Source organism: Occallatibacter gabretensis, from assembly GCF_001449115.1.
GTDB lineage: Bacteria > Acidobacteriota > Terriglobia > Terriglobales > Acidobacteriaceae > Telmatobacter > Telmatobacter gabretensis.
The window spans coordinates 1,037,328-1,077,750 of sequence record NZ_LAIJ01000009.1; the positions used below are offsets into that span (position 1 = coordinate 1,037,328).

Here is a 40,423-nt window from a genome sequence, read left to right on the forward strand (position 1 = left end):
GGAAAGTATGCTGCTTTCAACGGGCGGCGGCCTGTTGGGCGTGATGCTTGCGGCAGCAGCTCTGCGATGGCTGGAGCATGTTCGGCCCGATATGCGCCGCGTCGAGGGAATTCATCTGGATTGGACGGCTGTGGCGTTCACTGCTGCCGTTGTGATTCTATGCGCAGTGTTTTCCGGGCTTATCTCTGCTTTCAGTGTTGATAGCCACAGAATCCTGGCTGCTCTGCAGGATGGATCGCGTACGCAGGCCGGGACGCGAGGCCGCGCCGGTTTGCGGCAAGGCCTGCTGTTTTTTGAAATCAGCCTGACTGTCGTACTTCTGATTGGCGCTGGACTACTGCTGAAGAGCTACAGGCACCTGCGCGCCACCAACCTTGGTGTTCCTGTTCACAACGTACTCATGATGCAGGTTGGACTTCCGGATGAACGATACAAAACGGCTGTGGAACAGGTGAGCTTCAAGGAGCGGCTCATCGAGCGGGTGCGTGCGATTCCCGGCGTGGAGTCTGCCGCTCTGGTGAGCACGGCACCGGGACAAGGCTGGGGCGGAGACCGCATCGTTGTTGTGGTCGAGCATCCTCGGTTGGTCAAAGACGCCGAGATCGACATGATGGTGCGCGGCGCCGATCCGGGATACTTCGCTGCGATGAACATTCCTATCATCAAAGGCCGCACATTCGCAGGCGATGAAAAACTTTCTAAAGACCATGTCATTCTTATCGGCCAGCAGGCGGCGAGGATATGTTTTCCGGGTGAAGACCCGATCGGCAAACATCTGAAGATCACACTGACCGGAGATATCTACGAGATCATTGGCGTTGTGGGCGATACACTCTACTCCATCTCAGATCCCGTATTGCCCATGATGTACATGCCGATCTTCGGGAACGGATTCTCGGGCGTGACGATCGTTCTGCGGTCTGCGCATGATGTGGATGTGCTGGCGATACCGGTGGAGAAACTTGTGAGTCAACTCGATCGCGATCTGCCTGTCTCTGGTGTTATGACGCTCGAAGAGTCCCTGGCTAAGGCTACCCTGGGCTCGCAATTTGATTCCATGCTTGTGCTGGGCTTTGCGGTTATTGCATTGGTGCTGGCTGCCGTGGGCCACTATGGCGTGCTGGCTTATCTTGTTACGCAGCAAACCAGCGAGATCGGCATACGCATTGCATTGGGCGCGCAGCGAGGGCAGATTCTACGCAACATTCTATTCGATGGAATTCGTCCAGCGCTGGCGGGAATTGCCGCAGGGCTGCTGGTGAGTGCGGCGGCGGTGCGTTTGATTGGATCGATGCTGTATGAAACAGAGCCGCTTGATCCAGGAATTTTTGCCGCCGTTGCCGGAGTGTTTTTGCTCGTTGCGGTAGTGGCGTGTCTTATGCCTGCGTGGCGCGCAGCGCGGCTGGACCCTGTGCAGGCGCTGCGAAGCGAATAAGAGAGCAGCTCAGATTTTCTGGAGAACCTGATGGATTGGATTCGTGTTCTGTTGAGCCGTTTTGTGTCGCTGTTTCGCCGCAAGGAGCTGGATACGCGGCTGGATGAGGAGCTTTGCGCGCATATTGATCTTGCGATTGCGGAGCATGTGCGGCGCGGGGTCGCGGAAGATGAAGCGCGCACGGCAGCGCTGCGCGAATTTGGCGGCGTGACGCAGACGCGGGAGAGATATCGGATGCAGCGGGGGGTGCCATGGATGGAACAGATTGTGCGCGATGTGCGCTTTGCCGCGCGGCAGTTGCGGAAGTCGCCGGGGTTTACGTTGACGGCGATTTTGACGCTGGCGCTTGGACTGGGCGCGAATACGGCGGTCTTTTCGTTGATCAATGCGCTGCTGCTGAGGCCGCTGCCGGTGCCTCATGCGGATAAGCTGGTGGTGCTGCGCGCGGACAGCGATGACGACGGAAAATATGGACCGAACTATAGCTCTGCTGCGCCGCTGGCGCGTGCGCTGGAGAAACGGCACGATGTGTTTGATTCCGTTGCTGCCAATACGGGAATGTCGCGGTTCCAGGTGCGCGGCGCTTCCGGCAGTGTGAATGTTCCGGGATCGATTGTCAGCGGTTAATATTTCCAAGTAATGGAGACGCAGCCGCTGATGGGCCGCTACCTGACGCCGCAGGATGATCAGCCGGGCGGCGGTCCAGGCGGATATGCGGTTGTCATCGGCGAGGATTTCTGGCGCACATGGTTCAGCGGCGCGCCAGATGTGCTCGGACGCAAGCTGACGATTGCGAATACACCGTTCACAGTTGTGGGCGTGATGCCGAAGAAATTTATCGGTGCTGCTCCAACGTCACGGCCCCAGATTTATGCGCCGATGTGGGCCGAGCCGGTCATCGACGCGCCTTCGAACAGCATTGCCGGTGGAATGCACTCGTGGTGGCTCACTGTGATTGCGCGGCACAAGCCAGGTGTTTCACTTGAGCAGACGAACGCCGCGCTGAGCGCTATATCCGGCTCGATTGTGGATGAAGTAGGCGCGGATACGACCGGAGGCGAGTGGGCGGCGGACGCGCGCAAGCATCATCTTCATTTTGTTGCCGAGCCGGGAGCAAAGGGTTACACGTATCTGCGCGCGATGTTTGTGAAGCCGCTGGTGGCCGTGTTCTGCCTGTGCGGAGCGATGCTGCTGCTGGCCTGCCTGAACCTGGCGAGCCTGCTGATGGCGCGAGCGGCAGCGCGTGAGCGCGAGCTGGCGACACGGCTGGCAATGGGCGCTACACGTAGGCGGCTTGTTCAGCAGCTTATGGTGGAGAGCCTGCTGATTGCGCTGCTGGGAACGGCGGCGGGGGTTGGCGCGGCTCCGTTTGTGAGCAGCTTGCTGGCAAGGATGATTCTGCCGCGCTATCCAGGCATGTCACTTGTGCTGGATACGACGCTCGATCTGCGTGTGCTGTTTTTTGTGGCGTTGATCGCGATTGTGACGACTGCGCTGATTGGGCTAGTTCCAGCGCTGCGCGCCACGTCGAAGAGTTTAAATGAGCAGATCAAATCGGGGTCGAATGCAACGATGACGCGGGAGCGTACGCGGCTGCTGCCGCGGGTTCTGATGGGGCTGGAGGTTGCGCTGGCACTGATTTTGGTAGTTGGTGCAGGCTTGCTGGCTACGAGCCTTACGCGACTTTATTCCACCGGGCTTGGCTTTGAACCGAAGGGCATTGTCAACATCAACTTTGAAATGAATAAGCAATCCCTCGACGGCCAGGCGCTTGTTCGTTGGTACCAGCAATTCGGCGATGCGTTGACGCGGCAGCCGGGGGTCGCGAGCGTGAGCTTTGCCTCAATACCACCCATGAGCGGCGAAACGTGGGACAGCGATCTTCACACCCCATCGAGTAGCGGGGACCGAGACGTCTACATGAACGCCGTCTCGCCCAATTACTTTTTGACCATGCGCATTCCCATTCTGGCCGGGCGCGACTTTCAGTGGAATGAAACGGCAGCTTCTGGACTGAAAATCATCCTGAGCGAGTCGGCGGCAAGGACGCTCTTTCCGAATGGCAGCGCGGTGGGGCAGAGAGTGACGGGATGGAAGGGTAGTACCTATGCAGGCGCTACCTATGAAGTGATTGCGGTTGTGGGCGACATACGCTACCGCTCGATTCAGGAAGATCCGCCCGCAGAGGGCTACGTTGCAATTACACAAAGCGAGGAGCACAAGCCGTCTTATACGGCCGTGATTCGTTCGGTGGGACCGGCTACGCCGCTGGCTGCGGTAGCGCGGGCGCTGGTTGCGCGGATGGCTCCGGATATTCCAGCGCCGGTGATGACGACCCTGAATAGCAGGATTGATGGCTCGATAGGCGCGGAGCGGATGATGGCGACGCTGGCGGTTTTCTTTGCGGTGAGCGCGCTGCTGGTGACGGGGATTGGCTTGTACGGAACGCTCGCGTATGCGACGGCGCGGCGGACGAGCGAGATTGGGATTCGCATTGCACTGGGCGCGCAGCGGCTGCGAGTGGTGGCGATGATCTTTCGCGAGAATGTGTGGGTGGCGGTTTGTGGATCGGCGCTGGGGCTGGGGATTGCGCTGTTTGCTTCGCGTGTGCTGGCTTCGTTTCTCTACAACACTTCGGTGCGCGATCCGTGGATATTGCTGGGCTCGGTTGCCGCGCTTACGTTGATTGCCAGTGCGGCCTCAATGATTCCGGCGATTCGAGCGGCGAGTGTGGATCCCATGAAAGCGCTGCGGGCGGAGTAAGCGGCGTTATTCTGGAGGCGATGCGAGTCTCCGCGCTGTTTTTCCTGAGTGCCGTTTTAGTTTTTACGCCAAGTTTCGCTGTGGCCCAGTCTGCGAGGGTTACGCTGACGCCTGCGATTGTCTATGCGGGTGCGCCGGAGCTGATCCGGGTACATGCCCCGGGTGCGCGGACCGTCGATGGCGAATGGCTGGGGCGGAAGATTGCGTTTTTTGAGAAGGATGGAGAGTGGTTTGCTCTGGCCGGTGTTGACGTTGAAGCGCCGGTGGGGTCTTCGACGCTGCACGTTACGGTGAAGATCGCGGGTGGCAGCGAGGATCTAAGCCGAAGTGTGCTAATTCTCCAGGCGCATTATCGTACGGGGACGCTAACGGTTGCGCCGAAGTTTGTGGAGCCTCCGCCGGAGGAGCTGGTGCGCATCAAGGCGGAGAGCGAGTTCAAGGAGAAGGTGTTTTCTAACAGTGCCGACCGGCCGCTGTGGGAGGGAGACTTTCATGCGCCGGTGGCGGCCGAGGCGACGGACAGCTTTGGCACGCGGCGCATGTTCAATGGGAAGCTGGCGAGCGTGCACAAGGGCGCGGATTTTCGCGCAGGCGTCGGGACGCCGGTACATGCGGGCAACAGCGGCGTGGTGGTGATTGCGCGGCAGCTTTACTTTGAAGGCAACTGCGTGGTGATTGACCACGGGCTTGGGTTGTACACGCTGTACATGCACTTCAGCCGTATTGATATGAAAGAAGGACAACGCGTGAGGACCGGCGACCTGCTGGGGCTGAGCGGCGCGACAGGGCGCGTGACAGGGCCGCATCTGCACTGGGCAGTACGATGGCAAAACGCGTATCTTGACCCGATCAAGCTGCTGAAGATGGATTTGAACGAGATTCCGTAGATTCAAAACGAAATTAGATCCTTCGCCACGCTTTGGATAACGAACGCTTATTCGGGCAGGTACTACTGATGGTGCGCGGGCCGAAGCCGCTGAGGTCAAAGGCTGCTTGAATGATCTGATGGAGAATGGGCAGGCGAAGGATCATGGCGCACCATGCCCAGAAGAGATTGATGTGCTCAAGAGCGCGGGCGAAGGCGAGAAGGCCTTCTTCGGGCGATGTGCCATCGGCGGGATCGTATCGAAGACGTCTGATGGAACCCTGAGGGAGAGTTTCGGCGTCGATGAACTCAATGCCGAGCGGATGTTGGGCCTCAATCCACTGACGCAGAACGGAGCATTGACCGCATGTGGCGGAGATGTAGAGCCGCGCGGGCTGGGTGGCGACGAATGGACGCCAGCGTAGACGCCAGGCTGGGACTGCGGCGCGGTAGGTTTGCCAAAGTGCGCCGAAGCGTGCGGAGAGATCGCGTTCCTCGTCCCAGTGGGCGATGCCGGCGGAGTAAATCGTAGTAACGGCGGCGGCACCGGCGAGCCAGGGATTGCGGAGTAGGAGCGCCCATAGGAACAGTGCGACTGCGCAGGAGAGCTGCATGGGATTGGCGCAGTAACGGTAGATGCCGCTGGTGACCAGGCGCTGGGGCGGATCGTAGGGGATGGGTGTGCCGGAGCCGCGCTGTGCGAATTCCTGCACGGCGCTGATGCCGGGGAGTGCAACGATTGCGATGATTTGCAGAGCGGCGAGGAGAAGTGGGTGCGAGAGGGTGAAAAGGGGCTGCCAGACGGATGTTGCGCCAGGAATGGGTCGAAGAGCGAAGGCGATTTCGGGGAGCAGAAAGAGAAAGAGCAAGCCGGAGAGCGCGACCTGCAGAGCGGCGCGGAGTTTGAGGCGCGTGTCGTCGACGGTCCAGCGTGCGAGGCAATAGGCGGGTGTGAGGACGAGCGCGAGGGCGGCGGCTTCACCGATGAGCCACTGCGGCCACGCTAGCTTGAGGTAGAACAGGGGGCTAAGAAGCCCCATAAGCCAGAGATCGAGCAGACCGAAGATAAGGATGACTTCTGGAAGATCAAGAACGGGAAAAGCGAGGATGGGGACAGCTCCCCAGAGAATGATCCAGCCGATGTAGAGTTCAAGCGGCATTCCGGCGAGAGATGGGCCGGTGGATTGAAAACTCCACCAATGGGCGACAAGACTGATGCGCTGAACCACGACGAGCGAGGCCAGCGCCCAAAGAATGCTGAGGAGTACTGCGGGGAAAGTGCGTTTGGTGCGCCTGTGGACACGCTGCTGGACCATGGCGGCGAAGATCGCTGCAACGAGCGGGAAGTAAAGGACGGCAAGGGAAGCCCAGTTCGTGCGTTTCATAGAGTTAGCTCCCTGGCTGGCCGTGCGGCATGGTGTTGGCCGTGATGAGGTAGCCTGCGGCTTGGTGGACGGCGAGCTGCTCCCAGGGTGCGAAGTACCAATACGGATCAAGCTGGCGGTCAAAGCCGATGCGCCAGGTGATGGCGGTGTGCGTGGAGTCAATGGCTTGCCATGAGACATCGGAGCTGCGCCAGCGGAGCCACTGGGTGAGCTTGCTTGAGTCATTGATGGTCTCGAAGTGGATGTGGCCTGAAGCAGGTTGCAGATCGGATTGGACGACGCGCATGGTGAGGTCGCCGGGAGGGTCACCTTCCGCTCCAGTGAAGTGGATGACGCGAACGCTGCCGATAGCGAGGCCGGAGCCTGTTGCGGACAACGGGCGCGGAAAGCCGATGCGGAGGAAGCGCGGGAGCGGAGCGGCGATTTGGGGACTTTGCGCGAGGGCGGCTACGATTTGAGCAGCGGGAGCGTTGACGATGCGCGTGGCTGTGGCGAACTGTGTGCGATTGAAGCTGAGCTGAGGAGTCGTGCCCTCCAGCGTGAAGGGAAGAAGCACAATAACGCAACTCAGGGTGACGGTGCGTTTATGCTTACGCGAAATGTCAATGATGCCGCCGACGAGGAGTCCAACTCCGAAAAAGAGCGGTGAGGCGAAAAGGATGCAGAGATAGCCTTCTCCGACAAGTGGCGCGACGATGAGGAGCGCGAGCGCGATGCCACGGAGTATGCCGCCTGTGGCGGATTTGGGCCGGGGAGCCATGGCGAGCAGCGCGCCGAGTATGAGCGGGATGCCGAGGAAGATCAGCGAAGTATGCATCATGCCGATGTTCCTGAGAACTCGGTAAATAAAAGCGGCGAGTATCAGGGCGGTGACGAGAAATGCGATGCCAATCGAGCGCGTCGCGCCGCTGCGGGTGAGGGACGGCGTGGATTCAACGGGGCCGAAGCTCTCAATTCTCCCTTCAGCATTCGGTTCCGGATTTGTTTCGGGTGTGGACATCGTTTTCTCCTTTGAATGCGCGCTTATCCAAGCTCAGGGATCAGGTCGGCTTGGCGGAGCAGGTCGAGGACCTTGGCACGGATGGGCTTGAGGACGGGGAGTTTGGCGAGAGAGAGCATTTTGACCGTAAATTCGATGGCGCCGTCGGCGAGGCCTCGGGTGCGCTGCTGGTTGGGCGTTTCATCGTAGAAGAAGAGGACGAGCAGGCCCATCTGGAGCGCCCAGAGGGCGAGGGGTAGAAGCTCTTCGAGATCGCGCGGCAAACGTTCAACGGAGAGCGCGTCACGGAAGATGAGCATGGAGCGGCGGCGCATCTCGTGGTTTGCAGGGCCGAGGCACGAGAGCGGGTGGGCCGGTTCGCCGGTGTAGCGAAAGACGATGCCGAGGAGCTTGCGGTCGTTCTGGGCGAGATCGAACTTGGAGTGTAGCGCGGCATGGAGGCGCTTCTTCAGCTTCTTGGACTGGCCGAATGTGTCTGCACAGAGCTGCTCCTGCGCGGACTGAACGGCTTCATAGTAGGCCTGGATGATGGTTTCTTTGCTCGCGAAGTAGTAGTAGGCGGCGCTTTTGGCGACCTTGGCGCGATCCGCGATCTGCTGCATGGTGGCGGCGTCGAAGCCGTTTTCGCGGAAGAGATCTAGTGCGGCCCGATAAATGACTTCGCGGGTCTGTTCGCCTTTAGTGGTGGATGGCTCATTTTTGACCATGGTCAAATCTTGAACCCATTCAGGCGATGAGTCAAGGGAAAGTTGAACACGGTCAAATAATTAATTTTGAGGGTTGAAATCGAAGCAATTACGGGTTGGCGAACTTTTTTCTCGCGTGTGCGTACTTTCTGCATCCCTGAGCGTGATTCCGTGCGGATAAGAGAGTAGAAGCGGACAGATGGCCAATGCGTGGAAGCCGGATTTTGAACAACTCGTGGAAAAGCACCAGTCGATGGTTTTCTCGCTGGCGCTTCGCATGACCGGCGACCGCGGGCTGGCGGAAGAGATTGCTCAGGATGCTTTTCTCGCTCTGGACAAGAATTTGCGGAGCATCGAGAGCCCCGAGCATGCGCTGTTCTGGCTGCGGCGGGTGACGATGAGCCGGGCGACGGATGCATTACGGCGGCGGCGGGTGCGCGGGATGGATCTGTGGGTGGAGATTGAGGAGCGGCATGGGCTGCCGGCGGAGAGTTCAGGGGCTGGGTCGAGATTGGGTTCGAGGCTCGAAGCGTTGTTGACGACGCTTCCTGAGGCACAAAGGGCGGCGATTCTGCTGAGGTATCAGGAGGAATTGACGCCGGAAGAGATTGCGGCGGCGCTGGACGCGCCGCTAGCCACGGTGAAGAGCCACTTGCAGCGGGGATTGAAGCTGCTGCGAGCGAAGGCTGAGAGTCATTTGAAAGAGTTTGTCCGCGGCATGTGAAGACCGGGAGCATAACGGCATGGACGATTTTGAGAAGGAACTAAGCGAATCGCTGACGCGCAGGCCGGCTCCGCCAGGACTGAAGGGGCGGATTCTGGCTGAGCGGACGCGGCGTGCAGCGGCGGAGCAGAATGGCCGGCATGTGATGTGGATGCGGCTGGCGGCGAGTGTGATGATTGCGGCGGTGCTGGCGGGAGCTGCCGGTTGGCAGTGGCAGCGAGTGGAAGAGCGGCGCAGAGGCGAAGAGGCAAGGCAGCAGGTGATGACGGCGCTGGGAATCACGGCGAAAGCTCTGGATAAGGTGCAGAAGCGGTTGCAGTCAAACGACGGGAAAGAGGATTGAGCGATGAAGATGCGAGTTGCGGCGGTGTTGGTTTTGGCTTTGGCGGTGATGTCGGGTGTGGCGCGGGCGCAGGATCGGCTTCCGGAAGCTTCGGCGATCGAGAAGGACCTGGCCGCGCATGCGTCCGATGTGACGGAGGTGACGCTGAGCAAGCAGATGCTGAGCTTTGCCGCACAGTTCATGGATAAGGACGACAAGGACGACGTCCAGACGAAGAAGCTGATTGAGGGGCTGGATGGCATCTATGTGCGCGAGTACACCTTTGACAAAGAGGGCGAAATAACGCCGGAGATAGTGGAGAAGCTGCGCGCGCATTATGCGACCGGCGAGTGGACGCCGATGGTGCATGAGCGCGAGACGAAGACTCATGAGACCTCTGACGTGATGATGAAGATGGTGAATGGCGAGCCGCGAGGGATCTTTGTGCTGACAGCGGAACCGAAGGAACTGACGATTGTGCTGATCCTGGGGCCGATCCGGATGGAAGACCTGGGTAAGCTGCATGAAATTCATGGGCTGGGATCGCTGAGCGTGGTGGGCAAGAGCACGAAGGCGACTCAGGGCAAGTAGGAATTACTCAGTAAAAAACCGGACGGATGAAAAGGAGCGGTTATGAGAATGTATCTGGTGATTCCTGTATGCGCGGTGGCGCTGATGGTGCCTGTGGTGGTGCTAGCCAGTGGAGGCGGGAGAGGGTTTAACGGCGTAGTGGATGCGATTGAGGCGCAGTATCACGTGCGGTCTACACGGATTCCGTTCATGGGGCTGATCAGCTTCGTGGCGCGCAAGGCCAGTCATGGAGCAGCGGCGAATCTGCATGTGGCGGAGTTCGAGAACTTCACGGCGGATGTGGACGGCCAGGAGCTGGACCGCATGGTGGAGCAGAAGCTGGGCGATGGCTGGGAGCGCGTGGTGCGGGAGACCTCAAAGGCTGGACACGAGCAGTCGCTGATCTTTATGCGGCCGGAAGGCGCGCGGATGGGCCTGTTTGTTGTCGACAAGGACGGCAACGAGATGGATGTGGTGCAGATTTCCGTTGATCCACGGCATGTGGACGACGATATCAAGCACTACACGCATCACCATGAAAGCGATGATGCAAGCCAAAATGATTCGGACCACGACAAGGACAAGAACTAGCAGACAGCGCACATCGAGCGAGTAACTGGTGAGGAATTTGCGGCGCGGAGTGGATTGCTAGAATCGGGCCAGAATGACTGGCCCGATGAGCGCGGCAGGAGTATCGGATTATCGGGGACGGCTTGCGCCTTCGCCGACGGGCTATTTGCATCTGGGGCATGCGCGGACGTTTTATTCGGCGTACATGCGCGCGCGGCAGGCAGGCGGCACGCTGGTGATGCGGATGGAAGACCTGGACACGGCGCGCAGCAAGAAAGAGTATGCCGAGGCAGCATACGAGGACCTGCGCTGGTTGGGGATTCGCTGGCAGGAGGGTCCTAATGCGGGCCTGGGCCGTTCGGATCGAGACAAAGCCGACAAGAAAAACAAAGATGGCGGTCCGTATGGACCGTACGTGCAGAGCAAGCGCGGCGCGGTCTATCTGGATGCGTGGCGAAAGCTGATGCGAGGAGGATTTCTGTTTCCGTGCCAATGTTCGCGGAAGGACCTGGAGATGATTGCGGGTGCACCGCATGAGGGGCTGGAGACAGAGGATGAGCCGTTATACCCAGGGACTTGCAGGGGAAATCCGCGCTCGGATGGCCCGGGAGGTATGAATTGGCGCTTTCGCGTGCGGGATGGCGAAGCGATTGAGTTTGAGGACGGAAATATGGGTCCACAGCGATATGTGGCTGGGGTGGATTTTGGAGACTTTCTTGTGTGGCGGCGCGATGGATTTCCGAGCTACCAACTGGCATGCGTGGCCGATGATGCGGCGATGCGGATTACAGAGGTTGTGCGCGGGGCGGATCTGCTGAAATCTACAGCAAGGCAGATTCTGCTGTATCGCGCACTGGGACTGAAGTCGCCGAAGTGGTATCACTGCCGTCTGGTGGTGGACCATAACGGCCAGCGGTTGGCCAAGCGGCATGACGCGCTTAGTATTCGCTCGCTGCGGAAGCGAGGGCTGACACCGCTGAAGGTGTTGGCGGCGGATGTGCCGATGGAGGGATGGAAGCTATAAGCGGCCAGTCCGAACCCGGACTGACCGCTTTTGTTCTAAGGGTTACCCATGTTTGATGAACTTGCCGTTCTGCAACTCACGCATGGCGGTCTGCAACTCAGCCTGCGTGTTCATTACGATGGGGCCGTGCCAGGCGACCGGCTCTTCGAGCGGCTTGCCTGAGACGAGCAGGAAACGGATGCCCTCCGGACCGGCCTGGACAACGATCTCGTCACCGCGGTCAAAGAGCACGAGCGAGTGATTCTTCGCGTCGTAGACCGGAGCAGCATTGGGATCGCGGCCATCTTCGGTGAGCACGGCGCGTGGATCACTGGCGTCGCGGAAGGTGCCCGCGCCTGCGAAGACATACGCGAAGGCGTTGCGTTCGACTTCCACCTTGATGCGCTTCAACTTGCCGGGCGGGACGGAGATGTCGATGTAGCGCGCGTCTGTGCCGAATTGTCCGGCGGAGGCGCCTTCCACTGGACCGGTTTGGCCCCAGAAGTTGCCCGTGATGATGCGTGCATGCGTGCCGTCGTCCTCGGTGACCTCAGGGATGGCGCTTGCAGGGATGTCCTGATAGCGCGGATCGGTCATTTTGAGGCTTGCGGGCAGGTTGGCCCAAAGCTGAAAGCCGTGCATGCGGCCATGCTCATCGCCCTTGGGCATCTCCTGGTGCAAAATACCGGAGCCTGCGGTCATCCACTGCACATCGCCGGCGGTCATACGGCCTTTATTGCCGAGGCTATCGCCGTGAGCAACCTCGCCCGCAAGGACGTACGTAATGGTCTCAATGCCACGGTGCGGATGCCAGGGGAAGCCGGCGATGTAATCGCGCGGGTTCTCGTTGCGGAAGTCGTCAAAGAGCAGAAACGGATCGAATTCCTTCGTTTTGCCGAAGCCGAAGGCGCGCTCGAGCTTGACGCCGGCGCCTTCCATGGTGGTTTGAGTTTGAAGAATCTCTTTTACGGGCCGCAAAGACATGGTGGCAATCTCCTTTTGCGCTTGTATTTAATAGATGCACGAGAGAGATATTCGTTGCAACGACTATCTTAGACGGCGAGGCTACCACTCCCGGATGGTGGCGTCCAGTGGAATGCAGTGGCTTTGGGATACAGCATCTCAGGATTTGCGCCAGGGCGCGGCCCGGAGCGGGATGCAGAATTACAGATTTACAGAAACTGTGGCCTGTAGAGGGGGGTGGGGGCACATTTCGCCGAAACTGGTACAGAAATACAGAAGTACAACTTCTGTACGTAGAGGTAAAAAATTATGACTTTCTCTTTTTGGAAATGATATAACCTGCTTTGATTCATAATGTTATGCCAATTTTTTGCTTGAAAAAAGGCCTTTTTTGACTTCAACATGAGTTGAGTGTGGCACAGATGAGGGTAATTTTGTGCAAACTATCTGGTGCTGACAAACGGTACGAAAGGACAATCGACGAAAGTAATCTGCGCTTCAGCAGCTCTGGAATCGCTGTAGTCCATCCCAGGCGCAAAAACAACAGCTCCGAAGATGGAGGAACCCGGATCAGGCCTTGTCCGAATCCTGGTCACGCAGGCCGATGAGGTAGAGCAATCCGTCGAGGCCGAGCGAGGTGATGGAATGGTCGGCCTGGGCGCGGACGATGGGCTTGGCGCGGTAGGCGATGCCCATGCCAGCGAGACCCATCATGGGCAGGTCGTTTGCGCCATCGCCCACGGCTACGGCTTCTTCAAGGGGGATGCTTTCGCGTTTAGCGATATCGCGGAGCATGGTGGCTTTACGCGCGCCGTTCATGATGGGCGGGATGACGCGGCCGGTTACTTTGCCGTCGACAATTTCGAGCTCGTTGGCGTGGAATTCATCGATGCCGAGGCGGGCTTGCAGTAACTTGGCGAAAAATGTGAAACCGCCGGAGAGGATGGCGGTGTAGTAGCCGCGCGACTTGAGTGTGCGGAAGAGTCTCTCCGCGCCGGGTGATAGCGGGATGCGCTCGCGCAGGGCGAGAGCCTGCTCGGCGGGCAGGCCTTTGAGCAGGCCGACGCGGCGGGTGAAGCTTTCGTCGAAATTAAGCTCGCCGCGCATGGCGGCCTCGGTGATTTTCGAGACCTCTTCACCGACGCCGGCGAGTTTGGCGAGTTCGTCGATGACTTCGCCCTGGATGAGGGTGGAATCCATATCGAAGACAAAGAGGCGGCGGTTGGTGCGGTGCGGCGTATCGTGCTGGAGAGCAATGTCGAGAGAGAGGTCTGTAGCTGCCGCAAGGAGCTCGGCGCGAAGTTCTTTTTCTTGTTTTGGTTGACCTCTGAGCGACCACGACAAAACTGCGTTGAAGGGTTCCTGCGTGGGCGCGAGGCTTTCGGTGAGCTGATCGGCATGCGCGATCTCGAGGCCGTGAGCGGCGAGAAGGTCGCGGATGCGCTCCTGGTGCAGAGTGGTGATGACGGGGCCAAGAATGGTGAGGATCAACGAATGAGAGGTTTGGGACATACTGATTTTGATTTTACGAGGGGCGCGGGCACTTGTTTAGCGCCCGCTAGTTGCAAAAGGAATGACGGTTTTCGGTAGCCCACTGTTGAAGGGAGATCGGCTTTCTGCCTAGAATGTGCTCGATGCAGTTCGTGGTCGTGGCCAGCCGGCCTTCACGGATTGCGTGCCACAGGGCCACATGCGCTTCCGTTTCTTTTGTTGAGTCGCTGATGCGGGAGTAACGTTCGCGTGCTTCTTCGTCGGAGATGACCTGATACGTGAGAGGCTTGCCGATCGCATGAGCGAGTATCTCTGTTATTTTGCCCCATGTGTGCAATTGCGTTCCGGTGATCGGTAAAACTTCGCCGAGATATTTATCGCTCAAGAGCGCTGCGACCGAAATCGAGGCAATATCTTCTGAGTGGATGAACGATCGGCGACCATTTGCGGTGGATGAGCGCACAATGCCTTCTGTTTTGATGGAGTGCGCCCATGCGAGCAGGTTGGTCATAAAGCCGCTGGGCCGGACAAAGGTAAATTCCACTCCCGCGGCGCGAATCGCGGCTTCACCCTTCTCATGCCAGGCTCCGATGGCAAGGCCCTGCTCGACGTCAAAGGATGAAAGCTTGATGATCTTACGAATGCCTTCTTCTTTGGCGATGGCTGCCGCAGACGCGTCGCGGCTAGGAATTTCAGGCCCGACGTTGACTAAGAAAACAGCGTCCGCGCCGCGCATCGCTACGCGGATGGACGCGGGATCGGAGAGATCGCCCGCGAAAACGTCGATGCAATTACCGAAGAGTGAACGTGCCTTTTCTTCGCTGCGTGAGAGCACGCGTGGACGAATGCCTCGCTCCAATAGCTGCCTGATGACGCGCGATCCTACATCTCCGGTTGCGCCTGTGATCAGATATGTCATGGCTCCTTCTTTCTGAGGCGGTACATGCCTCATGAAAGTAAGCCTAGTAGCGAGAGAGGCTTTGTCTACTCGCATGAAAGGCTGGGCTAAGTTATCTAAAACCGGTGAGATACAGAAGTAATTAAAGAAAAGCTCACATTTCTGATGTAGGCTGTCAGCATGAAGTCCACCTTGAGACGATCGATGGTTCGCCGACGCAGGCCCGTTCAGGAGCGGGCGAAGGTGACCGTGGATGCCATGCTGGATGCAGCAATAAAGCTGCTCAAGCACGGTGGAGCCTCTGCGATTACTACGAATCGCATCGCGGCGGCTGCGGGCGTGAGCATTGGATCGGTGTACCAATACTTTCCGAACAAGCATGCCGTATTTGCGGCATTGCACGAGCGACACATTCGGCAGGTAGACGAGATCATGGCGCGAAAAATGAGTGAGAATGAGGACGCATCGCTCGATAAGCTCGTCGAAGCGTGGATGGACGGCATGGTCGAGTCACACGCACAGGATCCGGAACTTTCGGCCCTGTTGCAGTCAGAAGTTCCGCATCGCGCGAGCGGTACGATTGAGTTTGTGACTCGACTTCATGGAAGTTTTCGCGGTGCTCTTGCGCCTCATACAAAGAGTTTTCATAAAAGAGCAGATCTCGATATGCTGGCTTTTTTCACAGCCAGCATGGTCGATGCGCTCGGCCATGCCGTTGTCACTGGCAAGCCGCGCGGACTTTCGCTCAGGCGCGCAAAGGCAGAGGCCTGCAGAGCGATTCTTGGGTATTTAACGGCCTGAGAGACAACTCTGGTCCGGATGAACTATATGGTGGGGACGAGAGGATTGATGCGAGGAACTGGTCCGGTGTTGAACAGGCGGAGTTTTATGGTGGGTGCGTTAGCGAGTGGATATTTTGCGATAGCCGAGGCGAAGCTGCGAGCGTGGCCTGCGTTTGCCGCGGATGTTGAAAGCATGCTACCGCCATGGACGCCGGGGGAGTTCGACATTCACCACATTGATACGGGGCGCGGCAACGCGACGTTTCTGCTGGGGCCGGATGGGACGACGCTGTTGATTGACTGCGGCGCGTCGAATGATGGACCTGATTCTTCGGCGCCTGCGCGGCCGAATGCTTCTCACAAGCCGGGGGAATGGGTGGCGTGGTATGCGCTGAAGCAGGCACGCGCGGCGGGACGAAATTCGCTCGATTATGCGATTGCTACGCACATTCATCCTGACCATGTGGGCGATGTGCCGGTGGGCGAAGAGGGACACACGAGCAGGTTTGTACCCACCGGATTGAGTCAGGTAGATGCGCTGATGCCGGTCGAAACGGTGATTGATCGGAGCTATCCGGATTACGGTTTGCTGCAGCCGCCAAAGGCGTCGTTCACAGCGAATTATCTGGCCTGGTTGGATGCGCGGCGGCGGGCCGGGAAACGCGTGGAGCGGTTGGAGGTGGGTTCGCGTGAGCAGATTCGCCTGCGCGAGGCAGGACGGTTTCCTGGATTTTCTGTTCGGGCGCTAGCGGCGAATGGGCGCGTGTGGACTGGAAAGGGGACGGAAAGCCGGCAGGCGTTTCCGGATTTGGCGAAGGTGCCGGGAGCCGAGCTTCCGGCTGAGAACAACTGTTCGATTGCGCTGCGAATTGAGTATGGGCGATTTTCGTATTTCACCGGCGGGGATTTGAATGCGGATACGCATGATGGGCGCGCGCCGTGGCTCGATGTGGAATCGGCAGTGGTGGAGGCGTGCGGACGCGTGGAGGTAGCCTCGGCCGACCATCATGCTTACTTTGACGCCTGCGGACCACAGTTCACCAAGTCGCTCGACGCGCAGGCGTATGTGATTCCGTCGTGGCACGTGACGCATCCGGCGCAGGCGCAGCTGGAGCGGTTGATTGGCGCATGGCCCAACGCCCAGCCGCATGATGTGTTTGCGACCGAGATGCTGCCGGCTAACAAGCTGTTCAATGCGCGATGGCTGCGACAGATGAAGAGCATGCAGGGACACGTTGTGGTGCGCGTGGCCTCGGATGGGATGAGCTACCGCATCTTTGTTGTGGACAGCTCGACGGAAGATGGTCGGGTCGTGCTGTCCTGCGGGCCGTATGCTTGCCGAGAATGAGATGTAAGAGCGCGGAAAGAATTGCCCGCGAGGGATCAGACTAGCTTCTTTTCAAAAACTGCGGAGATTTTTACCTGCTCGTAGCCGTCCTGCAGATAAAAGCGGTGCGCATCTTCCCGCTTGATCTGGGACCGGACTCGGACTATCGATATTCCGCGGCCGCGCGCCCAATCCTCAGCAGCCTGGCAGAGTCGCCGACCAATGCCGCGACCTCTCACGTCTTCGTGCACGACGAGGCCGCCGATGACAGCTGTATCGGATGATTGCAGATGGCGCTCGATGGCGACATCGATCCAACCAATAAGGCGGCTCTCCAGAATACCTGCGAAGGTCGCCCGTTCAGAGGAATGAAGCAGTTGCTCGATTCTTGGAAGCAGATCTGCGACTGAGCTGGGGTAACCAAGCTGATGATTCAGAATGGCAACTGCCTCGGCATCACTAATGCTGAGCGGGCGAATGGCGAGCTCGTCTGTCACATTTTGAGTGTAGTGCAGAGCGAAGGAAAAAATTGAGGCTCGTTATCCATCCTTGCGACAAATGCATCGCAAGGATGGGCAAGGAGCGCGGTGAAGTGGCAACAATTACGCGGCTTTGACGAATTGCACGTCGAGCGTGAGAGTGACGTCTTCGCCGACGAGCACGCCGCCGGTCTCGAGCGCGGCGTTGTAGGTGAGATCGAAGTCCTTGCGGTTGATCTTGGTGGTGGCGATGAGGCCAATGCGCTGGTTGCCCCAGGGGTCCTTGGCTGGATCGGAGAACTCTTCCACGTCGAAGGTGACAGGCTTGGTGATGCCGTGCAGGGTGAAGTCGCCGGTGACGGAGAATTCGCCTTTGCCTGCTGGCTTAACGTCGGTCGACTTGAAGGTGATGGTGGGGAACTGTTCGACGTTGAAGAAGTCGGCGCTCTTGAGATGACCGTCGCGGTCGGCTGCTCCGGTGGTGACGGTGGCAACGTCGATGGTGGCCTCGACGGCGTGCTGCGATCCGTCTGAATCGTGGAGGGCGAGTGTGCCGGTGAGGCCGGTGAATTTGCCTTTGACCCAGGAGATCATCATGTGGCGGACTTTGAACTCGGCTGTGGAGTGGGCGGGATCGAGGTTCCAGGTGGTGGTAGACATTTTTTCTGCGCTCCTTTGCGCTTCGGTGTATAGGATGCACGACGAGTGATAGTCGTTGCAACAACTATTTTGCGATTCTGTTAATTTTTCCATGGATTTTCACAGGACGGGGATTGGTTCCTAGAGTGCGCACTGTGCCGTATGCTCAGAATCAGACCCGCACATGAGCGACTTTGCCCAATCCGTGAAGCAGCAGGCCGATATTGTGAAGGTGATAGAGGGGTACGTGCGCCTGCGTAAGGCGGGCGCGACGAACTACTCCGGCCTTTGCCCTTTTCATAAGGAAAAATCGCCGTCGTTCAGCGTTCATGCTGTGCGGCAGTTCTTTCATTGCTTTGGGTGCGGGGTTTCCGGGGATGTATTCACGTTTGTGAGCAAGATGGAGAACGTGGGTTTTCCGGAGGCGGTGCGGATTGTGGCGCAGAAATGCGGGATTCCGCTGCCGAAGAAGGAGTATTCCTCCCCGGAAGAAGCAGCCGAAGGACGCCTTCGAGCGAAGCTCCTGGAGCTGCATGAGGCTGCTGCGGCGTGGTTTGAGCAGCAACTGGCAGGGCCTGAGGGCGCTGTTGCGCGGGAATATCTCGCAGGCCGGGGACTGGATGCGAAGGGGATTAAGGAATTCCGGATCGGCTACTCGCCGGACAGCTTTAACGCGCTGCGTGACTTTTTGGGCAAGCAGGCGGATGCGGAGACGCTGCGGGCGAGTGGGCTGTTCAGCCAGAAGGAACATGAGGATGGCACGACGGGGCCGCTGTACGATCGGTTTCGCAAGCGGGTCATGTTTCCAATTGCGAATGAGGGCGGGCGGGTGATCGCGTTTACGGCGCGGACGCTGGAGACGGGTGAAAAAGCCGGGGCGAAGTACATCAATTCGCCGGAGACGCCGCTGTATTCGAAGAGACAGGTGCTGTTCAACCTGGATAAGGCGAAGGGCGTGATTCGGACTGCGGGGTTTGCGCTGCTGGTGGAAGGCCAGATGGACTGCATCAGCGTGTATCTGCGCGGGATCAAGAACGTGATTGCGACGAGCGGGACGGCGTTTACGGAGATGCAGGTGAATATTCTGCGCCGGCATACGACGCAGCTGGCGGTGAACTTTGACCCGGATGCGGCGGGGGCGAATGCGGCGGAGAAGTCGATAGCGCTGCTGACGGAAGAGGGCTTTGAACTGAAGATTGTGACGCTGGAGGATGGGCTCGATCCGGACCGGTATATCCGCGAGCGCGGGCTGGAAGCGTATGTGAAGGCGATTCGCGGGGCGCGGCGGCAGGCGGATTACCTGATTGAGCGGGCGAGACAGCAGTTTCCGGGGCAGAATGCGGAGCAGAAGGTGAAGGCGATGAATTTTCTGCTGCCGCATATACGGAGGATTCCGCAGAAGCTGGTGCGGGACCAGTTTCAGGCCGACGCGGCGCAGAAGCTGGGGATTGACTCGGCGGTGATGCGCGAGGAATTGCGGCAAGCGGCGCTGAAGCGGCAGGATCGCATTGAGGTGAAGGCGAGCACGCTCAGCGAGGTGGAACGGGTGCTGCTGCGGGCGCTGGCGGTGGTGGATCCGGAGTTTGAACATGCGCGGCGGATGGCGGTGCAGGCGCTGACGGAACAACCGGCCTGGTTTGAGGCGCTTCCCTGCTTTCAGGCTTTGGTCGAGCTTGCACAGAGAATGGCTTCTGACCCGATGGAGGCAGTGCGGGACGAGGGGCAGCGGGCGCGGCTGGCTGAGGCGCTGCTAGCTGAGACGAAGCCGCCGAGCGTGAACGAGGTCTTCAGCGCGCTGCAGGAGATTCAGGAGCGGGCGATTGCGGGGCGGCTGCGAGCGATTCGCGCGCAGATTGCGGAGGCCGAGCGGAGGGCGGATCATGCGGAACTGGCGGTGCTGACGCAGGAGAAGCTGGAACTGGACCGGGCGCTGCGGAAGCTGCATCATCATCGGCCGCCGGAGTAGTGCACAGCTAGAACGAAACGGATGGCAGCCAAGCTCCGGCGGGCTCGTTATAAAGGCCCAGGCTCATGAGATTCATGGGCTGGACGACGCGGAGGCCGTTGGCGAGACACCAGCGGAAGAGCTGGCTGTTTCGCGTGGGGACGAGGATGCCTGGTCCGGCGAAGGAATCCACAGAGGCAATGAGCGCCTGCAGGTCCAGATTGGTCTCAGTGGCGGCATGACCGAAAAAGGCGAGGCTGGAGGCGTAGCCGGTGATGCTGCCGCCGCGTTCGACGACGAGCGCTGTGCCTTGAGCGAGGGCATCGGCAAGCTCGATGCCGCGATGGAAGCCGTGGACACGGAGCGAAAGGGCATTGCAGGCGGGGATATCCGCGGAGATGGCGGGACGCACGGAACAGCCGGGCACGGTTCGGGCTGCAGTTCGTCCCTGCATACAAGCCAGGGGTTCGCGAACATCGAATCCGAGCGAGGTATAGAGCGAAAGGGAGCGATTATGGAAGGCGGCCTGCACCAGCCGCACACCGGCAGCTCCCTGCGCGGTGACGCGATCCAATACCGCTTGCATGAGTTTGCGGCCTGAACCATGGTTTTGGACCGTGGGATCGATGGTGATGGGGCCGACGCCATGAACGATGGATCGCTCGTCGAGTACGTTGGAGCCTATGACGCGGCCATCGATCTCGGCAACAATGGCGTAAAAGCCCGGGGCGGAAAAGAGCATCGACAAAAAGCCGATCGGAACCTCTGGCGAGGGTAAGTCGCAGGGGAATCCGTGTGCCTGGCTGATGGAGAAGAAGGCGTCGTAGCAGATTTTGCCGCAAGCTGAGGCGTCCTCGGCAGTGGCGGGCCGAATGCGTATTTCTCGCTGCATGCTGGCAGGCATAGAGGCACCTCGATCAGGATTGCTGTCGCGAGAGGCCAGAGTATCGCAGAATTATGCATTTTTGCGCCTAAAGCTCGCTTGAATGCGTCTAAATTAAAGGAGCAGGGCTGCCAGGAGCGTGAATCTGGCGCCCGCAGCGAAGCTGTCCATCCGAACACCTGAGTAAATCCTGTGGAAGTCCGGTGGAATATGGGATTTGCGCTGGAAATGCGGGGCCGGATTATGGTAATCTGTTGATCTCTGTAAGGATGCGCGCCCTTTTGCCCCACACATGAGCTTCGGCTCGCGGGCTACCAGGAGAAACCTGAAGCGCTAGTCATCCTGTTCCGAGCAAATATTTTTTGCCGCTGTTTTTGCGGGTAGCCGCAGGCTTGTCTTTGTGCGCCGTGTATTGGTCGCAAAGGTGGGAAAGCCTGGGTGTTGGCGTGCGCAAGCACCATGCTGCGTCTGCCGCAGGAGCAGCATCGAACGATGAACAGCGAACCTGGGTTCATTCCTGGTTCGGAGTATGCGCTGTATTCCAGAGGATTCAGGTCCGGTGCGCACTCGATGAACGAAGACCTGAGAGAGCAGGGAAATTTGGCAATCGACGATAAATACGACGAAGAGATTCACAGCCTGATTGATACAGGCAAGGAAAAAGGCTATCTGACCTACGGCGACGTGAACGAGATGATGCCGGATGAGATGGCTACGTCCCCAGAGGACATCGACGACCTGATTACAACCATCGGGACGCAGGGGATTGATCTGCTTGACGGGCCGAAGTTTGGCGCCGACAAGGACTTTGATCTTGAAGAGGGCGAAGACGTTGAGCTTGACCTGACGCCCGGCACGCTCGAAAAGACGAATGACCCGGTGCGCATGTATCTGCGCGAGATGGGTACGGTTCCCCTCCTGACGCGCGAGGGCGAAGTAGAGATTGCCAAGCGCATTGAACGCGGGCAGAACCGCGTTCTGAAGGCGATTTCGCGCTCGCCGATTGTGATTCGCGAGATTGTGGCGCTAGGCGAAGACCTGAAGCGCGGCGTGCGCAATGTGAAAGAAGTGGTCATCTTCGACGAGGAAGAGTTGACCGAGGATGTGGTGCAGTCGCGTGTGAAGTCGACGGTTACGCGCATTGACGCGATTGTCAGGCACCAGAAGAAGATTGCCGGGTTTGAGGAGAAGGCCGAGCAGCTTGCCGGCATGAAGACCAAGGCGAAAGAGCAGCGCCACACCCGCTGGCTGATTGCGCGGGAAAGGGTCTTGATTTCGCGCATTGTTCGCGAGCTGAAGTACACGCCGATGGAGCGCAAGAGGCTTCTTGACCGCGTGAACAAGACCGTGGACACAATGCGGACGCTGGAGCGACAGATTCGCTCGCTGGATCAGAAGTTTGAAGCCAGCCGCAGCGAGGAGCTGAAGAAGGAGTATCGCCGCCAGCAGAAGAACTGCAAGGTGGACCTGGAAAAGCTTGAAGCGGATTCCGGCATCCTGATCACCGAGCTGAAGCGCACGCAGCGCGAGATGATCCAGGGCGACATGGACGCCGAGCAGGCCAAGCGCGAACTGATTGAGGCCAACCTGCGACTGGTTGTTTCGATTGCGAAGAAATATACGAACCGCGGCCTGCAGTTCCTGGACCTGATTCAGGAGGGCAACATCGGCCTGATGAAGGCGGTGGACAAGTTCGAATATCGTCGTGGATACAAGTTCTCGACGTATGCGACGTGGTGGATTCGCCAGGCAATTACGCGCGCGATTGCGGACCAGGCAAGAACGATCCGTATTCCGGTGCACATGATCGAGACGATCAACAAGCTTATCCGCACCAGCCGTCAGCTTGTGCAGGAGCTGGGCCGTGAGCCTTCTTCAGAAGAGATTGCGCGCCGCATGGATATTCCAGTGGCAAAGGTTCGCAAGGTGCTGAAGATTGCGCAGGAGCCGATTTCGCTGGAGACGCCGATTGGCGAAGAAGAAGACTCGCATCTTGGCGACTTCATTGAAGACCGCCAGGCTGTCTCGCCTTCTGAAGCCGTGATCAGCGTCAACCTGAAGGAGTACACCTCTCAGGTGTTGCGTACTCTGACACCACGCGAAGAGCGCGTGATCAAGATGAGGTTTGGTCTTGAGGACGGCTCCGAGCACACGCTCGAAGAAGTAGGCCAGAGCTTCCAGGTAACGCGCGAGCGCATCCGGCAGATTGAAGCCAAGGCGCTCCGGAAGCTGCGTCACCCGAGCCGCAGCCGTAAGCTGAAGGCGTTTGTTGAAGGCGTCAAGGAGCTTTAAGGACTCGCCGTCCTGGCAACTGCGCGCTTCGCGCGCCACTCGAAGTGATTCAAAAACTAGCCGCAGTCCGGTGATCCGGGCTGCGGTTTTTGTTTTGCATTGTTTTTACGAGACAAGCTGCCAGGCCAAGAGTATTCTGAATCGCAAATGAACAACAATTCAATGCGCCAGATCCTGTCTTTATTTCTTGGGCTTGTTTCCCTCTCGCTGTGGGCTCAGCAGTCTACCCCCTCCAGTGCCACAGATTCCTCGCCGCAGACTGCCACAATTCAGGACGCATCCAATATGCCGTTGAAAACAGCCGATGGTATGGCGGTCTGCCCTGCTGACTTCAAGACCAAATCTCTTCCGGATGGGTATATCGAGTAGGTGGTGGCGTTTTAGCGCCTACACCGACACGCGTTACGGATCCAACATTCACCGATGAGGGCCGCAAATTCGGACGCAAATTCATGAAGGAGAATCACGTTAAGGAATTCGTGGCCGAAAGCCTTGTGGGTTTGACTGTGGATACGAATGGGCTACCGCACGATATTTGTGTGATCAAGGAAGCGGGTCATGGATTGGATCGAAAAGCCGTCGAAGCAGTTGCAACATATCGCTTCAGACCAGCTACTCGTGATGACAAGCCAGTTTCCGTGCAATTGAAGGTCGCGATAAACTTCAGACTCTATTGAGCCTTTGATTATGCAAAAAGCCTGAAACAATACGCCCTGCTCTTTCCGCATCGACGTTTTAGTTGGCCTATCCATCATCCGGATACTCGCAGAAAACGTTTATATCAACTTAACTTGCCAGAAGCGCCGTTCTCATGTACGTTGATACCAATCTATTTCTGAGGCCGGAACGGAGAGGAAGATCATGAGAGAAAAAAGTGGCTTGGCAAAAGCGACAAAGTGGATCGCCACAGTAGTTTTAGCAGGAGTGGCATGGCGTAGCGGCGGAACACAGGATGCAAAGGCGGTCTATCCGAAGATGGCTCCTGTTGAGCAATATCTGATGGAGGACCGGAGTGCTGAGATTGCGCTGGCGAAGAGTGCCGCACCAGACGTTATCGCACGCGATGCAACGGTATTGGTGCTCGGGCACCATGGTTACGAAACTGCCGTAGAGGGCAAGAACGGTTTCGTGTGTTTGGTAGAGCGGGGATGGACTGCGGAAAGCGGTGATCCGAACTTCTGGAATCCCAAGCTGCGCGGGCCCATTTGCTACAACGCTCCTGCAGCCCACACCTATCTCAATCGCAACCTGAAAAGAACAGACCTGGTGTTGGCTGGCAGCAACAAAGAGCAGATGTTTCAGGCAATCTACGGGGCCATTGCCAACAAAGAGCTACCGCCAGTGGAGTCAGGCAGCATGTCCTATATGCTTTCGAAGCTGAGCTACCTTGGCGATGGGAATGGACACTGGCATCCTCACCTGATGTTCTTTTTCAACTACATCGATCCGAATGCATGGGGAGCTAATCAGAAGGGATCGCCCATCTTTGCCTTCGATGAAAAAGCAGAGCATGTGACGGTGTTTCTGGTTCCGGTGATGCAATGGTCGGATGGGACGGCGGATCACTGAGGCGCAAGCGCCGTTCGCAAAGCAGAAACCCCGCGTCGATAACTTCGGCGCGGGGTTTGTTTTTTGTGACCTTCGCGGGAATTTACTCGTGCTTGCAGCCCTTCGATACGCCCGTCAGCGCCTTGTTGGTTGCGGTGAGCGTCTCGCTGTAGCAGCCGCCACGCGAGTCTTCATACTGATAGGTCTGCGAGGTGGCATTGTTTGATGTCGCGCCGGTTGAGAAGTTGACATCGTCCTGCGCCTTGGTCTCTTCCAGTGTGCTGCTTGCAAAGTCAGGGATGCCGAAGAAACGGTCTACCTTGGTCAACGTAAACTTCTGGTCCACGCTCGTGTTCTGGAGTTCATTGCCGCTCGCATCGATCCAGAAGTGATAGTTGAGGTTGAGCGGATAAGCAAAGTGCTCTTCACTGGTTCTTGTAAACAGCCCGATCCGCGTCGTTACATAAGAGTCCACCGTGGTGTTCTGCTGCACGTTCTGCAGATCCTGCGCTTCAGTGACCGGGTTCACGTCGAATTCCTGCGTGTTGATGAAATTGACATTCTGCTGAACGGTGGTTTCCACGCGCCCATGCGAGGTATTCACATAGCCCTTGATGGCAAAGGAGCGCTTTGAGCCCACGCTGATTGTGCCGGTGTACTCGCCGGTCTTCGAGTTGAACGCGATGTTTTCGTCCACTGTGGGATCCGGCGCGGCGGAGAGCGTATTCTCCATTACGCCGCCCGTCACCTTGCGGCCGTTGTGATCCTCATAAACCAGCAGGTTGGCCGTAGCCAGAAAATAGCTGTTGGCGTTGAAGACGCTGATTGCCACGGTGTGCGCATTGCCATCTGAGAGCAGCCCGGCGAAAGGTGTCAGGTTTACGCGATATGGCTTGAAGTCCAGGGTCTGATTGCCGGGGATTGGCTCCCAGAGAGCCGTATCGATGCCGCCGGTAAAGATCCATGGATACACCGGCGCCACTCCGGCAGGCTTGCCATCAATCGCAATCTCCGTTTCGCGGAAGGGGGTATTGCCGCAGCTTAGCAGGTTGTTTGCCTGATCGTTGGGAACACAAAAGTAGAAGAACTCGTCGCCGCTCTGGTTCTGCGCAATCACGTCCAGATAGACGCTCTCCACATTTTCAGGCAGGTTGAGGGTTTGCGAAATCGTATCGGTGGTCGTATTCAGCGTGCCGGCGTCACCGCCTGATCCATTCACAGGCACCACGACGTCAGGCACAGCAGGCGCGGGATCACGCCATGAGGCGGGATAGAACTCCAGCGCTGCGTTGGCGTAGATAATGCCGTTGTACGTCACGCCATCAGAAACGCCAACAAAATTGCCGATGTTCGCTTCGCCTGTCTGGTCGGACTTGAAGATCGCCGAGAGGTCAGTCACGTCACGCTCCACATGCCAGGAGGGGCTAAGCGCGGCGCGCGGCTCAGCTGTAGTGCCGTAGTAGATGCTGGCATGGCCCAGGTAGAAGGAAGCCGTGCGGTCAAACTGGCGGCCTTCAGAGACGGTGAAGTCTGCCGTGAAAACCACCTTGGCCCACGGGCCGCGGCAGTCGGATGGTGGTGCATAGTTGAAGGTTGCCGGAGTGAAGTTATCAAAAGCGAGATCCGTGAAGAGCGGCACGATGCAAGGTTTCGTGGAAGGGCGTGATACAAGCGGCGCCGCCGTGACCGGATTCGACGAGCCGATTTGGGGCGTGCTGGGAGCAATAACAACCTGCGCGCGCGCGAAGCTGGCGGGAAGGGCGGTCAGCACGACCGCGGAAGCGAGGAAAAGAGATGCGTTCTTAAGCATATTTTGGGGTTTCCTCAAGAAGGGTTTTATGCTGCGCGAACAAAACTAACACGCTGAAAGTGATCTAATCGAGCAAAAAATTGATTACTTTGCAAAGTATTTATGACATTTCTGCTTGATCTATTCAGATCCCTAAGCACGCCATTGTCCATCGGTCGGGATTTGAAGATAAGAATTCTTTACAATTGGCTCTCTCGATCGCCTGCTAGAATTCGTCCTTGGCTGCGGTGCATCTGCTCTGCTAAAACGTTTCCGCAGCCTCTATTCGCACATTTCAGGAGCCCTCTCAAATGAAAGCCATCTCTCGCCGCCTGTTTGGCAAAACCGCAGCTGCCACCGCTGCAGCCGCCGCAACCGGCGTTACCCTGCCCGGCCTTGCAGCGTCTGGACTTGCCTTTGGCCAGTCGTACGAGCGCAAGCCCGTCAGCCTCAAATTTCCGGAGGGCTTTAAATGGGGCTGCTCCACGGCCAGCTATCAGATTGAAGGCGCGGTGAAGGAAGACGGCCGCGGCGAGACGAACTGGGACATCTTTGCGCACACGCCGGGCAAGACGCATAACGGAGACACGGGTGACGTGGCGGATGACTCCTACCATCGCTACAAGGAAGACGCGCTGCTGCTGAAAAATCTGGGCGTGCAGACTTACCGCATGTCGATTGCCTGGTCGCGCATCTTTCCTGAAGGCAAAGGCACGCCGAATCCCAAGGGCCTGGACTACTACCATCGCGTGGTGGACGATCTGCTGGCCAAGGGCATTACGCCGTATGTGACGCTCTTCCATTGGGATCTGCCGGCGGCGCTGCCGGGTGGATGGCAGAACCGCGACACGTCAAAGGCCTTTGGAGACTATGCGGGGTATATGGCGAAGCACCTTGGCGACAAGGTGAAGAATTGGATGACGACGAATGAGCTGACATGTTTTACGGATCTTGGCTATCGCATAGGACAGTTTGCGCCGGGGTTGAAGCTGCCGAATGGCGAGGCAAACCAGGTGTGTCATCACGGCATTCTGGCGCATGGGTTGGGCGTGCAGGCAATCCGCGCAAATGCGCCGTCAGGAACGCTGGTGGGCCTGGCAGAAAACGCCACGGTATGTGTGCCGGTGATTGAGACCGAAGAGCACATCAAGGCCGCGCAGAAGGCGACTCGCCTTCTGAACGCGCAGTTCCTTACCGCCATTATGGAAGGCAAGTACATTGAGGAGTATCTGAAGTACCACGGTGCAGACGCGCCGAAGTGGGAGCCGGATGACTTCAAGGCGATTGGATCAAAGCTCGACTTCGTAGGCCACAACGTGTACACGCCGACGTATGTGCGCGCAGCAGATGGGCCGCTGGGCTTTGCGGTTGTACAGAACCCAAGCTCGTATCCGCATATGGCTTCGCCCTGGCTCAACATTGGTCCGGAGAGTATTTACTGGGCGGTACGCAACGTGTGCGAGCTGTGGCATCCGCCGGCGATGTACATTACCGAGAATGGCTGCTCAAGCGACGATGTGCTGACGCCGGAGGGCCAAGTCGGGGATGTTGACCGTGTGATGTACCTGCGCAATTACGTTACGCAACTGCACCGCGCGGCGGCTGAGGGCTATCCGATCAAGGGCTACTTCTTGTGGAGTTTGCTCGATAACTTTGAGTGGGCCGATGGATACTCAAAGCGCTTCGGCATTCACTACGTGGACTACAAGACGCTGAAGCGGTATCCGAAGCTGAGCGCGGAGTGGTACAAGACGGTGATTGCTCGCAATGCAGTTGTGTAACTGCATTGCAGTGGTTCGTGAATAGAAACGGCGCAGGCATCTTGAGATGTCTGCGCCGTTTGATTTGGTGCTGGATTACTTCTTCTTGTCGCTGCCGAGCTGGGGCATGTTCGCGCCGGTTGAGAGCGTGAGCAGGCCGGCTTCGGCGTAGGTGAGCAGCTTTTCGCGCGTGTCGGTGATGTCGAGGTTGCGCATGGTGAGCTGGCCGATGCGGTCGCGAGGGGAGAAGACGGAATCCGTTTTCTCCATCGAGAGGCGTTCGGGCTTGAAGGTCAGATTTCGCGAGTCAGTATTCAGGATGGAGTAGTCGTTGCCGCGGCGCAGCTCGACGGTGACTTCGCCGGTGATGGGGCGGGCTACCCAGCGCTGCGCGCTTTCGCGGAGCATGATGGCTTGCGGATCGAACCAGCGGCCCTGGTAGAGCAGGCGGCCCAGTTTGCGGCCATTTTCGCGGTACTGCTCGATGGTGTCTTCATTGTGGATGCCGGTGATGAGGCGCTCGTAGGCGATGTAGAGCAGTGCGAGGCCGGGTGCTTCATAGATGCCGCGAGACTTGGCTTCAATGATGCGGTTCTCGATCTGGTCGCTCATGCCCAGGCCGTGGCGGCCACCGATGCGGTTGGCTTCGAGGAGGAGCCCGACGGGATCGGCGATCTCCTTGCCGTTGAGTGCGACCGGCTGGCCTTCGATGAAGCGGATGGAGACTTCTTCGGGCTTCACGTCTATGTCGCCGCGCCAGCTTGCAACGCCCATGATGGGCTGCACGATGCGGATGGAGCTGGAGAGATGTTCGAGGTCCTTCGCTTCATGGGTTGCACCCAAGATGTTTGAGTCGGTCGAGTACGCCTTCTCGGAGGACATCTTGTACTCGAAGCCGGACTTCTGCATGAAGGCGGACATTTCGGCGCGGCCGCCAAGCTCGTCGATGAATGCCGCGTCTAACCACGGTTTATAAACGCGGAGGTTCGGGTTGACTAACAGGCCGTAGCGGTAGAAGCGCTCGATGTCGTTGCCCTTGAAAGTAGAGCCGTCGCCCCAGATGTCTACGGCGTCTTCTTTCATCGCCGTGACGAGCATGGTGCCGGTGACGGCGCGACCGAGGGGCGTGGTGTTGAAGTACGTTACGCCGGCGGTGGAGATGTGAAATGCGCCGGCTTGCAGGGCCGCGATGCCTTCCTGCACGAGCTGCAGGCGACAGTCGATGAGGCGCGCTTTTTCCGCGCCGTATTCGATGGCCTTACGCGGGATGGCCTCGTAGTCGGTCTCGTCGGGCTGGCCGAGGTTGGCCGTGTAGGCGTAGGGAATGGCGCCCTTCTGCTTCATCCAGTGCAGCGCGGCGGAGGTATCAAGGCCGCCGGAGAAGGCGATGCCGACTTTTTTGCCGACAGGGAGATTTTCAAGGATATTCGACACAGCAAAACCTCAGACTTTTAAGGGCTTCGTTCCTAAGAACGCGACTCCTTATTGTAAGGTTTGCGATGTATTGAGCATGAAATGGTGGTGAAAAGCGCCGGTGCGGGGCGGGCTTACAGAATTACAGATTTACAGAAATACAGAATCTGTATCGGGAAAAAATTTTGCGCTTTCCTGTTTTCTTGCGAAATAAGATGCTTATTTGCATATGGTTGACGCCAATTCCCTGCTCGAAAAAGGGTGCGAAAATGCGGCCAAAATGCGGCGAATATGCGCATTTGTTGCACCATTTTGTGATGTTTGAGGGCACCAATTTCGTTCGTCCCCTTTGTGCCTCTGCTGCTATGCGGCTGCGGAAAATACGAAGGCCCGATCCTTGTGGACCGGGCCTTTTTGACTTCAGAAGGAGTATGGCATAAAGGCAGGTAATTCTACGCAAAGTATTTTGGGTAGAGTGCGGATTTTTTGCCGGGAGAACTGGGATGCGGAGAACGGGCGGGGTCACTGGTGGTACCGACAACTTTCGAGAATCCGACTTCTCGTTACCAATCCAGTTGAACGAAGCCATGTGGACCAAAAAGCCAGATACGGACAATGTTCTTACCTAGGTCGTACTATTCCCAAATGAACATTGCAACCATCGTTGGAGGCTTTCTTGCAGCGGTTTTGCTTGTCTCCCAAGCTGGGCTTGCCGAGTCCTTCGATAAGCCGCTTCACAAGACAGTGCTAGACCTAGGACGCTCAACGTACCTGATGAGCAACGACAACAGGCATGTGACCGTGACCTGCTGGTACTACAACCATTTTATGGTTAAGGAGCAAAACGATCCCGGCGTAAAAGGCGCAGAATCGATCGCGCTCGGATCAGTGCAGCCCGGGCACCTTCCCAAATGCTTGCAGGCCCTACAGCCTGGTGAAAAGGAGTTCACCGTGTGGAGCGAAGAGGGCAAGAAATTTGTGCCGTGGAATGGATATTTTGGGGGAGTGAAGCACGATCTGATTTTCCTCGAAGGGCCTGATGGGGATGGGAATAGCGGTATTCCATTCGCCGCATTTGAGGCCGATGCGAAAACGAAGTACTTCGAGGAGTCTGTCGCGCTCGAAGCTCGTGGAGAGAGGGATTTTAACTTCCTCCCTACGTCCGCCAATCAGATCGTCCTTCGCTACCTTAGAGTGGCGAGTGCTGGATGTTCCATCCCAAAATTTGGCGAGAGTTGCTGGAGCAAGCTGCAGCAACAAACGGGTCTGGCTCACTCACCAGTGCCAAAATGTACCGATTACGAGGGTAAACAAGCCGGAGTTGCTGCCTCCGTAATTGCCTATCCGGTCGAGGCCACACTGTACCCTAAGCCTTCCATCCGTCCACTCGGCGGACCGATCAGATGCTATCCCCAACAGTGACCTCATCTTTGGGCAGATCAGTCCTGAAAAACGCCGTTATGTTTAGAAATGGGTGCTGCTTGGACCCGGTTCGCCCAAGATGACAAGCAGAGTGGTGGGTTGGCGGGAGTGGTATCCCATCCATGCGCGAAAAACTGCGCATGGATGGGGCACCCTGTGTGGTGGCGGAATTGCTTTGCTGAGGATATTTCCGGGCCTAAAGGCCAGATTTTTGAGCCGGCTTATTATGGGGCCTGAAGGCCCCGACTCCCTCCGAAAAAGCAAAGCAGGTCCTTCGACTCACCACCCCCGAGCTGAAGAAAACGTTTGGGGCCCCTTTCGCTCAGGATGACACGCCGCGTGGGAGAGATCAGAGAAAAGGCAACCGCAGATCCCTCACTTCGCCTGAAGAAAACGGCTCCGTTCGGGATGACATGCTTTGTGGGGGAGTGGCGAGTTGGTCTGTCGGTTAGTTAGCTAAAAGACAAAGCAGGTCCTTCCCTTTCCACCCCAGCAAGCAAAGATCGCTTGCTGGGGACTCCGGCCCTCCGCCTGAAAAGCGGCTACGTCAGGATGACGGATTTTTGTCGGAGAACTAACGAAAGATAAAAGCAGATCCTTCGGCTCACTACCCCCCAAACTCTGCCCCAAAGAGCAAAAGTCGCTCTTTGGGGACCCCTGAAGAAAACGTTTGGGGGCCCGTTCGCTCGGGATGACACACGGGGTGGGAGAGATCAGAGAAAAAGCAACCACAGATCCCTCACTTCGCCTGAAGAAAACGGCTCCGTTCGGGATGACATGCTTTTGTGGGGGAGTTGGCCTGCCGGTTAGTTAGCTAAAAGCAGGTCCTTCGACTCACCACCCCCGAGCTGAAAAACGCTCGGGGCCCCATTCCCACCCCACGGGCGAAGACCTGTCCGTGGGGACCCCGGTTCGCTCAGGATGACACGGTAGTGAGAGAGTGGGTCGCGTTCGGGATGACATGCTTTTGTGGGGAGGGCGAGTGCTATCCCACCCATGCGCGAAAAGCTGCGCATGGATGGGGCAGCCTGTGGGTCGCGTCCGCCATCTACTCAACATTCATCTATGCTTAGTGCCATATAGAGAGGCGCTGAAGAGGTATTTCTACATATGAAGAAGATTGGTTTTGTTCTGTTGGCAGTTGTGATGTGCTGGAGCGGCTCGCTTGCGTGGGGCTTTGAACAGTCGGCTCCCGTTGTGCAGCTTGTGCCAGTTGATAAGGACGTGAAGCTGGAGGTTATTGATTGGGGCGGCACGGGGCGTGCTCTGATTCTTTTGCAGGGACTGGGTGGTGTGGCCCACGATTACGATTCTTTCGCGCAGAAGTTTACGGCGCGGTATCACGTATATGGGATTACGCGTCGGGGCTTTGGTAATTCGAGCAAGCCTGCTCCATCGCCTGACCACTACTCGGCCGAACGGCTGGGACAGGATGTTCTGAATGTCATTGCGGCGTTGAAACTGGATCGCCCTGTGTTGGCCGGACAGTCCATTGCGGGAGAAGAGCTCAGTTGGATCGGTACATACCATCCGGACAAGGTGGCGGGGCTGGTCTACCTGGAAGCGGTGGATGCTTACTCGTTCTATGATCCGCAGGAAACTGACATGGTGATGGATATGGTTGAGGTCCGGCGTGAGATTGATGCATTTCAGGCAAGTGAGCCGCTGTCACCGGCCGTGCTCGAAAAAATCCGCGACAGCGCCGCCGCGCTTTCCAAGAGTGCCGGGAGGATGGCTTACAACGTCTCCGCGTCAGGTGGGCAGGGTGATGGCGCTCTTCCAGTGATTGGGCTTGCGATCAAGTTTGGTGAGCAGAAATTTACAACCATCCATGCGCCATTTCTGGCAGTTATGGCTTGTCCGCATGATTACAGCGACCTGGCGCGTCGAGATGCCAAGGCTGCTGCCGATCTGAAGACGAGAGACCATGCAAGATGTATGGAACAGATAAGCTTTCTCAAAGCGCACAATCCGTCGGGGCAGGTTGTGGTGATTCCGAATGCCGATCATCAGATTGTCCGCACGAATGAAGCTGACGTTGTTCGCGCGACGCAGGCTTTTCTATCGACGCTTAAATAGTCGGACTTTCTCACCCGGCAATGGCGGCTGGGCGCGAATCCAACGGCATTCTTTCCGGCTGTTTTATTTTCGAGACGGGTGTTTACCGGGACTGATCTCAAGATAGAATTGCGGGCATGAATAAGCACGCAAAGCAGTTGGTTTTCTTTTTAGGCACCCTTCTGGCAACGAGCTCTACAACCTGCGCCTTTGCGCAGTCGGCGGAGGAGCAAGCGGTGCTGGCGCCGATCCACGCCATGTTTGATGGCATGTCAAAACGAGATGCCGCGGCGATTAAGGCTCCGACTTTGCCTGGCGGCACGATGGTGCTGATGCGCGACGGCAAGCCCACGCAGATGACCTTTGAAGCCTTTGCGGAGCGCGTGGGCAAACCTGGCAAGACACAGATTGAGGAACGCATTCACGATCCACTGATCCGGATCGATAACGATCTCGCCGTGGTGTGGGCGCCATTCGACTTTCTGGCGGATGGGAAGGTGGATCACTGCGGAACGGACCTATTCAATATGGTCCGTGTAGACGGAAAGTGGATGATTGCGAGCGTTGCCGATACCGGTACGAAGACCTGCTCCGCGAAATGAAGGTTTTGCGCTGCCGGTAGGGCGGCATACATCGGTTCGCTACTTAGGCTTCCGTCGGCTTGCTGGGCGCGGCCATCATCATGACTTTGCGAACGCAGTTTCGGCCTTCAGACTTGGCCATGTAGAGGGCCTTGTCAGCGGAGAGGACGAGCGACTCAGGCATTCGGATGGCTCCTCCCGCGCGTGCCAGAGCGGTGGCGACGCCGAGGCTTATGGTGACCTTGCTGCCTCCTTCGGGATTGCCGGCGTGTGGGATGTTCAGGCTCTCGACGGCTTTTCGCACGGCCTCAGCGACGATGATGGCCTGGGAGGGATCGGTAGAGGACAGGATGATGGCAATCTCTTCGCCGCCATAGCGCGCGACGACATCGGCGGCTCGAACGGCGGACTTGACGGCAGCGCCGACCACGCGCAAACAGTCGTCACCGGCGAGGTGGCCGTACTCGTCGTTGAATTTTTTAAAGTGGTCGATGTCGAGTAGCACGAGCGAGACCTGAGAGCACTCACTCGCAACCTGGGTCCACTGGCGTTCGAGTTCCGCATCGAAGGCGCGGCGATTTGCGAGGCCGGTGAGACCGTCGGTCATAGCCATGGCGAGAAGCTGGTCCTCGAGCTTCTTGCGCTCGGTGAGGTCGCGTGCGACGAGGATCATTTCTTTCGGCTGGCCTGTTTCGGGATCTTCGATCGTGCGCGCGCTGACTTCCATCCATACCAGCGAGCCGTTTTTGTGAAAGAAGCGCACGGCCACGTTGGAGGGCTCGGCGCCGGGCTTGCTGAGCGCTTCAATGTGCTTGCGGACAATGACGATATCTTCGGCGAAGACCGCGGACGAGGGGTGCAGGCCAACGAACTCTTCCGGTGCTTTGCCGAGCAAACGAAGGGAAGACGGCGAGACATAGGTGAATTTGGGTGTGAAGTCACAGCGGAAGATCATGTCCGCGCTGTTCTCGGTGAGGAACTTGAAGGATTGCTCGTCGTAGTCTGTCATCGGGTCTTTCGGATGCGAGGCACCTGGCACCATAGTACAAAGAAATTTGGGGATACATCTTCCTGGATCGTTCTATAATCGCGCTCGATGAAGATGCGCTTGCTGATGAAATTCCGAAATTGCTTTTTGAATGCGCTCCTTGTTCTGACTGTGTGCGCAGGGCTGGTGCCGGTTGCGGCTCAGAAGCCGCTGCGGGTGCTGGTGTATACGCGCAACTATACGCCGGATGGCAAAGGGTATGTTCACGACAATATTGCTTCGAGCGTTGAGGCTATACGGAAGATGGGCGCGGAAAAGGGTTTCGCCGTGGATGCTTCGGATGATCCTGCTGTGTTTACCGATGCGAATTTGAAGCAGTATTCGGTACTGGTGTTTTCGAACAGCAATAATGAGGCCTTTACCGGCGATGTGCAGCGGGAGGCTTTCAAGCATTTCATTGAGGCGGGCGGAGGGTTTGTGGGCATACACTCGGCTGCTGGTTCTGAGCGGGACTGGCCTTACTTTCAGTCTGTGCTGGGAGGGAAGTTTGCGGTGCATCCGGTGATGCAGACGTTTACTGTTGAGGTGGCTGATGCTTCATTTGCTGCGGTGAAGGGTTTGCCGCAGAAGTTTGCGTGGACCGATGAGTGCTATTTCATCGACCATCTGAATCCTGATATCCATCCGGTGCTGGTGACGGATCGAACGAAGCTGAGCTCGCTGGACAAGATGAAGATTGATCCGAGCGGGTTTCCGAATCCGCTGCCGCTGGCGTGGTGGCATGAGTTTGATGGTGGGCGCGAGTTTTATATCGCGCTGGGGCATAACAAAGAGGATTATGCGAAGCCGCTGCTGTATGGGGTGATTGAGGGTGGGATTCTTTGGGTTATGAAGCGGGGGAATTGAATAGGAAATAAGGGAAATTGCGAAGGGCCCGATCCTCTTCGACCGGGCTTTTTGACTTCAGGCAGAGCATGGCATAAAGGAGGTAATTCTATGCAAGTTTTCTACATGCCAACCGTCTCATCGCTTAGCTGAGCTTTTCTCCATCTGATTCAAAAGACGAAGTGCCGCGGGATGATCATTGTCAATATTCGCGCGTTGAAGCAACTTCTGTGCCATTCGAAGTGATGAGCGAACGCCCTTGCCTTCCAGGTAGGCTATCCCAAGATAGAAGAACGCATCGTCGCGCTCAGCTTCTGAAAGGTTCTTTCCCTTAGTCGCCATTCTCCAATACTGGATAGCTGCGGAGTGATCGGCTCTGATGCCACGTCCCCAATAGCAATGAATACCGAGCTGAATTCGCGCACCATCATCTCCTAAAGCAGCAGATTTCCTGAACCAATGCACTGCTTGGCGCAAATCTCCGTTTTCTCGATATACGATAGCGGTATTTTGGATGGCGGTTTCGTATTCCGCGCGGGCCGCTTTTTTAAGCCACATGAGAGCTTCCCGGCGGTCTTCTTTACTCGCTTTTGCAGAACTAAGAATTACGCCGAGATTGGTCTGCGCAGACGTATTGCCATGCGCTGCCGATCGTCGATACCATTCGAGCGCTTTACGGCCAGATGGGCGTACAAGAATCTTTCCTGAGCGGGTTTTGCATCCATCATCGTACAGCGCCGCGACTTCGTATTCAGCCTCAGCATCTCCTTGCTTGGCAAGGGCAAGAAGGGCTCTCCACTCGATTAGAGTCTTCTTGTACGGATACTTCGGAAATTCCCATTTAAGCCGAGGTAATTTCCACGGGCAGGCGGGATTAAGTATCGATTCTGCGATCTGCATACGCGTCTCTGCTTTCATGATTTGGGAAGTGTAGCAGAGGCTCCGTTTGCCTTGTTGCGGTTGTGGGGTCGCAAGCCGTCAGTTACCTATGTTGAGTCGGCGGTTGTAATCGATTGTATTCAGCAGAAAAACAACCGCAGATCCCTCACTTCGCCTGAAGAAAACGGCTCCGTTCGGGATGACACTTTCTCATTTTGTGCGAGAGTTGAGGAATGAAACGGCCCGCGTGGAGTGATCCATGCGGGCCTTGTTTTATTGCGGGTTTGTTTACGCCGTCGGGGCTTTCAGGATGGCTGAGAGGGCGGCTACGCGCTTGGAGTCTGCGGGGTCGGAGACTGAAGCCGAGCTTGAGTCCAGACGGTCGGCGAGGGTCTTGAGCTTGGCTGCGGACTTCTTGTTGAGTTTGGACTTCTCTGCCTGCTGAATGCTGTCGCTGATGGCGGTGAGGTCGGTTTCGGGCAATGCCTTAGAGCGGGTGAGTTGATCGACGTAGGCTTTGGCCACGACGAGCTTGTTTGGCCACATGATCTTCTGCTGGTTCTGGACGTTGAGCTCGGCTACCTTGACGGCTTTGGCGGCGTCGATTTCATTCTGGCTCAGGAACTTGGTGGGCGTGAGCTCAAAGATGTCGAGGCCGCGCGAAATCTCCGAGCCGTAGATGTTGCCGTTGTACCAGTAGGCCGACCAGTCGCCGCCGAGGACGAGCATCTTGGGATCGATGGGGCCGCGGTCGAAGTAGGCGATCTCGAAGGGTTTTGCCGGATCGGTGAAGTCCATGATGGAGATGCCGCCCTGGTACCAGGCCTGCACTTCGATGTCGCGGCCGGGGATCGGAATTAAAGATCCGTTGTGGGCCACGCAGTTTTCCGTGTCGCCCTGCGCGGCAGGGAGCTTGTAGTAGGACTGCAGGCTGAGCTTGTTGTCCTTGAGGTTGAAGATGGCGTCCGCGCCCCACTTGCTGGGGTCGTTGGGACGGCAACGAGCGCCGAGACCACCGCCCCACTCGTCGGTGAAGACGACCTTGGAGCCGTCGTTGGAGAACGACGCGGAGTGCCAGTAGGAGTAGTTGGGATCGTTGACGGCATCGACGCGCTTGGGGTTCACGGGGTCCTTGATGTCGAGCAGGATGCCGTTACCGGAGCATGCGCCGGCGGCGAGGCCGATGGCGGAATAGACGGTGATGTCGTGGCACTGATTGGTGTCTTCTGACTTGGCCTTGGCATCGCCGTGCTCTGCGCCGCCGTTGTTGAGGCCGTTGAGAGCGCCGGTGCGCGGGTCGATGAAGACGCGCGGGCTGGAAACGACTTTGGCCTGATCAGGATGCGCGAGCGGAACCTTGATAACTTCAATGCGGAAGAGCGCGGTATTGGGGTCTTTGTCCGGTGCGTCGCCGGAGCAGCCGGCGAGTTCTTCGGCGGGACGGACGAAGGAGGTTCCCGAAACGTAGACGTAGACATTGTCCTTGTCATTGGGATCAAGGACAAGGGTGTGCGTGTGGGAGCCGCGGCAGGTCTGCACGGCAGCTACCTGCTTGGGATTCTTGATGTCAGAAATATCAAAGATGCGGACGCCGCGGAAGCGAGCGGGATCGGCCGGAGGCGTGCGGCTGGGAGGTGTGCCCGGCTTGGGCGCTGGCGGAGGCGCAAAGCCTTCTGCGCTGCAATCGAGGCGGCCATTCGGCATTTCAACCGACATGAAGAGCAGCTTGCCGTAGACGGAGACATCGCCCTGGCCGCCGGGGCAGATGAGCGAGGTGAGTAGCGAGGTCTTGGCGGGGTTGGAGATGTCATAGATATTGATGCCGTAGAAATTGCCCTGGAAGAGATGGTTTCCCTGGAAAGCAAAATCCGAGTTGGCGAAGGCAAGCTGCGCGATGACCATCTGCATGGCTGGCGGCATCTTCATTCCGGGAGGCATGCCAAGCTGCGTGAGAGTCTTCTGCACGCGGGGATCGTCCGGCGTGGAGGCGTTGATCTGGAATGCGTCTGGCTTCTTGAGGAGAGCCAGATGCTTGATGCCCATGGCGGCCTCACCGGCGTCATAGAGGCCGGGCTTGAGGGTGTAGCGCGGGTCGCTGGTGTCAGAGCCGGTCATGCCGGCGGGCAGCGGCGGCGCGGGGGTGGGAGCGAATGGGTTTTCCGGTGCGGCGGCGGGAGCTTTGGTGGCGGGTGCCGGGGCTGGCGCCGCAGCCTGCGCCGCGAGTGAGTGCGCAGATACGGCGAGAACCGTTAGCGCCGCAGAGTAGAGAGCGGCCTTGCGAATGGTGTTCACTGTGTGTCCTCCGAAGTTGTCTTTAGCGAAGATTTTTCAGACGAAATTTTTACCGACGAATTTTTATCCAGCATTTTTTGCATGATGTTGATTTCTGCCCGCTGCGTGTTGTCCGCATCGGTGGCAAAGTTGAACAGATCGGCGTCCTGGCCTGCGCCCGCCGTGTTGAAGAGATCGTGGACCATGATGAGCGCGCCGTTGTGGTGCTGGATCATGCCGGTGAGAAAGAGGCTGTCGAACTGCGGGCCGCGGGCGGCGCGAAGTGCTTGCATCTGCGCGGGCGAGAGCATTCCGGGCATGGGCTTCATGGGGTTGCCATCCATATCCATCTCAGGCATTCCGGGCATGGACATGTCAGTGGGTTGGCCGCGTGCGACAAGCCAGCGCTGCATGAAGCGGATTTCGTCAGACTGCGAGCTGGAGATTTTTGCACCGAGCGAGGTGAGTGCGGGATTCGAGGTGTGCGAGGCGATGAGTGCGGTCATCTCGACTGCCTGCGAGTGATGCATAATCATGCCTTGCATGAACTCAACGTCTGCCTGCGAGGCTGGGGGTACCGAGGGACGCGTGTCGGCAGGGAGGGTCTTTGATGGCTGGCCGGGTGCGCCGGGTTCGACGATGACGGGCGGCCCAGATTGCGCACGTAATCCCGTAGCGGCTGCTAGAGCAAAGACAGCCAGGGCGAACGCGGGTTTACAGGGTATTTCAGGCATTCTAACGCGCATTTAACACTATCATGGGCGGTCTGCACGGGACTGTAACTCTTTATACGATCAAGGTTACTGAGACGTTCCGTGCTTTTCGCCGAAGCTGCGGAGTTTGGCCAGCGTGGCTGCGGCCTGGCCGGATTCAATGGCCTCTGCGCCGAGGGCTACGCCTTCCTTGAGGTCGCCGGCGAGGCCAGCGGCCACGAGCGCGGCAGCGGCGTTGAGCAGGACGATGTCGCGGCGCGCGCCGGGAAGACCGGTGATGACGTCGTAGAGCAGAGAGGCGTTGGTGTCCACGTCGCCGCCGGTGAAGTCTTCCAGCTTGGCGAGGGGAAGGCCGGCCATCTCAGGCGTGATGCGGGCGGCTTTCATCGCTGGCGGCTTGCCGGGTTCTTCTTCGAAGACACGAGCGACGATGGATTCGCCGGTCGTAGTCAGCTCGTCGATGCCATCGGAGCCGTGGACGACGAAGGCGTGGCGTGCGCCGAGTTCGACCAGGGCGCGGCCCATTAGCAACACGCGGCTGGGTGCGAGAACTCCAATGACCTGATTGCGCGCGCCTGCGGGATTGGTGATGGGGCCGGCGAGATTGAAGATCGTGCGGAAGCCCAGCGCACGGCGAAGCTCGCGCACGGCCTGCATGGCCGGGTGGTAGTGCGGCGCAAAGAGAAAGACGAATCCGGTTTCGCGCAGGCACTCAGCGGCAAGATCCGGGCCGAGCGTGATGGGGACGCCGAGGGCTTCCAGCACATCTGCCGAGCCGCAGCGGGAGGTGACGGCGCGGTTGCCGTGCTTGGCCACTTTGGCTCCGGCTGCTGCTGCGACGAGCGCCGCGCCCGAAGAGATATTGAAAGTAAGCGGACCGCCGCCGCCGGTGCCGCAGGTGTCCACCAGCTCTTCGCGTTCGGCATCGGTGAGCGGGACGGGAACGGAGTTGGCGCGCATGACTTCGACGAAGCCGGCCAGCTCCGGGGCCAGTTCGCCGCGCGTGGCGAGAACGGCAAGGAATGCGGCGGTTTCGACATCTGGAACCGTGCCGGAGAGGATTTCCCTCAGAACTTCAGCGGACTGCTCGCGTG

The 40,423-nt window shown here is 58.0% G+C and carries 37 protein-coding genes (1 of these 37 running past the window's edge); 21 read left to right on the top strand and 16 right to left on the bottom strand.

The features are described from left to right. The 4 genes in view from VO84_RS10555 to VO84_RS10570 are tightly spaced (at most 30 nt apart) and all read left to right on the top strand, a layout consistent with a single transcriptional unit that may run on beyond the window. On the top strand, positions 1 to 1,435 hold the 3' portion of the coding sequence (locus VO84_RS10555) for an ABC transporter permease (RefSeq protein ID WP_058187583.1). It extends 1,229 nt beyond the left edge of the window; only the last 1,435 of its 2,664 coding nucleotides appear in the window; the start codon falls outside the window, past its left edge; its stop codon occupies positions 1,433 to 1,435. Positions 1,436 to 1,465: 30 nt separating this feature from the next. Further along, a complete protein-coding gene (locus VO84_RS23230) occupies positions 1,466 to 2,062 on the top strand; it encodes a permease prefix domain 1-containing protein (protein WP_058187584.1) in 597 nt (198 codons plus the stop codon). 12 nt (positions 2,063 to 2,074) lie between these two features. Beyond that, positions 2,075 to 4,198, top strand: a complete 2,124-nt coding sequence (locus VO84_RS10565) for an ADOP family duplicated permease (protein WP_082661889.1) — start codon at positions 2,075 to 2,077, stop codon at positions 4,196 to 4,198. 20 nt (positions 4,199 to 4,218) lie between these two features. Further along, complete coding sequence (locus VO84_RS10570) at positions 4,219 to 5,085, top strand: M23 family metallopeptidase (protein WP_058187586.1); 867 nt, start codon at positions 4,219 to 4,221, stop codon at positions 5,083 to 5,085. 13 nt (positions 5,086 to 5,098) lie between these two features. Here the strand turns inward: VO84_RS10570 and VO84_RS10575 are convergent, their stop codons facing one another. Genes VO84_RS10575 through VO84_RS10585 form a run of 3 tightly spaced genes read right to left on the bottom strand, consistent with a single transcriptional unit; the run spans position 5,099 to position 8,155 of the window. Continuing rightward, positions 5,099 to 6,448 (bottom strand): methyltransferase family protein, encoded by a 1,350-nt coding sequence (locus tag VO84_RS10575; RefSeq protein WP_058187587.1) that lies wholly within the window; start codon positions 6,446 to 6,448, stop codon positions 5,099 to 5,101. Positions 6,449 to 6,452: 4 nt separating this feature from the next. Further along, on the bottom strand, positions 6,453 to 7,448 hold the full coding sequence (locus tag VO84_RS22810) for a hypothetical protein (protein WP_058187588.1): 996 nt from the start codon (positions 7,446 to 7,448) through the stop codon (positions 6,453 to 6,455). A gap of 23 nt (positions 7,449 to 7,471) precedes the next feature. Further along, entirely contained in the window at positions 7,472 to 8,155 is a 684-nt protein-coding gene (locus tag VO84_RS10585) for a TetR/AcrR family transcriptional regulator (protein ID WP_058187589.1), read from the bottom strand. Between the two features lie 178 nt (positions 8,156 to 8,333). Here VO84_RS10585 and VO84_RS10590 point away from each other — a divergent pair, with 178 nt between their 5' ends. The 5 genes from VO84_RS10590 (at position 8,334) to VO84_RS10610 (ending at position 11,344) form a co-directional block, all read left to right on the top strand. Next, positions 8,334 to 8,858 (top strand): RNA polymerase sigma factor, encoded by a 525-nt coding sequence (locus tag VO84_RS10590; protein WP_058187590.1) that lies wholly within the window; start codon positions 8,334 to 8,336, stop codon positions 8,856 to 8,858. A gap of 19 nt (positions 8,859 to 8,877) precedes the next feature. After that, positions 8,878 to 9,201 (top strand): hypothetical protein, encoded by a 324-nt coding sequence (locus tag VO84_RS10595; RefSeq protein WP_058187591.1) that lies wholly within the window; start codon positions 8,878 to 8,880, stop codon positions 9,199 to 9,201. Between the two features lie 3 nt (positions 9,202 to 9,204). Then, positions 9,205 to 9,771: a DUF4252 domain-containing protein gene (locus tag VO84_RS10600; protein WP_058187592.1), complete on the top strand. Its 567-nt coding sequence runs from the start codon at positions 9,205 to 9,207 to the stop codon at positions 9,769 to 9,771. 42 nt (positions 9,772 to 9,813) lie between these two features. After that, complete coding sequence (locus tag VO84_RS10605) at positions 9,814 to 10,341, top strand: hypothetical protein (protein WP_157439822.1); 528 nt, start codon at positions 9,814 to 9,816, stop codon at positions 10,339 to 10,341. Between the two features lie 73 nt (positions 10,342 to 10,414). Beyond that, positions 10,415 to 11,344 carry a glutamate--tRNA ligase family protein gene (locus VO84_RS10610; protein ID WP_231737881.1) on the top strand — a complete coding sequence of 310 codons (930 nt, stop codon included), beginning with the start codon at positions 10,415 to 10,417 and terminating at the stop codon, positions 11,342 to 11,344. A 42-nt stretch (positions 11,345 to 11,386) separates the two neighbouring features. Here VO84_RS10610 and VO84_RS10615 read toward each other — a convergent pair whose 3' ends face one another. From VO84_RS10615 to VO84_RS10625, 3 genes are all read right to left on the bottom strand, one after another. Further along, positions 11,387 to 12,307, bottom strand: a complete 921-nt coding sequence (locus tag VO84_RS10615; protein WP_058187595.1) for a pirin family protein — start codon at positions 12,305 to 12,307, stop codon at positions 11,387 to 11,389. 549 nt (positions 12,308 to 12,856) lie between these two features. Continuing rightward, a complete protein-coding gene (serB, locus tag VO84_RS10620; RefSeq protein ID WP_058187596.1) occupies positions 12,857 to 13,798 on the bottom strand; it encodes a phosphoserine phosphatase SerB in 942 nt (313 codons plus the stop codon). 46 nt (positions 13,799 to 13,844) lie between these two features. Further along, a complete protein-coding gene (locus tag VO84_RS10625; protein ID WP_058187597.1) occupies positions 13,845 to 14,696 on the bottom strand; it encodes an NAD(P)H-binding protein in 852 nt (283 codons plus the stop codon). Between the two features lie 159 nt (positions 14,697 to 14,855). Here VO84_RS10625 and VO84_RS10630 point away from each other — a divergent pair, with 159 nt between their 5' ends. Further along, positions 14,856 to 15,476: a TetR/AcrR family transcriptional regulator gene (locus VO84_RS10630; protein ID WP_082661892.1), complete on the top strand. Its 621-nt coding sequence runs from the start codon at positions 14,856 to 14,858 to the stop codon at positions 15,474 to 15,476. Positions 15,477 to 15,524: 48 nt separating this feature from the next. Continuing rightward, the gene (locus VO84_RS10635; protein ID WP_197413979.1) at positions 15,525 to 16,805 is read left to right on the top strand and encodes a ComEC/Rec2 family competence protein; all 1,281 of its coding nucleotides are present in this window, start codon (positions 15,525 to 15,527) and stop codon (positions 16,803 to 16,805) included. Between the two features lie 35 nt (positions 16,806 to 16,840). On the opposite strand, the gene VO84_RS10640 is transcribed toward VO84_RS10635, so the two are convergent. Beyond that, the gene (locus tag VO84_RS10640; protein ID WP_231737882.1) at positions 16,841 to 17,281 is read right to left on the bottom strand and encodes a GNAT family N-acetyltransferase; all 441 of its coding nucleotides are present in this window, start codon (positions 17,279 to 17,281) and stop codon (positions 16,841 to 16,843) included. Positions 17,282 to 17,386: 105 nt separating this feature from the next. Then, positions 17,387 to 17,923: a YceI family protein gene (locus VO84_RS10645; RefSeq protein WP_058187600.1), complete on the bottom strand. Its 537-nt coding sequence runs from the start codon at positions 17,921 to 17,923 to the stop codon at positions 17,387 to 17,389. A 163-nt stretch (positions 17,924 to 18,086) separates the two neighbouring features. Here VO84_RS10645 and dnaG point away from each other — a divergent pair, with 163 nt between their 5' ends. Continuing rightward, on the top strand, positions 18,087 to 19,868 hold the full coding sequence (gene dnaG, locus VO84_RS10650) for a DNA primase (protein ID WP_058187601.1): 1,782 nt from the start codon (positions 18,087 to 18,089) through the stop codon (positions 19,866 to 19,868). A gap of 7 nt (positions 19,869 to 19,875) precedes the next feature. On the opposite strand, the gene VO84_RS10655 is transcribed toward dnaG, so the two are convergent. Further along, on the bottom strand, positions 19,876 to 20,751 hold the full coding sequence (locus VO84_RS10655) for a GNAT family N-acetyltransferase (protein WP_058187602.1): 876 nt from the start codon (positions 20,749 to 20,751) through the stop codon (positions 19,876 to 19,878). Between the two features lie 549 nt (positions 20,752 to 21,300). Between VO84_RS10655 and rpoD the strand changes: the two genes are divergently transcribed. From rpoD to VO84_RS10675, 4 genes are all read left to right on the top strand, one after another. After that, positions 21,301 to 23,022 (top strand): RNA polymerase sigma factor RpoD, encoded by a 1,722-nt coding sequence (gene rpoD, locus VO84_RS10660; RefSeq protein WP_058188713.1) that lies wholly within the window; start codon positions 21,301 to 21,303, stop codon positions 23,020 to 23,022. A 147-nt stretch (positions 23,023 to 23,169) separates the two neighbouring features. Beyond that, positions 23,170 to 23,391, top strand: a complete 222-nt coding sequence (locus VO84_RS22815) for a hypothetical protein (RefSeq protein WP_058187603.1) — start codon at positions 23,170 to 23,172, stop codon at positions 23,389 to 23,391. Positions 23,392 to 23,474: 83 nt separating this feature from the next. Further along, complete coding sequence (locus VO84_RS10670) at positions 23,475 to 23,699, top strand: energy transducer TonB (protein ID WP_058187604.1); 225 nt, start codon at positions 23,475 to 23,477, stop codon at positions 23,697 to 23,699. A 184-nt stretch (positions 23,700 to 23,883) separates the two neighbouring features. Next, entirely contained in the window at positions 23,884 to 24,591 is a 708-nt protein-coding gene (locus tag VO84_RS10675) for a hypothetical protein (protein WP_197413980.1), read from the top strand. An 82-nt stretch (positions 24,592 to 24,673) separates the two neighbouring features. Here the strand turns inward: VO84_RS10675 and VO84_RS10680 are convergent, their stop codons facing one another. Then, on the bottom strand, positions 24,674 to 26,380 hold the full coding sequence (locus tag VO84_RS10680) for a peptide-N4-asparagine amidase (RefSeq protein WP_058187605.1): 1,707 nt from the start codon (positions 26,378 to 26,380) through the stop codon (positions 24,674 to 24,676). Positions 26,381 to 26,670: 290 nt separating this feature from the next. On the opposite strand from VO84_RS10680, the gene VO84_RS10685 reads away from it, so the two are divergent. Further along, positions 26,671 to 28,140 (top strand): GH1 family beta-glucosidase, encoded by a 1,470-nt coding sequence (locus VO84_RS10685; protein WP_082661894.1) that lies wholly within the window; start codon positions 26,671 to 26,673, stop codon positions 28,138 to 28,140. Positions 28,141 to 28,215: 75 nt separating this feature from the next. Here the strand turns inward: VO84_RS10685 and argG are convergent, their stop codons facing one another. After that, complete coding sequence (gene argG / locus VO84_RS10690) at positions 28,216 to 29,553, bottom strand: argininosuccinate synthase (RefSeq protein WP_058187606.1); 1,338 nt, start codon at positions 29,551 to 29,553, stop codon at positions 28,216 to 28,218. A 624-nt stretch (positions 29,554 to 30,177) separates the two neighbouring features. On the opposite strand from argG, the gene VO84_RS10695 reads away from it, so the two are divergent. The 3 genes from VO84_RS10695 to VO84_RS10705 all read left to right on the top strand — a co-directional run bounded on the left by VO84_RS10695 (position 30,178) and on the right by VO84_RS10705 (position 33,614). Further along, positions 30,178 to 30,954, top strand: a complete 777-nt coding sequence (locus VO84_RS10695) for a hypothetical protein (RefSeq protein WP_157439824.1) — start codon at positions 30,178 to 30,180, stop codon at positions 30,952 to 30,954. 1,110 nt (positions 30,955 to 32,064) lie between these two features. Further along, complete coding sequence (locus tag VO84_RS10700; RefSeq protein ID WP_058187608.1) at positions 32,065 to 33,033, top strand: alpha/beta fold hydrolase; 969 nt, start codon at positions 32,065 to 32,067, stop codon at positions 33,031 to 33,033. A gap of 116 nt (positions 33,034 to 33,149) precedes the next feature. Then, positions 33,150 to 33,614, top strand: coding sequence for a nuclear transport factor 2 family protein (locus VO84_RS10705; protein WP_082661895.1), 465 nt, complete (start codon positions 33,150 to 33,152; stop codon positions 33,612 to 33,614). A gap of 43 nt (positions 33,615 to 33,657) precedes the next feature. Here VO84_RS10705 and VO84_RS10710 read toward each other — a convergent pair whose 3' ends face one another. Further along, positions 33,658 to 34,635: a sensor domain-containing diguanylate cyclase gene (locus tag VO84_RS10710; RefSeq protein ID WP_231737883.1), complete on the bottom strand. Its 978-nt coding sequence runs from the start codon at positions 34,633 to 34,635 to the stop codon at positions 33,658 to 33,660. 54 nt (positions 34,636 to 34,689) lie between these two features. Here VO84_RS10710 and VO84_RS10715 point away from each other — a divergent pair, with 54 nt between their 5' ends. Beyond that, complete coding sequence (locus VO84_RS10715; protein WP_058187609.1) at positions 34,690 to 35,487, top strand: ThuA domain-containing protein; 798 nt, start codon at positions 34,690 to 34,692, stop codon at positions 35,485 to 35,487. Between the two features lie 117 nt (positions 35,488 to 35,604). Here the strand turns inward: VO84_RS10715 and VO84_RS10720 are convergent, their stop codons facing one another. From VO84_RS10720 to trpD, 4 genes are all read right to left on the bottom strand, one after another. Beyond that, on the bottom strand, positions 35,605 to 36,384 hold the full coding sequence (locus VO84_RS10720) for a tetratricopeptide repeat protein (RefSeq protein ID WP_058187610.1): 780 nt from the start codon (positions 36,382 to 36,384) through the stop codon (positions 35,605 to 35,607). 249 nt (positions 36,385 to 36,633) lie between these two features. Next, a complete protein-coding gene (locus tag VO84_RS10725) occupies positions 36,634 to 38,637 on the bottom strand; it encodes an LVIVD repeat-containing protein (RefSeq protein ID WP_197413981.1) in 2,004 nt (667 codons plus the stop codon). Then, a complete protein-coding gene (locus VO84_RS10730; protein ID WP_058187611.1) occupies positions 38,634 to 39,350 on the bottom strand; it encodes a DUF305 domain-containing protein in 717 nt (238 codons plus the stop codon). The genes VO84_RS10725 and VO84_RS10730 overlap by 4 nt, the downstream gene beginning before the upstream one ends. A gap of 66 nt (positions 39,351 to 39,416) precedes the next feature. Further along, the coding region (gene trpD, locus VO84_RS10735; protein ID WP_082662060.1) for an anthranilate phosphoribosyltransferase at positions 39,417 to 40,423 on the bottom strand (1,007 nt) is incomplete at its 5' end.

Excerpts from the sequence above, each read along its gene's own strand:
- VO84_RS10605 (WP_157439822.1), top strand. The coding sequence starts at position 9,814 with ATGAGAATGTATCTGGTGATTCCTGTATGCGCGGTGGCGCTGATGGTG.
- VO84_RS10615 (WP_058187595.1), bottom strand. The coding sequence starts at position 12,307 with ATGTCTTTGCGGCCCGTAAAAGAGATTCTTCAAACTCAAACCACCATG.
- VO84_RS10590 (WP_058187590.1), top strand. The coding sequence starts at position 8,334 with ATGGCCAATGCGTGGAAGCCGGATTTTGAACAACTCGTGGAAAAGCAC.
- VO84_RS10675 (WP_197413980.1), top strand. The coding sequence starts at position 23,884 with ATGAGAGAAAAAAGTGGCTTGGCAAAAGCGACAAAGTGGATCGCCACA.
- VO84_RS10695 (WP_157439824.1), top strand. The coding sequence starts at position 30,178 with ATGAACATTGCAACCATCGTTGGAGGCTTTCTTGCAGCGGTTTTGCTT.
- VO84_RS10645 (WP_058187600.1), bottom strand. The coding sequence starts at position 17,923 with ATGTCTACCACCACCTGGAACCTCGATCCCGCCCACTCCACAGCCGAG.
- VO84_RS10595 (WP_058187591.1), top strand. The coding sequence starts at position 8,878 with ATGGACGATTTTGAGAAGGAACTAAGCGAATCGCTGACGCGCAGGCCG.
- VO84_RS10585 (WP_058187589.1), bottom strand. The coding sequence starts at position 8,155 with ATGGTCAAAAATGAGCCATCCACCACTAAAGGCGAACAGACCCGCGAA.
- VO84_RS10610 (WP_231737881.1), top strand. The coding sequence starts at position 10,415 with ATGACTGGCCCGATGAGCGCGGCAGGAGTATCGGATTATCGGGGACGG.
- VO84_RS10705 (WP_082661895.1), top strand. The coding sequence starts at position 33,150 with ATGAATAAGCACGCAAAGCAGTTGGTTTTCTTTTTAGGCACCCTTCTG.
- VO84_RS10630 (WP_082661892.1), top strand. The coding sequence starts at position 14,856 with ATGAAGTCCACCTTGAGACGATCGATGGTTCGCCGACGCAGGCCCGTT.
- VO84_RS10710 (WP_231737883.1), bottom strand. The coding sequence starts at position 34,635 with ATGGTGCCAGGTGCCTCGCATCCGAAAGACCCGATGACAGACTACGAC.
- VO84_RS10715 (WP_058187609.1), top strand. The coding sequence starts at position 34,690 with ATGAAGATGCGCTTGCTGATGAAATTCCGAAATTGCTTTTTGAATGCG.
- VO84_RS10685 (WP_082661894.1), top strand. The coding sequence starts at position 26,671 with ATGAAAGCCATCTCTCGCCGCCTGTTTGGCAAAACCGCAGCTGCCACC.
- VO84_RS10730 (WP_058187611.1), bottom strand. The coding sequence starts at position 39,350 with ATGCCTGAAATACCCTGTAAACCCGCGTTCGCCCTGGCTGTCTTTGCT.
- VO84_RS10570 (WP_058187586.1), top strand. The coding sequence starts at position 4,219 with ATGCGAGTCTCCGCGCTGTTTTTCCTGAGTGCCGTTTTAGTTTTTACG.
- VO84_RS10700 (WP_058187608.1), top strand. The coding sequence starts at position 32,065 with ATGAAGAAGATTGGTTTTGTTCTGTTGGCAGTTGTGATGTGCTGGAGC.
- rpoD (WP_058188713.1), top strand. The coding sequence starts at position 21,301 with ATGAACGAAGACCTGAGAGAGCAGGGAAATTTGGCAATCGACGATAAA.
- VO84_RS10635 (WP_197413979.1), top strand. The coding sequence starts at position 15,525 with ATGCGAGGAACTGGTCCGGTGTTGAACAGGCGGAGTTTTATGGTGGGT.
- VO84_RS23230 (WP_058187584.1), top strand. The coding sequence starts at position 1,466 with ATGGATTGGATTCGTGTTCTGTTGAGCCGTTTTGTGTCGCTGTTTCGC.
- VO84_RS10680 (WP_058187605.1), bottom strand. The coding sequence starts at position 26,380 with ATGCTTAAGAACGCATCTCTTTTCCTCGCTTCCGCGGTCGTGCTGACC.
- VO84_RS10600 (WP_058187592.1), top strand. The coding sequence starts at position 9,205 with ATGAAGATGCGAGTTGCGGCGGTGTTGGTTTTGGCTTTGGCGGTGATG.
- serB (WP_058187596.1), bottom strand. The coding sequence starts at position 13,798 with ATGTCCCAAACCTCTCATTCGTTGATCCTCACCATTCTTGGCCCCGTC.
- VO84_RS10575 (WP_058187587.1), bottom strand. The coding sequence starts at position 6,448 with ATGAAACGCACGAACTGGGCTTCCCTTGCCGTCCTTTACTTCCCGCTC.
- VO84_RS22815 (WP_058187603.1), top strand. The coding sequence starts at position 23,170 with ATGAACAACAATTCAATGCGCCAGATCCTGTCTTTATTTCTTGGGCTT.
- VO84_RS10720 (WP_058187610.1), bottom strand. The coding sequence starts at position 36,384 with ATGAAAGCAGAGACGCGTATGCAGATCGCAGAATCGATACTTAATCCC.
- VO84_RS10625 (WP_058187597.1), bottom strand. The coding sequence starts at position 14,696 with ATGACATATCTGATCACAGGCGCAACCGGAGATGTAGGATCGCGCGTC.
- VO84_RS10565 (WP_082661889.1), top strand. The coding sequence starts at position 2,075 with ATGGAGACGCAGCCGCTGATGGGCCGCTACCTGACGCCGCAGGATGAT.
- VO84_RS22810 (WP_058187588.1), bottom strand. The coding sequence starts at position 7,448 with ATGTCCACACCCGAAACAAATCCGGAACCGAATGCTGAAGGGAGAATT.
- VO84_RS10655 (WP_058187602.1), bottom strand. The coding sequence starts at position 20,751 with ATGCCTGCCAGCATGCAGCGAGAAATACGCATTCGGCCCGCCACTGCC.
- dnaG (WP_058187601.1), top strand. The coding sequence starts at position 18,087 with ATGAGCGACTTTGCCCAATCCGTGAAGCAGCAGGCCGATATTGTGAAG.
- VO84_RS10670 (WP_058187604.1), top strand. The coding sequence starts at position 23,475 with ATGAAGGAGAATCACGTTAAGGAATTCGTGGCCGAAAGCCTTGTGGGT.